General features: G+C 63.3%; 46 protein-coding genes and 3 pseudogenes (1 of these 49 running past the window's edge). 35 read left to right on the forward strand and 14 right to left on the reverse strand.

Going from position 1 to position 46,703, the window contains the following annotated elements; genetic code table 11:
* From AC07M7_RS13165 to AC07M7_RS13185, 5 genes and pseudogenes are all read left to right on the forward strand, one after another.
* Positions 1-1,835, forward strand: the 3' portion of a protein-coding gene (locus AC07M7_RS13165) for an excinuclease ABC subunit UvrA (protein ID WP_495207570.1). The gene continues 814 nt to the left of window position 1, outside the view; 1,835 of the gene's 2,649 nt are visible here — the last part of the coding sequence; its start codon lies off the left edge, out of view; it ends in the stop codon at positions 1,833-1,835.
* A gap of 222 nt (positions 1,836-2,057) precedes the next feature.
* On the forward strand, positions 2,058-3,152 hold the full coding sequence (locus AC07M7_RS13170; RefSeq protein WP_495207571.1) for an alpha/beta hydrolase: 1,095 nt from the start codon (positions 2,058-2,060) through the stop codon (positions 3,150-3,152).
* 163 nt (positions 3,153-3,315) lie between these two features.
* Complete coding sequence (locus AC07M7_RS13175; RefSeq protein ID WP_295380860.1) at positions 3,316-4,374, forward strand: alpha/beta hydrolase; 1,059 nt, start codon at positions 3,316-3,318, stop codon at positions 4,372-4,374.
* Positions 4,371-4,859 (forward strand): annotated as a pseudogene (locus tag AC07M7_RS13180) ((R)-mandelonitrile lyase); the annotation flags it as partial. The gene AC07M7_RS13175 and the pseudogene AC07M7_RS13180, both read left to right, overlap by 4 nt.
* On the forward strand, positions 4,836-5,525 hold the full coding sequence (locus AC07M7_RS13185; RefSeq protein WP_426355750.1) for a carboxymuconolactone decarboxylase family protein: 690 nt from the start codon (positions 4,836-4,838) through the stop codon (positions 5,523-5,525). The pseudogene AC07M7_RS13180 and the gene AC07M7_RS13185, both read left to right, overlap by 24 nt.
* A gap of 12 nt (positions 5,526-5,537) precedes the next feature.
* On the opposite strand, the gene AC07M7_RS13190 is transcribed toward AC07M7_RS13185, so the two are convergent.
* Positions 5,538-6,431: a LysR family transcriptional regulator gene (locus tag AC07M7_RS13190; RefSeq protein WP_495207572.1), complete on the reverse strand. Its 894-nt coding sequence runs from the start codon at positions 6,429-6,431 to the stop codon at positions 5,538-5,540.
* 74 nt (positions 6,432-6,505) lie between these two features.
* Here AC07M7_RS13190 and AC07M7_RS13195 point away from each other — a divergent pair, with 74 nt between their 5' ends.
* The 13 genes from AC07M7_RS13195 to AC07M7_RS13255 all read left to right on the forward strand — a co-directional run bounded on the left by AC07M7_RS13195 (position 6,506) and on the right by AC07M7_RS13255 (position 22,218).
* Positions 6,506-7,102: a flavodoxin gene (locus AC07M7_RS13195; protein ID WP_495207573.1), complete on the forward strand. Its 597-nt coding sequence runs from the start codon at positions 6,506-6,508 to the stop codon at positions 7,100-7,102.
* 10 nt (positions 7,103-7,112) lie between these two features.
* Positions 7,113-8,105 (forward strand): aldo/keto reductase, encoded by a 993-nt coding sequence (locus AC07M7_RS13200; protein WP_495207574.1) that lies wholly within the window; start codon positions 7,113-7,115, stop codon positions 8,103-8,105.
* Between the two features lie 188 nt (positions 8,106-8,293).
* Positions 8,294-9,088 (forward strand): RNA polymerase sigma factor, encoded by a 795-nt coding sequence (locus tag AC07M7_RS13205; protein WP_495207575.1) that lies wholly within the window; start codon positions 8,294-8,296, stop codon positions 9,086-9,088.
* Positions 9,085-10,122: a FecR family protein gene (locus AC07M7_RS13210; RefSeq protein ID WP_337302444.1), complete on the forward strand. Its 1,038-nt coding sequence runs from the start codon at positions 9,085-9,087 to the stop codon at positions 10,120-10,122. The genes AC07M7_RS13205 and AC07M7_RS13210 overlap by 4 nt, the downstream gene beginning before the upstream one ends.
* Positions 10,123-10,231: 109 nt before the next feature.
* Positions 10,232-12,688 carry a TonB-dependent siderophore receptor gene (locus AC07M7_RS13215; RefSeq protein ID WP_495207576.1) on the forward strand — a complete coding sequence of 819 codons (2,457 nt, stop codon included), beginning with the start codon at positions 10,232-10,234 and terminating at the stop codon, positions 12,686-12,688.
* A 46-nt stretch (positions 12,689-12,734) separates the two neighbouring features.
* Positions 12,735-14,618 carry a PepSY-associated TM helix domain-containing protein gene (locus tag AC07M7_RS13220; protein WP_495207577.1) on the forward strand — a complete coding sequence of 628 codons (1,884 nt, stop codon included), beginning with the start codon at positions 12,735-12,737 and terminating at the stop codon, positions 14,616-14,618.
* Positions 14,619-14,778: 160 nt separating this feature from the next.
* Positions 14,779-16,974, forward strand: a complete 2,196-nt coding sequence (locus AC07M7_RS13225; protein ID WP_495207578.1) for a TonB-dependent siderophore receptor — start codon at positions 14,779-14,781, stop codon at positions 16,972-16,974.
* 58 nt (positions 16,975-17,032) lie between these two features.
* Positions 17,033-17,326 carry a hypothetical protein gene (locus AC07M7_RS13230; protein WP_495207579.1) on the forward strand — a complete coding sequence of 98 codons (294 nt, stop codon included), beginning with the start codon at positions 17,033-17,035 and terminating at the stop codon, positions 17,324-17,326.
* Positions 17,313-17,612: a hypothetical protein gene (locus tag AC07M7_RS13235; protein WP_337302449.1), complete on the forward strand. Its 300-nt coding sequence runs from the start codon at positions 17,313-17,315 to the stop codon at positions 17,610-17,612. The genes AC07M7_RS13230 and AC07M7_RS13235 overlap by 14 nt, the downstream gene beginning before the upstream one ends.
* 11 nt (positions 17,613-17,623) lie before the next feature.
* On the forward strand, positions 17,624-19,234 hold the full coding sequence (locus AC07M7_RS13240) for a PepSY-associated TM helix domain-containing protein (RefSeq protein WP_495207580.1): 1,611 nt from the start codon (positions 17,624-17,626) through the stop codon (positions 19,232-19,234).
* 17 nt (positions 19,235-19,251) lie between these two features.
* Positions 19,252-19,458: a hypothetical protein gene (locus AC07M7_RS13245; protein ID WP_495207608.1), complete on the forward strand. Its 207-nt coding sequence runs from the start codon at positions 19,252-19,254 to the stop codon at positions 19,456-19,458.
* A gap of 205 nt (positions 19,459-19,663) precedes the next feature.
* Positions 19,664-20,704 carry an alpha/beta hydrolase gene (locus tag AC07M7_RS13250; RefSeq protein ID WP_495207581.1) on the forward strand — a complete coding sequence of 347 codons (1,041 nt, stop codon included), beginning with the start codon at positions 19,664-19,666 and terminating at the stop codon, positions 20,702-20,704.
* Between the two features lie 32 nt (positions 20,705-20,736).
* Positions 20,737-22,218, forward strand: coding sequence for a porin (locus AC07M7_RS13255; RefSeq protein ID WP_495207582.1), 1,482 nt, complete (start codon positions 20,737-20,739; stop codon positions 22,216-22,218).
* Between the two features lie 136 nt (positions 22,219-22,354).
* On the opposite strand, the gene AC07M7_RS13260 is transcribed toward AC07M7_RS13255, so the two are convergent.
* Together AC07M7_RS13260 and AC07M7_RS13265 are read right to left on the reverse strand one after the other, a co-directional pair.
* Positions 22,355-24,388, reverse strand: a complete 2,034-nt coding sequence (locus AC07M7_RS13260; RefSeq protein ID WP_495207583.1) for a TonB-dependent receptor plug domain-containing protein — start codon at positions 24,386-24,388, stop codon at positions 22,355-22,357.
* Between the two features lie 72 nt (positions 24,389-24,460).
* On the reverse strand, positions 24,461-24,958 hold the full coding sequence (locus AC07M7_RS13265) for a MerR family transcriptional regulator (protein ID WP_253077972.1): 498 nt from the start codon (positions 24,956-24,958) through the stop codon (positions 24,461-24,463).
* Between AC07M7_RS13265 and AC07M7_RS13270 the strand changes: the two genes are divergently transcribed.
* Positions 24,957-25,586: a cation efflux transmembrane domain-containing protein gene (locus AC07M7_RS13270; protein WP_495207584.1), complete on the forward strand. Its 630-nt coding sequence runs from the start codon at positions 24,957-24,959 to the stop codon at positions 25,584-25,586. The genes AC07M7_RS13265 and AC07M7_RS13270 overlap by 2 nt on opposite strands.
* Positions 25,587-25,630: 44 nt before the next feature.
* Here the strand turns inward: AC07M7_RS13270 and AC07M7_RS13275 are convergent, their stop codons facing one another.
* Positions 25,631-26,584, reverse strand: a complete 954-nt coding sequence (locus AC07M7_RS13275; RefSeq protein WP_495207585.1) for an alpha/beta fold hydrolase — start codon at positions 26,582-26,584, stop codon at positions 25,631-25,633.
* 168 nt (positions 26,585-26,752) lie between these two features.
* Here AC07M7_RS13275 and AC07M7_RS13280 point away from each other — a divergent pair, with 168 nt between their 5' ends.
* The 4 genes from AC07M7_RS13280 to AC07M7_RS13295 all read left to right on the forward strand — a co-directional run bounded on the left by AC07M7_RS13280 (position 26,753) and on the right by AC07M7_RS13295 (position 29,891).
* Positions 26,753-27,322 carry a TetR/AcrR family transcriptional regulator gene (locus AC07M7_RS13280; protein ID WP_447782987.1) on the forward strand — a complete coding sequence of 190 codons (570 nt, stop codon included), beginning with the start codon at positions 26,753-26,755 and terminating at the stop codon, positions 27,320-27,322.
* A 61-nt stretch (positions 27,323-27,383) separates the two neighbouring features.
* Positions 27,384-27,860, forward strand: a complete 477-nt coding sequence (locus AC07M7_RS13285) for a nuclear transport factor 2 family protein (protein ID WP_495207586.1) — start codon at positions 27,384-27,386, stop codon at positions 27,858-27,860.
* Positions 27,861-28,000: 140 nt separating this feature from the next.
* Positions 28,001-29,098, forward strand: coding sequence for a hypothetical protein (locus AC07M7_RS13290; RefSeq protein WP_495207587.1), 1,098 nt, complete (start codon positions 28,001-28,003; stop codon positions 29,096-29,098).
* A gap of 61 nt (positions 29,099-29,159) precedes the next feature.
* Positions 29,160-29,891, forward strand: a complete 732-nt coding sequence (locus tag AC07M7_RS13295; RefSeq protein WP_495207588.1) for a hypothetical protein — start codon at positions 29,160-29,162, stop codon at positions 29,889-29,891.
* 17 nt (positions 29,892-29,908) lie between these two features.
* Here AC07M7_RS13295 and AC07M7_RS13300 read toward each other — a convergent pair whose 3' ends face one another.
* From AC07M7_RS13300 to AC07M7_RS13310, 3 genes are all read right to left on the reverse strand, one after another.
* Complete coding sequence (locus AC07M7_RS13300) at positions 29,909-30,379, reverse strand: hypothetical protein (protein WP_495207589.1); 471 nt, start codon at positions 30,377-30,379, stop codon at positions 29,909-29,911.
* Entirely contained in the window at positions 30,380-30,736 is a 357-nt protein-coding gene (locus AC07M7_RS13305) for a hypothetical protein (protein ID WP_495207590.1), read from the reverse strand.
* Positions 30,737-31,191: 455 nt separating this feature from the next.
* Positions 31,192-31,947, reverse strand: a complete 756-nt coding sequence (locus AC07M7_RS13310) for a tetratricopeptide repeat protein (RefSeq protein WP_495207606.1) — start codon at positions 31,945-31,947, stop codon at positions 31,192-31,194.
* Between the two features lie 434 nt (positions 31,948-32,381).
* Here AC07M7_RS13310 and AC07M7_RS13315 point away from each other — a divergent pair, with 434 nt between their 5' ends.
* Both AC07M7_RS13315 and AC07M7_RS13320 read left to right on the forward strand, forming a co-directional pair.
* Complete coding sequence (locus tag AC07M7_RS13315) at positions 32,382-32,651, forward strand: hypothetical protein (RefSeq protein WP_495207591.1); 270 nt, start codon at positions 32,382-32,384, stop codon at positions 32,649-32,651.
* Positions 32,652-33,435: 784 nt separating this feature from the next.
* Positions 33,436-34,869 carry an ArnT family glycosyltransferase gene (locus AC07M7_RS13320; RefSeq protein ID WP_495207592.1) on the forward strand — a complete coding sequence of 478 codons (1,434 nt, stop codon included), beginning with the start codon at positions 33,436-33,438 and terminating at the stop codon, positions 34,867-34,869.
* 135 nt (positions 34,870-35,004) lie between these two features.
* Here AC07M7_RS13320 and AC07M7_RS13325 read toward each other — a convergent pair.
* The 3 genes and pseudogenes from AC07M7_RS13325 to AC07M7_RS13335 form a co-directional block, all read right to left on the reverse strand.
* Positions 35,005-35,154 (reverse strand): annotated as a pseudogene (locus tag AC07M7_RS13325) (IS3 family transposase); the annotation flags it as partial.
* A gap of 4 nt (positions 35,155-35,158) precedes the next feature.
* Positions 35,159-35,524: an IS30 family transposase gene (locus tag AC07M7_RS13330; RefSeq protein ID WP_495207607.1), complete on the reverse strand. Its 366-nt coding sequence runs from the start codon at positions 35,522-35,524 to the stop codon at positions 35,159-35,161.
* A 42-nt stretch (positions 35,525-35,566) separates the two neighbouring features.
* Positions 35,567-35,806 (reverse strand): annotated as a pseudogene (locus AC07M7_RS13335) (transposase); the annotation flags it as partial.
* Between the two features lie 359 nt (positions 35,807-36,165).
* Here AC07M7_RS13335 and AC07M7_RS13340 point away from each other — a divergent pair.
* Positions 36,166-36,744 carry a hypothetical protein gene (locus tag AC07M7_RS13340; protein WP_495207593.1) on the forward strand — a complete coding sequence of 193 codons (579 nt, stop codon included), beginning with the start codon at positions 36,166-36,168 and terminating at the stop codon, positions 36,742-36,744.
* 41 nt (positions 36,745-36,785) lie between these two features.
* Here the strand turns inward: AC07M7_RS13340 and AC07M7_RS13345 are convergent, their stop codons facing one another.
* Together AC07M7_RS13345 and AC07M7_RS13350 are read right to left on the reverse strand one after the other, a co-directional pair.
* Complete coding sequence (locus tag AC07M7_RS13345; protein WP_495207594.1) at positions 36,786-37,145, reverse strand: DUF3653 domain-containing protein; 360 nt, start codon at positions 37,143-37,145, stop codon at positions 36,786-36,788.
* Between the two features lie 91 nt (positions 37,146-37,236).
* On the reverse strand, positions 37,237-37,614 hold the full coding sequence (locus tag AC07M7_RS13350) for a DUF3693 domain-containing protein (protein WP_495207595.1): 378 nt from the start codon (positions 37,612-37,614) through the stop codon (positions 37,237-37,239).
* A gap of 159 nt (positions 37,615-37,773) precedes the next feature.
* Here AC07M7_RS13350 and AC07M7_RS13355 point away from each other — a divergent pair, with 159 nt between their 5' ends.
* From AC07M7_RS13355 to AC07M7_RS13390, 8 genes are all read left to right on the forward strand, one after another.
* The gene (locus AC07M7_RS13355) at positions 37,774-38,001 is read left to right on the forward strand and encodes a hypothetical protein (RefSeq protein ID WP_495207596.1); all 228 of its coding nucleotides are present in this window, start codon (positions 37,774-37,776) and stop codon (positions 37,999-38,001) included.
* Entirely contained in the window at positions 37,998-38,174 is a 177-nt protein-coding gene (locus tag AC07M7_RS13360) for a hypothetical protein (protein WP_197591756.1), read from the forward strand. The genes AC07M7_RS13355 and AC07M7_RS13360 overlap by 4 nt, the downstream gene beginning before the upstream one ends.
* Positions 38,164-39,261 (forward strand): replication initiation factor domain-containing protein, encoded by a 1,098-nt coding sequence (locus tag AC07M7_RS13365; RefSeq protein ID WP_495207597.1) that lies wholly within the window; start codon positions 38,164-38,166, stop codon positions 39,259-39,261. Before AC07M7_RS13360 ends, AC07M7_RS13365 begins: the two co-directional genes overlap by 11 nt.
* A gap of 13 nt (positions 39,262-39,274) precedes the next feature.
* Positions 39,275-39,571 (forward strand): single-stranded DNA-binding protein, encoded by a 297-nt coding sequence (locus AC07M7_RS13370; RefSeq protein ID WP_495207598.1) that lies wholly within the window; start codon positions 39,275-39,277, stop codon positions 39,569-39,571.
* A gap of 281 nt (positions 39,572-39,852) precedes the next feature.
* Positions 39,853-40,062 (forward strand): hypothetical protein, encoded by a 210-nt coding sequence (locus AC07M7_RS13375; protein ID WP_180843326.1) that lies wholly within the window; start codon positions 39,853-39,855, stop codon positions 40,060-40,062.
* A gap of 175 nt (positions 40,063-40,237) precedes the next feature.
* Positions 40,238-41,521 carry a hypothetical protein gene (locus AC07M7_RS13380; protein WP_495207599.1) on the forward strand — a complete coding sequence of 428 codons (1,284 nt, stop codon included), beginning with the start codon at positions 40,238-40,240 and terminating at the stop codon, positions 41,519-41,521.
* Positions 41,522-41,526: 5 nt separating this feature from the next.
* Complete coding sequence (locus AC07M7_RS13385) at positions 41,527-41,811, forward strand: DUF2523 family protein (RefSeq protein WP_254918328.1); 285 nt, start codon at positions 41,527-41,529, stop codon at positions 41,809-41,811.
* Positions 41,811-42,980 (forward strand): zonular occludens toxin domain-containing protein, encoded by a 1,170-nt coding sequence (locus tag AC07M7_RS13390; RefSeq protein ID WP_495207600.1) that lies wholly within the window; start codon positions 41,811-41,813, stop codon positions 42,978-42,980. The genes AC07M7_RS13385 and AC07M7_RS13390 overlap by 1 nt, the downstream gene beginning before the upstream one ends.
* Positions 42,981-43,522: 542 nt before the next feature.
* Here AC07M7_RS13390 and AC07M7_RS13395 read toward each other — a convergent pair.
* Together AC07M7_RS13395 and AC07M7_RS13400 are read right to left on the reverse strand one after the other, a co-directional pair.
* Positions 43,523-43,903 (reverse strand): DUF3653 domain-containing protein, encoded by a 381-nt coding sequence (locus tag AC07M7_RS13395; protein WP_495207601.1) that lies wholly within the window; start codon positions 43,901-43,903, stop codon positions 43,523-43,525.
* A gap of 364 nt (positions 43,904-44,267) precedes the next feature.
* On the reverse strand, positions 44,268-45,185 hold the full coding sequence (locus tag AC07M7_RS13400; RefSeq protein ID WP_495207602.1) for a DNA-binding protein: 918 nt from the start codon (positions 45,183-45,185) through the stop codon (positions 44,268-44,270).
* Positions 45,186-45,312: 127 nt separating this feature from the next.
* On the opposite strand from AC07M7_RS13400, the gene AC07M7_RS13405 reads away from it, so the two are divergent.
* The gene (locus AC07M7_RS13405) at positions 45,313-46,374 is read left to right on the forward strand and encodes a site-specific integrase (RefSeq protein WP_495207603.1); all 1,062 of its coding nucleotides are present in this window, start codon (positions 45,313-45,315) and stop codon (positions 46,372-46,374) included.
* Positions 46,375-46,703 lie beyond the last annotated feature (329 nt).

Below are 46,703 nucleotides of genomic sequence, written 5' to 3' on the forward strand. Positions count from 1 at the left end.
CCCAGAGTGCGCTGATGCGCAAGCGTGTTTCGCGCTACATGGAAGGCAAGCTGTGCCCGACCTGCCACGGAAAACGCCTGAAGCCGGAAGCACTCTCGGTCACCTTCGCCGGCGTGGACATCGGCGAGTTCATGCGGCTTCCGCTGGATCAACTGGCGGATCTGCTCGGGCCCATCGCACAAGGTGATTTCGGCGCGCACACCAAGGGCACTCGCACCAGCAGGAGCGCGACACCACGTGATCGCGCCCGGAGGGCCGCGAGTGGCCAAGCGACCCACGAGGGCGCCCCCGACGTCCGGCTGACCTCGGCCTTGTCCGAAGAGAAGCGACTGGCCGCACAGCGGCTGGCAGGCGGTGTGATGGCGCGGGTACGCCAGCTGCGTGACCTGGGCCTGGGGTATCTCTCGCTGGATCGCGCCACGCCAACCCTGTCCGCTGGCGAACTGCAGCGCCTGCGGCTGGCCACCCAGCTCAGTTCCTTGCTGTTTGGTGTGCTGTACGTGCTCGATGAGCCCTCGGCTGGCCTGCACCCCGCCGACAGCCAAGCGCTGTACGACGCGCTGGAGCGGCTGCGCGACGGCGGAAACTCGGTGTTCGTTGTTGAACATGACCTGGAGTTGATGCGCCGCGCGCAGTGGCTGGTGGATGTTGGGCCAGAGGCGGGCGAGCACGGTGGCCAGGTCCTCTACAGTGGCGAGCCCGACGGCCTGCGCAAGGTTCAGGAGTCGCGCACGGCCCTGTATCTGTTCGATCAGGTGCCTGCGCCTGCCAGCCGACAGCGCAGCGCCAACAGCTGGCTGGAACTGAAGGGTATCCATCGCCACAACCTGCAGGGCGTGGACGCGCAGATACCACTGGGGCTGCTGACGGCCGTGACCGGCATTTCCGGGTCGGGCAAGTCCAGCCTGATGGCGCAGGCGCTGCCCGAGCTGTTGCTGCTGCACCTCGGGCACGAGCCCGCGGACGATAGTGCCGATAGCACACCCACCGACGGGCCAACCGTAATTGAAACGACGCGGGGCGCATTGGCGGGCGATGTAGACGCCATCCAGCGGGTAGTGCAGGTGGACCAGAAGCCCATCGGCCGCACGCCACGCTCCAACCTGGCCACCTATACCGGGCTGTTCGACCACGTGCGCAAGCTGTTCGCCGCGACACCCACCGCGCGCCGCCGCCGATTCGATGCGGGCCGCTTCTCGTTCAACGTGGCCAAGGGTCGGTGCGAGACCTGCGAGGGCGAGGGTTTCGTCAGCGTCGAACTGCTGTTCATGCCCAGCGTCTATGCACCGTGCCCTACCTGCCACGGCGCGCGATACAACGAGGCCACGCTGGAGGTGCAGTGGAATGACCGCAACATCGCCGAGGTCCTGCAGATGACGGTCGACCAGGCGCATGCATTCTTCAGCGAGGAAGATGCCATTGCCCGGCCGCTGCACTTGCTGCAGGAGATCGGTCTGGGCTACCTGAGGCTGGGCCAGCCGGCCACCGAACTTTCAGGCGGTGAGGCACAGCGCATCAAACTGGCAACCGAGCTGCAGCGCAGCCAGCGCGGCCGCACGCTGTACGTGCTGGATGAGCCCACCACCGGCCTGCATGCATCGGACGCGGACAGGCTGCTGGTGCAGCTGCAGCGGCTGGTAGAGGCGGGCAATACGGTGGTGATGATTGAGCACGACATGCGCGCGGTCGCACAGGCGGACTGGGTGATTGATGTAGGCCCCGGAGCTGGCGGGGCAGGGGGCACCATCGTGGCGATAGGAACGCCGCAACAGGTGGCGCGCGCCAAAGGAAGCAGGACGGCGCCGTTCCTGGCGCGGGAGCTGGCTTCTCTGTAGAGCCGAGCCATGCTCGGCTATCGATTTCCCGCGCCGGACGGCCAGCCGGTCAACCGATGACTGAAGGCATCGAGTATCGAGATGCAACTGCTTCCGCGGGAATCAGAGTGACGTTATAGGCATGCATATATATCCTCCATGCATTGGTCATATGCACCCCCGCGCTTCTTCCAGGATGGCCCCGAGGGTAGATTTCCCTGACAATCTGTCACGGAGTGACCCATGCAGACTCGCACGCGCCTTCGCACTCTGGTGCCCAGCTTCCCCTCCACACTGCTCTGGATAGCGGTTTCCCTCTGCGCCACGACCGCCATGGCCAACGAGCCACTGCAGATCGATTCGCAAGGCAGCTTCCTCGCTGGGGGCACGACCAAGAAGGAGTCTGGCACGTTCGATCCGTTGAAGCCCTCCAATCCGGATGGCCAGAGCTATCACGGCGATCACGTCTATGCCTTCTACCAGAAGCCGGTGAACGCGCGCACGTTGCCCATCGTGATGTGGCACGGTGCGGGCCAGTCTTCGAAGAGCTGGGAGACGACGGCCGATGGGCGTGAGGGCTTCCAGAACCTGTTACTGCGTCGTCGTTTCGCTACCTACCTGATCGATCAGCCACGGCGCGGCAAGGCCGGCCGAAGCATGGTCGAGGCGACGCTGAAGCCCGTGGCAGACGATCAGATGTGGTTCAACCAGTTCCGGATCGGCCTCTGGCCGAACTACTTCGCTGGCGGCCAGTTTCCGAAAGGGGAGGCCGCGCTTGACCAGTTCTTCCGCTCGGTCACGCCCAACACCGGCCCCTTCGACCTCGGCATAGTCTCGGACGGGGTAGCCGCCGTGCTGCAGAAGACAGGGCCTGCGATCCTGTTTACCCATTCGCAGGCGGGTGGTCCTGGCTGGATGACGGCCATAAAAAGCCCCAACGTCCGCGCAATCGTCGCGTTCGAGCCTGGCAGCAGCTTCGTGTTCGCAAAGAACGATGCGCCGGCACCCATTCCCAGCGCGTTCGATACCGTCGCCCCGGCGCTGGTTTCGCCCGCGGAATTCAAGGCGCTGACCCGAATCCCGATTCTGGTGCTGTATGGCGACAACATCCCTGACAGGCCCGTTGACCTGCCGGCGCAGGACAGTTGGCGGGCCCGGTTGGAAATGGCCCGCGCCTGGCGTGATGCCGTCAATCGGCAGGGCGGTGATGTCACCCTGATCCATCTGCCGGAGATGGGAATCCGTGGCAACAGCCACTTCCTGTTCTCGGACCTCAACAACGTCCAGATCGCCGATCTGGTGAGTGAGTTCCTGCAGAAGAAGCACTTGGATCGTTGATCAGGACCGTCCCGTGCATCATTCATATCATGCATGCATGAGTTATATCCAGCTCATACCCTGTTTCCATGAGTGCACGGGCGTTAGGTTTACTCCTGAACCCCGCCAATGTCGGCCCGCAACACGCGCCGGCAGGGGTACCGTACAAACCCGGAGCACTTGAATGAAGCACATCGTGCGCGCCACGCTGTTGGCGATGTCTCTTGGATTGGCAGCAGGCAACGCGTCCGCTGCCGACTACACGCTCAACCCCTTCAAACTGGCCTACGAAGGTGCGATCACGCGCAATGTGCCCAGTGAGGTCAACATTCACTCGGTGTCCTATCCGCTGAATGGAATCGAGATCGCGGCAAACTTCTACACACCCGCCAATTTTGATGCCTCACGGAAGTATCCGACCATCGTGGTTGCGCACCCCAATGGCGGGGTCAAAGAGCAGGTGGCCGGCCTGTACGCGCAACGCCTGGCCCAGCAGGGCTACATCGCCATTACCGCCGATGCGGCCTATCAGGGGGCAAGTGGTGGCCAGCCGCGCAGCGTGGACATGCCTTCCCACCGCATCGAAGACATCCACGGCATGGCGGATTTCATCAGTCGATTCCCCTGGGTAGACACCTCGCGCCTGGGCTTGCTCGGTATCTGTGGCGGCGGCGGCTACTCGCTGGCGGCCGCGCAGACCGACAAGCGCTTCAAGGCCGTCGCCACGATCAGCATGTTCAACTCTGGCCGAGTGCGCCGCAACGGTTATGCCGACTCGCAGCTGGATACCGTCCAGCAGCGCCTGCAGCAGGCTTCGCAGGCGCGCGCACAGCAAGCCGCCGGCGGCGAAGTGCTGTACTCCGGCGATGCCAATCTCAGCGACGAGCAGATCGCCAAGCTCCCCTTCGATCTGTATCGGCAGGGCTATGAGTACTACTGGAAGACGCATGCCCATCCCAATTCCACCTTCCGCTACACGACCAGCAGCCTGCTGGACCTGATGCGCTGGGACGCCACCAACCAGATCGAGCTGATCAACCAACCGCTGCTGATGATTGCCGGCAGCAAGGCGGACAGCCTTTACATGACCCAGGATGCCTTCGCCAAAGCAACCGGTACCATCGACAAGCAGTTGGTGCTGCTGGAGGGGGCCACGCACATCGAGACCTACTGGGTGCCGAAGTACGTGGATGCTGCCGTCGCCTCGCTCACCTCGTTCTACGCCCGGACGCTTGCACCATGACCACGCCTCGTAAATCACCCGCGCAGACGGCGCTGCTGGGCGCTGCATTGAGCGTGGCGGCACCGTTCGCCGGCGCCGGCGAAATGCTAACGCAGCAGATCACCCGGTCGGGAACACAATCGTCCGTTGCCGGTCCAGCAGAGACCTTCGTTGGCAAAGTACGCGTGGATCCGCTGTTCCCAGCGGACAAGGACGTGCAGGTCTCATCCGCATACGTCAGCTTCGAGCCGGGCGCGCGTTCGGCCTGGCACACCCACCCCGCCGGGCAGCGATTGGTGGTTACCTCCGGCGTTGGGCTGACCCAGGAATGGGGTAAGCCGGCGCAGCAGATACACGCCGGGGATGTGGTGGTGTGTCCGGCCGGGGTCAAGCATTGGCACGGCGCCGCGCCGCACAGCGCGATGACTCACCTCGCGGTAACCGGTGTTGCAGATGGAAAATCGGTGGCCTGGCTGGAGCAGGTGAGTGATGACCAGTACCGCGAAGCGTCAGCAGGCTTCGAGGCCACCGTTGCAGGCCCGCTTTCGCCCAAGCAGCAGGCGATCCCGCTGATTGCGGCCGCTGCGGCCAGCAGTGACATGCCCCAGCTCAACGCCGCATTGGGCCGGGGGCTGGATGCCGGCCTCACCGTGAGCGAGGCAAAGGAAGTGCTCGTGCAGCTGTATGCCTATGCGGGGTTCCCAAAGAGCCTTAACGCCCTGGGCGAACTGATGAACGTGGTGCGCAAACGCGAGGAGCAGGGGATCGCTACCGCAGCTGGGCAGCCGCCAAGCGGAAACATCCCGGTGGGTGATGCACTGCGCGCCGTGGGTACCGCAAACCAGACACGGATCTCCGGTGCCCCGGTGGCTGGCCCGGTCATGGACTTCGCGCCCATCATCAACCAGTTCCTGCAGACACACCTGTTCGGCGACATCTTCGAGCGCGACAACCTGGACTGGCAGAGCCGTGAACTTGCAACGGTTGGCGCGCTGGCGGTCATGCCTGGCGTGGAGGCGCAGTTGCGCTCACACATGGCGGCCAGCCAGCGCGTGGGGCTCAGCCGCGCACAGTTGCAGCACCTGGCCCAGCTGCTGGCACATAGCGGATATGCGGCCGAATCTGCCAGCGCGGTGCAGGCGCTGGAACAGACCCCGGCACCTTCGCCGTGACCGTGCCGCCGTTCAATCCCGGTAGCGCAACGCATCACGCAGCACGGTGAACGCAGGCGATGACTGCCTGCGGCTGGGGTAATACAGGTGGTAGCCGGGGAAGGAGGGGCACCAGTCCTGCAGCACGTGGACCAGGGTGCCTGCCTGCACATGGGGCCGCACCAGATCCTCGGGCATGTACGCCAGCCCCAGGCCTTCCAGCGCAGCGCCCAGCCGCAGGGCGATGTTGTTGAACACCAACTGGCCTTCCACGCGTACTTTCAGCTCCTGGCCTTTCTTCTCGAACTCCCACGCGAAAATGCCACCGTGGGTCGGCAGGCGGATGGTGATGCAGTTGTGCCGGGTCAGATCGTGCGGTGATTTCGGCTTCGGATGGCGCTGGAAATAGGCGCGCGATCCGACCACGGCCATGCGCAGGTCGGGCCCAACACGCACGGCAATCATGTCCTTGGCCACCTGCTCACCCATGCGGATACCGGCGTCGAAGCCCTCGGCCACGATGTCGGTCAGCCCGTAGTCGACAATCACCTCGATGTTCAGGTCAGGATTGGCCGGCAGCAGCTTGCCCAGTACCGGCTGCATCACGGTCAGCGCAGCGTGTTCACCTGCGGTGATGCGAAGGCGGCCGGCCGGTTTGTCGCGGTACGCGTTGAGCTGGGCAAGCTCGCTATCGATCTCCTCGAAGCGCGGTGCAATCACCCGCAGCAACTGCTCTCCGGCCTCGGTCGGCGAAACGCTGCGGGTGGTCCGCGCAAGCAAGCGTACGCCCAAGCGTTCTTCCAGCTGGCGCATCGATCGGCTGAGGGCGGGTTGGGACATACCCAGCTGGGCAGCAGCCCGGGTAAAACTGCGTTCCCGCGCCACCAGCGCGAACATGGCCAGCTGATCGTAGTTCTCGACGCTCATTGATGCGCACCGGATATAAGCGATATCCGATTATGCCTCTGCACGAATGTGTTTTGGGGGCGTAGATTGGCGCCATGACGATTCCAACCCCCAATCCTGGTCGCCGGGCAGTCGTCGCTGCCTTGGCTTCACTCCCGGTGGGATGTTCGGCCGCAGCGCCGCAGGAAGGCACGGCAGCTGGTCGATCAGACGCACGGACAGTGGTTGCCTGCTTCTCACGTTCGGGCAACACCCGGGTGGTTGCCGGGCTCATTCATCGCAGCATGCCCAGCGACCTGTTCCAGGTAGAGCCTGCCATCGACTACCCGGCGGACTATCTTGAAACGGTAGCCAAGGCGCGACAGGAACGCGACGACGGGGTAGAGCCTGCACTGCGCACCCGCATTGTCGACATTGATCGCTATGACACCGTGTACCTGGGCTTTCCAATCTGGGGCGAGACCGCGCCGCCGATCATTCGATCGATGTTGTCGCAGCACGACATGAGTGGCAAGACCATCGTGCCGTTCATCACCCATGGCGGCTACGGCGTGGGCAGCAGCCTGCGCGTGCTCGCCCACCATGCGCCCAACGCACGCATCCTGGAGGCATTCGTGATGCAGGCCGACCAGGAGCGCAAAACAATGGAGAGCGTCAACGCCTGGTTGGCCACTCCGCACACTGCCCGATGAGGATTCAACCATGAAGATCCGTAGCCTTGGACAAGGCCTTGAAGTTTCCGCCCTCGGCCTGGGCTGCATGGGCATGAGTTCGGCATATGGCCCGGCCGCCGACAAGCAGGAAATGATCGCGCTGATCCGCACAGCGGTGGAGCGCGGCATCACCCACTTCGACACCGCCGAAGCCTACGGCCCCTTTGCCAACGAAGAACTGGTGGGCGCGGCACTGGCGCCCGTTCGAGACCAGGTGGTGATCGCCACCAAGTTCGGTTTCGACATCGACCCGGTCACCGGTGCCCGCGGGGCAGGCACCAACAGCCAGCCTGCACACATCCGGGCAGCTGTCGAAGCCAGCTTGAAGCGGCTGCGCACCGAGCGCATCGACCTGCTGTACCAGCACCGTGTTGACCCGGTGGTGCCCATCGAAGAGGTTGCCGATACCGTGAAGGCGCTCATTGCAGAGGGCAAGGTCGCGCATTTCGGCCTGTCCGAAGCAGGTGCGCAGACAATCCGCAGGGCGCATGCAGTGCAGCCGCTGACGGCTGTGCAGAGCGAGTACTCGCTGTTCTGGCGTGAGCCCGAAGCAGAGCTGCTTCCCCTGCTTGAGGAGCTGGGCATTGGTTTCGTACCCTTCAGCCCGCTGGGTGCTGGCTTCCTGACTGGAAAGATCGACGAGTACACGCAGTTCGATGCAACGGATTTCCGCAATGCGGTTCCGCGCTTCTCCGCCGAATCACGCCGGGCCAACATGGCGTTGGTGGAGGTGGTGAAGGCGATGGCTGCAGGGAAGGGGGTGACGCCGGCGCAGGTCGCCCTGGCCTGGCTGCTTGCCCAGCACCCGTGGATCTCGCCGATCCCGGGTACGACCAAGCTTCATCGGTTGGATGAAAATCTGGGTGCAGTGGATCTGGTGCTGGATCATGCGGATCTGGCGTATATCGATGTGCAAATGGCAAAGATCAGCATCAGCGGCGCGCGCTTGCCGGAAGCAGCGTTGAAGATGACCGGCAAGTGAGCAATCGCTGCCCGGTTGGCGGGCTCGGCGAATGTTCGCTTCTGGCCAAGGGCGGATACTAAGCAGACCCAGCTCCTTCAGGGTGCAGGACTCTGAGCGGAATGACGCCTGGCGGCGGGCATTGCCGCAATCGCGCGCGGCAAGGGCGGGTTAGGGGGAGTTTCAATTGCAAATGACTCTCACTACACTTGTGGTATCCCATCTCCTCCGCCGCCAATGGCGGCCAGAACTCCGGCTCCCAACGTGAATTCCCCGCCCTACCTGCGCAGACCGCAGGCGTTCGCCCTGAGGGTGATGTGTCCACGCTAGGCCGGGGCACGGGCAGCAATGTGGAACGGGCCCCCTCCACGGAGGCGGGCATTCCGGAAGATGCCTCGCCAACGGGCGGTAATCTCCTTGCGAAAGCCTATGCCCGTTGGCGCGGGCCGATTCTGCGCAGCCTTGCGCGTGTCAGGGGTGGGGACGGTGAGGACGCCCTGCACGACGGTGCAGTCAAATGGCTGGCGGCAAACCCTGCACTGGCGTCGTGCGACCAGCAAGGTGCCTATTTCCGGCGGACGGTGATGAACACCGTGGCCGATGAATATCGTGAGCACACCGCGGGCCGCCGTCTCCAGACCCTGCCGCTGGCAGATGCCGAGGATGCGGTCCAGGCCATCGCCAGCGATGAATCACAGTGCCCATTGCAGCTCAGCGCCCAGCGGCAGCGCCTGGAGCGCTTGCGAGAAGCGCTGGCCGAGCTGCCGGAGCGTCAACGCGAGGCCTTCGTGCTCTGCCGCTTCGATGGACTGACCCAAGAGGACGTTGCCGCTCGCATGCAGATCTCCCGCCGCATGGTGGTCAAGCACCTGTCGCGAGCGGTTGCCTACTGCGAAGTGCGGGTACGCTATGCGTCTCTGGCACAGATGCAGGAACTGCATCAAGCCAGCGGGACAGGCGAGGCGTTGGCGCCTGCCATCGATGCTGACTTTCCCTGCCGATGACCGATCTCCCTTCTGCCGCAGGTTCCGACCCGTTTGCCCTGCATGAGGCGGCCGCCGCGTGGCTGGTGCGGCGGCAGGATGCGGACTGGCAACCGAAGGATGAGGCGGCCCTGCAGCACTGGCTGGCCGAGAGCGAAGCGCACCGACAGGCATTTGCTGACGTGGCCAGAACCTGGCACGACCTCGGCCAGCTGCCGCGCCCCGTGCTGGCCTCGGACGCGCATGCGGTGATCGCCCCAGCAGTACCTGCCATTCAACGGCGGGGCAGGGTGGTGCGGCGCGTACGGTCATGGCGCCTGCCACGCGTTGCGGCGGCTGCAGCCGTGGCAATGCTGGCCTTGGGATACGTCGGCTACGCCTGGTATACCGCGCCCAGCTACGTACAGGACGTGGCCACCAGTGCGGGCGAGATACGTGATCTGCAATTACCGGACGGCTCACGGATTTCGCTCAATGCACGCAGCACGCTGGCCGTGCATTTCTATCGATCCCGTCGTGAAGTGGTGCTCAGCCAGGGCGAGGCGTTCTTCGAGGTCGCCCCGGCGGCCGACCGTCCCTTCACTGTGGATGCCCAGCGCAGCCGGGTGACGGTGGTCGGCACGGCCTTCAATGTGCGCAATGGGCCGGGCGAAGTCGTGGTCAAGGTGCTGCATGGGCACGTGCGGGTACAGCCGGATCGCGCCGAAGGCGCCTCGCCGGTCAGCCTGCACGCCGAACAGGGCCTGGCCGTTACCACGCTCACCGCTGCTTATCGCCCCATCGCCGCAAGTGCAGATAGCATTGGCGGTTGGCGCAACGGGCGCCTGGTGTTCCGGCGCACCCCGCTGGACGAAGTGGCGCAGGAGGTCGGGCAGTATCTGGGCCATCCTGTCACGCTGGGCCAGCCAGGGCTGAAGTTCCTGCCGGTCTCCGGCTACGCAGCCACCGATGCCCCGGCCACCTTCCTGGAAGCACTACCGGATCTGTTGCCCGTGCAGGTAACCCGCAATGCCCAAGGCGGCTATCGCATCGACGAACGGCCTGTTACCCGCTGACGCCGGAACGAAAATTTCTTCCGGCGCGGGTTCCCACCCCACCGCCATTTTCCGTTTACCCCCAGTGAGGCCAGTAGCGGCCAAGCATGATGGAGCGGTAATGGGGTACATGAAGATCAAGCGCGCACTTGTTGCTGGCGCGTTCTCCACGGGGGTGCACGCCAAGCGGCTGCCTTTGCTGGCACTGTGCATTTCCAGCGCGCTGGCGGCGCCGGCCATCGCACAGGCGCAGCCGGCTGCGCGCATGCAGTTCAATATCCCGGCGCAACCGCTGGATGCCGCACTGCGCCGCTTTTCCGAGCAGTCCCGGCAGCAGGTGCTGTTCAGCGAATCGGCGGTGGCGGGCCGTCGCGCTCCGGCCTTGACCGGCAGCTACACGCCGCAGGAAGCACTGGCGCGCTTGCTGGAGGGGAGCGGGGTGCGTGTCAATGCCACGCGTCCGGGCGTGTTCACGCTGGCGCAGGAAGCGGTATCGCCTGCGCGCAGCAAGGAGGCCCAGACCACCCTGCAGACGGTGAACGTGACCGCCAATGCACCAAGTGATGGCGCTTACACGGCACGTGAGCTGAGCCTGGGCAAGCTGGGGCAGAGCATCCGCCAGACCCCGCAGTCGGTCAGCGTGATCACACGCCAGCAGCTGGACGACCGCAACCTCACCACGCTGGACGAGGCGCTGGCCCAGACCACGGGTGTGACCAAGACCGCCCGCAACTTCGGCAACCACAAGTTCTCGATCCGCAGCTTCACCGTAGACGACAGCAACTATCTGGTCGATGGCGTGGCCGGCATCGTCTATGCCCCCGTGGGCTGGCTGCCGATCGACACCGCGGTGCTCGAGCGCGTTGAAGTCCTGCGCGGTGCCGGTGGCATGATGCTGGGTGCGGCCGATCCCAGCGGGGCGATCAACATGGTGCGCAAGCGCCCGCGTGACCAGGCCCATCTGGATCTGGCGGCAACCGTGGGCTCGTGGGACAACTACCGTGTCGAGGTTGATGGCGGTGGCCCGCTCAATGCTACCGGCAGCGTGCGCGGCCGACTGGTCGCCGCCTATCAGGACCGCGACTACTTCCAGCGGGGCACCTCATCGAAAACGCCGGTGGCCTATGGGGTGATCGATGCCGATCTGGGCACGGATACCACGCTGACTTTCGGCCTGCGCCATCAGGCCAGTGACACCGACGGCTACTGGCTGTTCGGCCTGCCGCGCTACACCGATGGCGGTGCGCTGGACATCAAGCGTTCCACCTCGCTCATCCAGGACTGGAACCGGCAGGAGGGCTCCGTCGACGAAGCCTTTGCAGAGGCGGAGCACCGCTTCAACGAACGCTGGAAGGCACGCCTGTCGGTGAACCGTACCGAGTCGGATCTGGACCAGCGTGTCGCGGTTCCGCTGGGCGGGGTGGATCGCGCCACCGGCATCGGTTCACGCTTCTATGACATCTATTTCAACCGCTCGCGCGTGCGCAGTGATGGCATCGACCTGCACACCACCGGCAGTTTCGACGCCTTCGGCCGCAGCCATCAGGTGCTGCTGGGCGCGATGTGTTCGCGCCAGCGTACCCGCCAGAGCTCGGTGGACCTGGCCATCGACGTGCCGATTGATGTCTACGCACCCGACCACAGCGCCATTGCGCAGCCGCTGCAGCCCGCGTGGGACTGGTCAGAAAACGCCCGCGCCCAGCAGAGCGGCGTGTACAGCAACCTGCGCCTGCAGCTGGCAGAACCGCTGCACCTCACGCTGGGTGGCCGGCTGTGCTGGGTGAAGTACCAGTCCAGCGATGGCTTCACCGGCGCCAAGAGCCGCGACTACGAACAGAAGCACGAATTCACCCCGTACGCCGGCCTCGTCTACGACCTGGGCCCGCAATGGTCGGTCTATGCCAGCTACGCCGACACCTTCCAGCCGCAGAGCTCGTACGTCACCGCGTCCGGCTCGGTGCTGGATCCGGCCATCGGCGCCAACTACGAGCTGGGCGTGAAGGGTGAATTGAACGATGGCCGCCTGAATGTCTCCGCCGCGGTGTTCTCCATCCGCAAGACCGGCAACGCCGTGGTGGACGAATCCGACCCGGGCAGCTGCCGTGGCTCGCTGGCGTCGTCCGATTGCTACCGCAATGGCGGCAAGCTGCGCAGCAAGGGCTTTGAATTGGAAGCCAGCGGCGAACTGGCGCCGGGCTGGCAGATGATGGCGGGCTATACCCACGTCACCAGCCGCGACGATGAGGGCGCGACCATCAGCGCCGAGACGCCCCGCCACCTGTTGCGCCTGTCAACGTCCTATCAGCTGCCGGGCAAATGGAACGCGTTCTCCGTAGGCGGTGGTGTATCGGCACAGAGCAGCTATTCCTATCCGGCCTACGACGACTCGGACTGGCGCATGGGCGCAGCGGGACGTGCCGTGTGGGACCTGCGGGCCGGCTACCGGATCAATCCGCGCTGGAGCGTGGGCGTCAACGTGGCCAACCTGTTCGACACCCGCTACTACGCGATGATCAGCCAGATCCGCCGCGGCAACTTCTTTGGCGAACCTCGCAATGTGATGCTGACGCTGCGCGGCTCGCTGTGATCTTCCGCAGCCGGCGGGGCAACGGCCTGCCCGCCACGGGGCAGGCATGAAAGCGGGCTTCCGGCAGAGCATGTCGTGGCTGCACACCTGGTGCGGCCTAACCTGTGGCTGGCTGCTGTGCGCGATCTTCCTGACCGGCACGCTCAGCGTGTTCCGTGAGCCGATCACGCGATGGATGGAGGCCGGCCCCGTGCCGGTCTCCTCGCCGGCGGTGGACACGGGAATGCAGGCGGTACGTGCGCAGCACTGGCTGGCCGCCAACGCCGCCGATGCCCGGGCATGGCAGATCCGTTGGCCTGCGCAGCACGGCTGGCCGCTGGAGCTGTCATGGGAGGATGGCGACGGGACCGGGCACGAGCGCTGGCTGGATGCCGGCGCCGGCATGCCGCGACCTGCACCTCGTCTTCGGGAAACCGAAGGCGGGCGCCACTTCATGTCCTTCCACTACACCCTGCACGGCGGCATGGCCGGCTACTGGCTGGTGGGCTGGATCACGGCCTGCATGCTGCTGGCGCTGGTGTCCGGCGTGGTGGTGCATAAACGCATCTTCAAGGATTTCTTCACCTTTCGCCCGGGCAAGGGACAACGCAGCTGGCTGGATGCGCACAACCTGAGCGCCGTGCTGACCCTGCCGTTCCTGCTCATGATCGGCTACACCGGGCTGACCTTCTTCTACAGCAGCTATCTTCCGTGGCCGGTGCATGCGGCCTATGGCGATGCCGATGACGCCTATGCGCGCTACGAAGCCGAGCTGTCGCCTGCGCAGCCGGCTCCGCCAGGCATCCTGGTATCCACCGCGCAACTGCCAGACCTGCAGCACCTCCTGGCACGCGCGCAGGCCATCAGCGGGCAGCCGCCGGCATTGATCGTGATCCAGGCGCCCGGCACCGTGCACAGCGTTGTGGAGGTGATCGGTCGCAAGCCCGTGGGGGGTGCGGACAGGCATCTGCTGACCGAGGCCAGCCGGGCGGCGTTCGATGCTGCCAGCGGCACGCTGCTGCAACAGCATGGGGCACACCCGCATGCGATTGGCGCGGTGCAGGTGCATGAGACGATCGAAGCACTGCACAAGGCCGATTTCGGCGGCTGGCCGATGAAGTGGCTGTACTTCATCAGCGGCCTGCTGGGCACGGCGATGATCGCCATCGGCACGCTGCTGTTCTCGATCAAGCGGCGCAAGCGCAGCGAGCATGAGTTCGGCGCGGCCACGGCGGGCATCTACCGCTGCGCGGAAGCCTTCAACGTGGCATCGCTGGCTGGGGTGGCACTGGCCAGCATCGTCTACCTGTACGGCAATCGGGTGCTGCCGCTGGAAATGAGCGGTCGCAGTGCGTGGGAAATACGCATTTTCCTTTTGACCTGCGCTGCCTCGGTGGTGCATGCGCTTTGGCGCCCACCGCGCCTGGCCTGGATTGAGCAGTTGTGGCTGGCTGCAGCACTGTGCCTCGCTCTGCCGCTGGTGAATCTGGCAACCACCAGGCAGGGGCTGCTGATGTATCTGCAGCGCGGCGCATGGCAGCAGGCCGGCGTGGAGCTGGTCGCACTGGCATTCGGGTTGATGCTGGGAAGAATGGCCCTGATGCTGCAGCGCCGCTGGCCCCGGGCGCCGGAGGCGGCGCGTACGGCCAAGCCTCCGGCCGGGCGGGAAGCGGCCTATCGCTGGCAGGTGGCGAGCCGTGTGCTGGCCGCCTCGCTGGGCGGCTACGTGTTCGCCGCCGTTACCGCCATGGCACTGACGTTGTTGTTGCCCGCCCTGGTGGGGGTAAGGACGTCCGTTTCGGTCCTGGCCAGTTCACTGATGGGGTTCGTGCTGTTGATTGCCGTTGCTGTGGGCGTCTTCAGTACCCGCAGGGTTGGGAGGGTGTGGCTGAGTCTGGTGGCGGGGAGTGCTCTGATGGGGGTGTTGGTGGCGATGCTTCGGACAGGGTGAGGGCGCTCCCAAAAGGGCAGGTGCCTGCGGCTGCTAGTGCGAACGATTTGCATTTGGTATTATTTAACGCGAAATTAACGCCGCCGCAGCTGCCGCCTAGGGCGCACTTCCTACCGTAGGCCCTTCAATGTCCAAGATCACACTTACCTCCCGAGTGCCCATGCGCACCCTGTTGTCCACTTCCGTTGCCCTGATGCTGGCATTGCCGCTGGTTGGGCGCGCTGAAGATTCATCACCACAGACACCCGATGGCAGCGCCACCACACTGGATGCGGTGCGCGTCAACGCCTATCGCACCACCACCCACACCTCCGGCGCCACCAAGACCGACACGCCGGTTGCGGAAATGGCCAAGTCGGTCTCGGTCATTGCCCGCGAAGAGCTCGATGCCCGTGGTGTGCAGAACCTCAACGAGGCGATGCGTTACGTGGCCGGCGTGGTTCTGGAGAGCGGCGGCATAGACAACCGCGTCGATGACTTTCGTATCCGCGGCTTCGATGCCGGCAGCTGGAGCAACAATGTCACCATCGATGGTATGCGCGCCCCGCAGGGAGGGCAGTGGAACCGGACCATGGTGGACAGCTGGAACCTGGACCGTGTCGAGGTGCTGAAGGGGCCGTCGGCCGTCATGTATGGCCAGGTGGCTCCGGGCGGCATGGTCAACCAGGTCAGCAAGACCCCGACACCTGACCAGCAGCAGGTGTTGCAGTTGGGTCTGGATGGAAACGGCCAGCACAGCAGCGCGTTCGACCTGGGCATGGCATCGGACGACAAGCGCCACCTCGGGCGCCTGGTGGGCTTGTATCGCGACGGTGACACGCAGATCAAGCACACCCAGCAGCAGCACTGGTTCCTGGCCCCCAGCTATACCTTCCAGATGGCCGAGCGCACGCGACTGACGGTACTGGGTCTCTACCAGCGTGATGACGGCGGCTCGACCTACCAGTTCCTGCCGATGGACGGCACGCTCAAGGCCACCCCCTATGGGCGCATGAAGAACACGACCTTCATTGGCGAACCGAACTGGAACACCTACGACCGAACCATCTGGACGGCCGGCTGGCTGTTCGAACATGCCTTCAATGAGAACTGGACCCTGAGCCAGGGTGCCCGCCGCACCAACGTGGAGTCGACCTTCCGCACCGTGGTGACCAATGGTGGCCTGAACCCGGATGGCCGCACGCAGAAGCGCCGTGCCACCTGGGGCGAGGGAGACTCTCAGGGCGACACCATCGACACCCGCGTTACCGGCAAGTTCCAGACCGGCTCGGCTGAACACACGCTGCTGGTGGGCGTGGACTGGCAGAAGGCCGATTGGGATGCGGCACGCGGGGCGATGCGTGATCCGGCGCCGATCGACATTTTCAATCCGGTCTACACCGGCTATGTTCCGGTGACCAACAGCATCAGCTACTCGGGAGGCGTCAACCGCCAGACGGGTGCCTACCTGCAGGATCAGATCGCGCTGGACAAGTGGCGCTTCACCGTGGGAGGCCGTTACGACTGGACCAAGGACGACACCTGGACGCAGTCGTACACCGTGGCCACGGATCGCTATGGCGCACGCGCGCCGAGCCGCATCAAGAACGAGTCCTTCAGCGGCAACGCTGGCATCCTGTTCGTGGCTGACAACGGCCTGACGCCGTATCTGAGCTATGCCGAGTCGTTCCAGCCGGCAGGCAGCACAGCTACACAGTCCTTCGACCGGACCCCGTTCGACCCAATCACTGGCAAGCAATGGGAAGTGGGCGTGAAGTATCAGCCGTCTGGATTCGATGGCCTGATCACGCTTTCAGCCTACGATCTGCGCCAGCAGAACATCCTCACCAACGACCCTGATCCCAGCCACAACACCTGTGGCACGACTGGGTCCAGCCAGTGCCAGGTCCAGGATGGCGAAGGCCGCGTACGTGGCGTCGAGCTGGAAGGCCGCATCACCCCCCTCGATGGCTTCAGCGTGATCGGTGCCGCATCGTGGATGGACTCGGAAGTCACCAAGAGCAACAACGGCTATCAGGGCAAGCAGTTGGCGATGGTTCCGGACTGGACCGCTGCGCTGTGGGGTGACTACACCTTCCAGGGCGGGGCACTCGCAGGCCTCAGCCTTGCCGCAGGCGTCCGCTACAACGGCGAAAGCTACGGTGACAGCGCCAACGTCTACCTGATTCCGTCCTACACGATGTGGGATGCAGCCATCCGTTATGACGTCGGTGCGATCGGGAGCGTGGGCACGCAGTTCGCACTCAACGTCAGCAACCTGACCGACAAGCGATTCGTGACCACGTGCAGCGGTGTCTCCTCGTGCTTCTTCGGCACGGGACGCACCGTCACGGCTACTGCTCGGTTCACCTGGTAACCCTTCCACCCCGTGACCGGCCAGCCAGGTCACGGGGCTTCCAAATGAGAGTTCCAGAATGTCGGTAGTGATGGCGGTGCTGGCTTCAGTCGCGGGTTTGGTTGGGGCATGGCTGTTCTATCTGGCGTCGCCGAAACAGCAGTGGCGGCACGCCGGGCCCTGGCCTGCGCGTGGGAAATGGATTCCCGGCAGCACCTTGTCGCTGGTCTCGCTGGCCTTGTTCCTGTCTTTGATGGGAAGCGCTGCGGCCTTCTTCACCTGGTTGACGATTCTGATGCTGGTCTGGTCGGCGGCGCCCTTCCTGGGCGTCTGGCGAGCTCGACAGCGTGGAGGTGGCCATGGCCAGCCCTGACAAGCTGCAGAGCCGACACTGGTTCGGAAAGACGTGTGCCGGTGTATTCCTGGGCTTCGGGCTCTCCCTGGCCTTGTCCGGCCTGTTCGCGTGGTTTGGGCCCGGCGGCATTGATGGCGGGGGTGGCAAGGCCCAGTTCAACATGTGGCTGGTCGTGCTGCTGTGGGCCCCGATCCTGTCATTTGTTTTCCTTTTTCGTAGCAGCGCAAGCGCCTGGCTGTGGCTGGGTGCTGCCAACGCAGTCGCCTTTGGCGGGCTCTGGTTGGCGCGCAGCCACCTAGGCTGACTGGACCTCACATGAAGATCCGCAACGACATCATCAAGGTCTACAAGGACGTGCACATATGGGTTGGCATCTTTGCTGGCCTGATGCTGTTCATCGCCTTCTATGCGGGCTCGATCACCATGTTCGAGAAGCCGCTGGAGCGATGGGCGACACCGCCGTCTGCGCTGTCTGCGCCGGTCCCGATGGAACGTGCACCTGACCTGCTGGCCGCAGTACTCAAAGCGCATCCCGAGGCGGCAAAGAACTACAGCGTGATGGTGCAGACGTCGCCTGAAGCGCCTGCACGCCTGATCTGGCGAATACGTGGCGACAAGCCACGGCAGTTCACTGAGTTTGGCGCAAGCTTTGACGAGAAGGGCCACCTCCAGGTGGAGCAGTTGCGCAAGGCACCGGTGGCGCAGCTTGTTGATACCTTGCATCAGTTCGTCGGTCTGCCGTTCCCCGATGCGATTTCGCGCCCCATCATGGGCACCATTGCGCTGATGTATACCGTGGCCCTGATCTCCGGCGTCATCGTGCTGTTGCCGACGCTGGTGAAAGACTTCTTCGCCGTGAGGGTAGGTAAGAACATCAAGCGTATGTGGCTGGATGTGCACAATGCGCTGGGCATTGTCAGCCTGCCGTTCCACCTGATCATGGCCGTGACCTGCGTGGTATTCGCTTTCCACGATCAGATCTACGACATCCAGGACAAGGTGGTTTATCCCAACGGCATCCAATGGGGCGAAGAGCACGATGCCGGGCCTGCCCCGGGTGCTCAGCCGTTGTCCGCTCCGGCACTACTGGAAAAGGTAAAGGCACAGCTGCCGGGCTTTGAGGTCTACAGCCTGGGCTTCCAGCAGAAGGGTAGTGAGGTCGAGGGGCGTGTCAGCGGTCTGGATATCCGTTACGGGACCCGTGCCCGCACCTACATGAGCACCCATCTCGATCCCTACACTGGCGTGGTGGACACCCATGACCTGCCAGGACACATGGGTGGCTGGGATACCGCCGTCAATGCCTTCTTCATGCTTCACTTCGGCAGCTTTGGCGGGAACCCGGTGCGCTGGATGTACCTGTTGCTTGGGCTTGGCGGTGCGATCGTGTTCTACACCGGCAACCTGCTGTGGATCGAGTCACGACGCAAGAAGCAGCGCGATGCCAGCCTTCCCGAACAGAAGCGATCCACCCGGGTGCTGGGATCGCTGACCATCGGTGTGTCCCTGGGCTGTGTCATCGGCATCTCGGCAACACTGGCAGCTACCAAGTGGCTTCCTGACCTGGTTGCCAATGTGCCGGCATGGCACGAAGGCATCTACTATGCGGTCTTCCTGATGGCAGTCGGTTGGGCGTTCCTGCGAGGGGCTGCGCGCTCGGCATATGAGTTGCTGTACGTTGGCGCCATGGTGACGGCACTGATCCCGCTCGGCAGTCTTGCAGCATTGGCCGGCGTGCCCGGCACCTGGAACCATTCAAGTGCTGGGGGGGCCGTGGACGCGACCGCAATCGTTGCTGCCCTCATTCTCTGGCAGCTGGCGAGGCGTTCCAGGAAGCGCGCGAAGGTGGGCCACAGGGACAGCGTTTGGGCCACCGATGGAAATGCGACCACAAGGGCAGGGCGCATCCAAGCGGCCGGGAAGTAGATCCGTGTTGCCCGCCGATGGCCGGCCACATTGAAAGGGCAGCGGTGAACAGAGTTGGCAGCATAAATGGCTGTAGCATCGCCGAAGTCCTGCAGATGACGGTCGACCAGGCGGATGCGTTCTTCATGGAAGAAGACGCCATTGCCCGCCCGCTGCACTTGCTGCAGCAGATCAGCCTGGGCTACCTGAGGCTGGGCCAGCCGGCCACGGAACTTTCTGGGTGATTGACGTCGGGCCTGGCGCAGGCGGTGCGGGGCACTACGAAACCTTGCAATGGCGAATCCTCTGGTGACTTTCCAGCCAAAGGCGTCCACTTTGATGCTGCAGTGCACACAGAAAAACACGATCCAGCTAGTCCCATCCGGCTATAGGTCGCCAACGCAACTCGACGCACACTTCGCCACGTAAAGGCCGACGGAAGGGCGTGATATGAGTCTGCATGTGGGGAAACTGCGCGGGCTGGCAGTGCTTCTGTTCCTGCTGAATCCCTTGCTCGCGGGCGCGCTGCCGGCAGCGCCGCCCGCACCGACACCCGAGGTGGTTCCGCTGTGGCCGCAGGGCCACTGGCAGCAACGCGCACGTGGCCCAGAACGGATCGGTATCGAGGGCAGCGCAAAGGGCGCGGTCTCGGGAATCAGTAACGCGCGCATGGAGATCTACCGACCGCTGAAACCGAACGGGACAGCCGTGGTGATCTTCGGAGGTGGTGGTTACTTCCGCATCCAGATCGGCAGCGCTGCCAAGCCGACGGCGCAGTGGCTGCAATCGCTGGGTGTCACTGCCGCCGTGGTCTACTACCGTCTGCCTGCCGATGGGTGGGCACCGGTCTCGCCCTTCCAGGATGGCCAGCGCGCCATGCGATTGCTGCGCGCGCAGGCGGCAAGCCTGGGGGTCGATCCGAAGCGCATCGGCGCATTGGGCTTTTCCGCCGGCGGCAATCTTGCCGGAATCGTTGCCACGCGCTTCGATGCCCCGTTGTATCCGCCGGTGGATGCAGCCGACCAGCTGTCAGCGCGCCCGGACTTCCTTGCCATGATCTATCCGGTCGTTTCAATGCGCGCGCCGCTGGACCACACCCGGTCGAAGCGGGAACTGGCGAGCCAGGACGACGCACAGCAGGCCTATTCGGTCGAACAGCACGTCCGCAAGGACATGCCGCCGGTGTTCCTGGCCCAGGCCGTGGATGATCGCACCGTGGATGTCGGCCACAGCGTGGCCATGTACCAGGCCACGCATGCGGCAGGCATTCCGGTGGAGCTGCACCTGTTCGAAGCCGGAGGTCACAGCTGGGGGTTGGGCAAGCCCGGGACATTGGTCGCGCAGTGGCCGCGCCTTTTCGCCAACTGGGCACGCAGCCACGGCTACCTCGGGCCGCCGCCCGCGCGGCTGCCGCCGCACGATGCCAACGCGATACCCACGGCTGCAGCTCAGCCACCGCGCTCGCTGGACGATGACGGCGCGGGCGACTGAGCCGCGCACTGTATTTCATTCGGGAGAACTGCATGAATTCACTGAAGCGTGCCGCGCTTGGCGCGGCTGCCGGCGGCTGCCTGTTGCTGGCTTCACCCTCTGTGCTGGCTGCGGCCGGCGATACCGAAGCCGGATTGCGTGCACAGGTGCAGCAGCAGGCCAAGCAGTTGCGTGAACAGGCAACCCTGCTGGAGCAATTGAGTGCACGCCTGGCTGCACTGGAACGTGGATCGCACAGTACGGGCGCGGCACCTGGCAGAGGTACGGGCGTCGATGTGCAGGTGGCTGCGGCAATCGCTGACACCCGGCAGGACGACATGGCCATTCTGCAGGCGCAGGTGGCACAGCTCGCCGCAACCGGTGGCGGGGGCGATGGCAATGTGCGTTGGCGCAAGGGAGGCCCTGAGTTCCGCAGCAGCGATGGCCAGTTCACCTTCCACCCCCGTGGCCGGGTGATGGTCGACTTCAGCAGTACCCACGGTTCCGGATTCGACGCACGCAATATCAAAGGCACTGATCTGGCCAGCGGCCGTCTCGGCGCCGAAGGCCGGATGGGACCGCTGGGTTACAAGATCGATGCGGACTTTGCGGGCAACGATGTCTCGCTGAAGGACACCTATCTGTCCTGGGACACGCGGCTGGGTGGCCTGCCAACGGAAATCTACGTGGGCAACAAGCTCAAGGACCGTGGGATCGATGGTGGCACCAGCGGCGTCAATACGCCTTTCATGCAGCGCAATGCGGTGGCGTCTGTGGGTGCCCAGCAGAGCGGGTATTACGGGCTGGGCGTCACCACCAAGGTGATCGGTGATGGCTGGCACGCCAGTGTGGCGGTGACCGGCGACGATATCGGCAATGACAGCACGGCCAGCGACACCCTTGCGTATCTGCTGCGCGCACACTGGAACCCACTGCGTGGCCAGGCAAGCTTCGTGCATCTGGGAGGCTGGTACTGGTACGAGGATCTCGCCCAGGACGTGGGCAGCATCAACAAGACCTCCCCGATCGCGCTGGGCTGGAACGGCAATGTGCGCGTGTCGGCCAGCTCCATCGCCAATGTCACCGTCAACCACGCCTGGGGGCTTGAGATGGGCGGAGTGTACGGCCCGGTGTGGGCCTTCGCCGAACACACCACCCGCACCATCGAGTCACGCACGGTCGACTCGGTCGACCAGCAGGCGACATCGGTCTACGCCGGCTGGCTGATCACCGGCGAGCGCCCCGGATTCAGCAGCCGCTCCGGGGTATGGGGCACCACGCGGGTATTGCGCCCGGTGCAGGAGGGGGGCGCCGGCGCTTTCGAGCTGGCCGCGCGTTACGACCGCTACGACTTTCTGGATGCGGCCCGTGGCGGCGAGGGCACGGCATGGACGCTCGGGGTGAACTGGTACCTCAACAACTGGTCACGCCTGATGCTGAACTATGTTCACTGGAAGACCGACAACAAGGTCGGCAACGCGCAGGGGCCGGATTCCGGCAACACCGTCGGCGTGCGAGCGCAGGTTTCGTTCTGATCTGGCTGACGATCTGCAAATATCGGTACCGATTTTTCGATGATGCGGCTCGATCGCGGGATGGAAGGACAGTCATTTGCGTGCGTCCAAAGGGACAGAAGGTGACGGATGGTGTGACCAAGCAGACGACCTCCGCCTAGAACTTCATCCTCACACCACCATTCACCACAAACCCTTCCAGCGGCGCCCATGCATCCACGGTCCACTGGCCATCGTCGGCGCGGCGAGGCCGCAACATCGGGTTGTAGCCGCTCTGGCGGACGTTGAGGATGTTTTCCAGGTTGAGGAACAGGCTGACTCTTCCCAGCACAATCTCCCCCAGTGCACCTACTTCCAGATACGGCCGGCTGCGTCGACGCCAGGGATTTTCGTCAAGCGCCTGGATGCCGGTGTAGTAGGCTTCCAGGCCCACGCGACCACGATCATGCCGCTCCCACATGGCAACCAGTCCTGCGCTGTGCCGGGGTGTGAGGGAGACCGGGCGGCGGCCAGCGCCTTCCGCGCCGGGTTCTCGCGCGTCGGTGTAGACATAGCTGCCGGTCACCGTGATGTCCTGCCAGCGGTAGCGCAACAGCAGTTCACTGCCACGGGTGCGGGTGACACCCGCCAAATTGATCAGCTGCACACGTTCACCCGGGGCGATTACAGCCTCCACCAGGCGCACCGCATGGTCGATGTCGGATGCGAACACGCTGAGGTTCAGCTCCCAGGGGCCATGCACGTAGCCTGCATCGATGGACCCCGTGGTAGCGATCTCCGCACGAAGGCCACTCAGCGGCTCCAGGCGTGAAAGGCCAGCGGCCTCGATCTGTTCGACGAAGGGCGTAGGAGCATAGAAGCCTCTGCCGATCGACGCGCGCAGGGTCCAGTCGTCAGGGCGGAACAACAGTGACACGCGGGGGCTGAAATGCCCCCCATAGGTGCTGTGGTCATCCCAGCGCGCACTGCCGGAAAGCGTAAGGTCATCGCGCAACGCCTGCTCGGCCTGTACGAACAGGGCGGGCACGGTGTAGCGGTAATCAAACTGCGCGTATCGGGCGGAACGGAACCGGTCCTGCTGCGCGGCAATGCCCGCCAGCCAGCTGGTGGCGCCTACGCCGGACGCATAGCTGACTTCCGCAAAGCCGGTCTGATGGGTGTCGTTGTCCTGCTCAGGGCCATACCCGTGGTCGTGATCTGTGGACATGGCCGATGCGCGCAGCTGCAGGCGGTCGCTCTCGCGCACCGGAACATCGACCACGGCGCCGGCGTCAACGCGCTCCGTGCGCTGTGTTAGGGCGACCGGAACATCGACCACGGCGCCGGCGTCAACGCGCTCCGTGCGCTGTGTTAGGGCGAAGGGCTGCCCATCGGGCGCCCGTTGACCGGGCAGGGTCCCGCCCAGCCGGCTCTCGCGCATTGCGCCTGCCGTCAGCAGCGCACGCGCTCCGTTCTCCGATTCCCAGAACAGCCGCGGCCTGACCGTGGCACGTTCGTAGCCGGGAATATCAGCCCAGCCGTCTCCGTCCAGATCCTGTCGGTCCTGGCGGTGGTAGCCGGCCACCACCGACAAGCCCCAGTGCTCTGCCAGCGGCCGGGCTGCGTAGCCGGTCACGTCCTGGCCGCCGCGGCTGGTGGCATTGAGCAGCATCTCGGCCTCGGCAGTCTCCTTGGGCCGGCGCGATATCAGGTTCACCACGCCACCCAACGCAGCCGGGCCGTACAACGCCGACGCGCTGCCCTTGATGATCTCGACACTGCCAAGGTCGGTCGGGGGTATCTGCAGCAGGCCGATGGACGATGACTGACCGCCGTACAGCGGCAGACCATCGGCCAGCAGCTGGGTATATCGACCGCGCAGGCCCTGGATGCGGATGTTCGATGCGCCCATGCCCGGCGAGGTGTTCTGCACCCGCACGCCCGCCGTCTCGGCCACAAGCATGGAGACGTTGCCCGGCGACATCAGCAGCTTCTCCTCGATCTCCTCCTGCGATACGACGTCTACCCGGATCGGTTCGTCGGAAACGCGACGCCCTGACCGGGTTGATTGCACCACCACCGCATCCAGCTCCACAGCCTCATCGTGGTGGTCGTCGTGCGCGGCGGGTGGTTCATGCGCACTGGCCGAGGCCGCGGCGGACAGCAGAGCGGCGCTCAACGCCAGGGCAAGCGGATGGGGAAACAGGGTCATGGGTCGTCAGGGCGGCGGGGCCGCGCGGTGGCGAAGTAGCCCGGCGTTGTAAACCTTGATCCAACTACAAGGTCAAGGGCCAGGCTGCGGCTGAAGGGCTTCCAGCACCCTGCAATCGGCCACGCGGCCGCCCGGGCAATTGCCGATCATTCGCTTCAGTTCGCCCTGCAGCGCCTGCAGGTCATGGATCCGGCGCGTGATATCCGCGATGTGCGCTTTCACCACGTCGTCCACCGAACTGCATTCGTGTTCGCGCTGCTCACCAAAGGCGATCAGCTCGCGGATCTGCTCAATGGAGAAGCCAAGCTCACGGGCGCGGCGCACGAATGACAGACGCCGCTGGTCCTGGGCGCTGTAATAGCGGTAGTTGCCGTCCGAACGCAGCGGTGGCTGAAGCAGGCCGATCTTTTCGTAATAGCGGATGGTTTCGGCCTTGGTGCCGGTCTGCCGGGCCAGCTGGCCGATGGTGAGGTGGGCGGACACGGGCTTGACCTTGTAGGGGCTACAGGGTTGATAACGGCTGCCCCACCTCTTTTCAAGCCCAGGCCAGACCTGGCCGGAGATACCCATGGACCACTGCTGCGGCCACAAGCGCCGGGAACTGGAAGCGTTGGCTCTCCACAGTGCGCAGCGGCGCGTACTGGTGGCGGTACTCATCATCAACCTGGCGATGTTCTTCATCGAGTTCGGCGCGGGCATCATGGCGCGCTCCAGCGCCCTGCAGGCCGATGCAGTGGACATGCTGGGCGATGCGATCGTATACGGCCTGAGCCTGTGGGCAGTGAAGCGGGGAGCGCGCTGGGAGGCCGGCGCAGCCCTGGCCAAGGGGCTGCTGATCCTGGGCTTCTTCGTGTTCATCGTGGTGGAGGTGGTCGGCAAGCTGGCCCACGGCGTGCCGCCTTGCAGTGGCTTGATGCTGGGGTTCGGAGCCATCGCGCTGTTGGCCAATCTGGTGTGCCTGGCACTGCTGTGGCGGTTCCGCGCGCTCAACATCAACATGAAAAGCACCTTCGAGTGCTCCCGCAATGATGTCGCCGCCAACCTCGGTGTACTGGTGGCTGCCGGTGGCGTTGCGCTGACCGGACGCGGCTGGCCGGATATCGCGGCGGGCGTGGTCATTGCGCTGCTGTTCCTGAAGTCAGCGGTTGGCGTCATCAGCGAAGCGTGGCCCGCGTGGCGCGCGGCTGCGAAAGCGTGAGGTGATGCAAGGGGCTCCGGCGAGATACCGGAGCCCGGAAGGGCTTACTTTTCCTGCAGGAACGTCAGCAGGTCCTGATTGACCTTGTCCTTGTGCGTGTCAGTCAGCCCGTGCGGCGCACCCGGGTACACAATCAGCCTGGCGTTCTTGACCAGCGTTGCCGACTGGCGGCCGGAGATGTCGATCGGCACGATCTGGTCGTCATCACCGTGGATGACCAGGGTGGGCACATCGAACTTCTCCAGGTCGGCGCGGAAATCGGTGGCCGAGAACGCGGCAATGGAGTCGTAGGTGTTCTTGTGGCCACCCTGCATGCCCTGTGCCCGCCATGCATCGATCAGGCCCTGAGACACCTTCGCGCCTGGGCGGTTGAAGCCGTAGAACGGGCCGGACGGGATGTCCTTGTACAGCTGTGCGCGGTTGTCCATCTGCGCCTTGCGGATGCCATCGAACACTTCAATCGGCAGGCCGTTGGGGTTGTCAGCGGTCTTCAGCATGAACGGCGGCACCGAGCTGATCAGCACGGCCTTCTTCACCCGGCCGGTGCCATGGCGGCCGATGTAGCGCGCCACTTCGCCGCCACCGGTAGAGAAGCCCACCAACGTCACGTCATGCAGATCGAGCGTGTTGATCACCGTGGCCAGGTCATTGGCGTAGTGATCCATGTCGTTGCCGTCCCACGGCTGGCTGGAACGGCCGTGGCCACGACGGTCATGGGCAATGACGCGGTAGCCGTGGTTGGCCAGGAAGATCATCTGCGATTCCCAGCTGTCCGAGTTCAGCGGCCAGCCGTGGCTGAAGGTGACGACCGGGCCGTCCTTCGGGCCCCAGTCCTTGTAGTAGAGCTGCACGCCATCGGCGGTGGTGATGTAGCTGGCGGTGCGCGCGATGCTGGTGATCGGCGCCGACTTGGCCGGTTCGGCGGCCTGCGCGGACAGGCCAGCCTGGACCGAGAGGGCGAGGGTGGCAACGGCCAGGGTGCGGGCGAAGGTGTTCATGCGGGAACTCTCATGGGTGGGTGGTGAGGCGTACTTTGCGCCTGTACTCAGGCGTCAGGGTGATGCAATGTCCGGATTTCTTGATAGATCGTCCTGCATGGATGTTCGCACCCGAAACGCTGCCCACCGTGTGTTGACAGGGTAGAACGTTCGTTCTACCATGCAGCCATGCACAAGACCGGCACCGACACCGCGCAGAAGATCCTGGCCACCGCCGAGGCGCTGATCTATCAGAACGGGATCCACGCCACCGGCATGGACCTGCTGGTGAAGACCTCCGGCGTGGCACGCAAAAGCATCTACCGGCACTTTGAAAACAAGGACCAAGTAGCCGCTGCGGCATTGAACGCGCGCGACGTGCGCTGGTTGGACTGGTTCCAGCAGGAGTGCGACAAGGCCGACAGCCCCGAAGCGCGCATCCTCGGCATGTTCACCGTGCTCAAGGGCTGGTTCCAGTCCGAGGGCTATCGCGGCTGCGCCTTCATCAATACCGCGGGCGAGGTGGGCGACCCCGACGATCCGATCCGCCACATCGCAAAACACCACAAGCAGAAGCTGCTGGATTACACGCTGGAGCTCACCACGCAACTGCATATCGAGCAGCCGGACGCACTGGCGCGGCAGCTGCTGGTTCTCATGGAAGGCGCCATCACCGTCTCGCGCGTGATGGGCGACTACAACGCCGCAGACACCGCCAGGGATGTTGCAGAAGTGTTGTTGGAGCAGGCCAGGCGCTGACGCCTGAGCCATCAAAACCCGTCGAAGCACCCCGTTCATCCACTTGATTGGAGGCCCCGCCGTGTCCACTGAAGCACCCCGTCCGCCGCTGCCGCCGTTCACCCTTGAATCGGCCATCGAGAAGGTTCGCCTTGCCGAGGATGGCTGGAACTCCCGCGATGCTGACAAGGTCGCACTGGCCTATTCGCTCGACACCCGCTGGCGCAACCGTGCCGAGTTCACCCACGGCCGCGAGGAAGCGCGGCAGTTCCTGGCCCGCAAATGGAAGAAGGAACTGGACTACCGCTTGATCAAGGAACTGTGGGCCTTCAACGGCAACCGTATTGCCGTGCGCTACGCCTATGAATGGCATGACGACTCCGGCAACTGGTTCCGTTCCTATGGAAACGAGAACTGGGAATTCGGAGCGGATGGGTTGATGGAACATCGGTTCTCGAGCATCAACGACATGCCGATCAAGGCGAGCGAGCGCAAGTTCCATTGGCCGCTGGGGCGTCGCCCGGATGATCACCCAGGGCTGTCCGATCTGGGTATGTGAGCACGGCTGACCGACGTTCGCTTCACCCTCCATTGCGTAACCTGCACGCCACAGCACGTCATGCCTCAGGTTGAGGCATGACGCGCACCAAGGCTGGAATCGAGTGCTTTCACTCGCAAAACAGGAGGCAGGACGCGACCGTGAAGGCAGTTCCCATCATCATCGCAGCAGCACTGGCCGCACCCTCGTTTGATGCGCGCGCGGCCAGCGAAGACCGCAACGCAGCGCCTCATTTCGATCTCGGTGGCGCCGTTCGATTCAACTATGGTTGGCTCGATTACGGGCCCACCAGCCGCCTGCAGCTGGAGCTGCTTCGCGCCGACCTCGACGCCGGCAGCGGGCCTTTCTCCTTCTCCGCGCAGTACCGCTGGTACGACGGCTTCGATGCAATCCATCATGCCTATGCGGGCTGGAAGTTCACCGACGCCACGCAGCTGAAGGCCGGTATCCAGCAGGTGCCCTTTGGGCTGCTGCCCACGGTCTCGCAGAGTTTCTGGTTCGGGTCCGGGTACTACCTGGGCATCGAGGACGACTACGACCCCGGCGTTGTGGTGCTCCACCAGGCCGGCAAGACCACCTGGCACCTCGGCTGGTTCTCGGGTGACGAATACGGAACCGGGGCACGCTACGACCGCTATTCCTTCGATGTGGCACAGACCGATGCGTTGCCGTATCGCGAACGGCAGCGGTTCAATGTGCGCGTCGAGCAAACGCGCGACTGGGCAGGCGGCGAGCTGCTGGTCGGCGCATCGGCCTTCGCGGGCAAGGTGCAGAACACCCGCACCCGCCGCCATCACGATCACCAGGCCGCCGCCGTGCATGCGCAGTGGAAACGCGATGGCTGGACCACCCAGCTGCAATGGGCACGGTACCGCTACAACGTGCCCGGCGAACGCATCGCACTGTCGGCGTTCCAGGCCCCGTTTGAAATCGCGGCCGAGGCCGATGTGCCCAGTGCCAACGTTGCCTATTCCTTTGGCCCGCGCGGCTGGCTGGACGACCTGGCCTGCTACAACAACCTCAGCATGACGCGCCCGGTGGGGCACAGCAGCGGGGTGCGCGACTCCTGGCAGAACGTCGCCGGCTGCAGCCTGCAGAAGGGCGTGATGCTCACCTATGTCGACTGGATTGCCGGCCGCAACATGTGGTTTGCGGGCGGCGATGGCATCGGCATCAACAATGGCGGCCCGTCGCGCTGGCATTCGCGGCTGAACCTCAATATCGGGTTCTATTTCTGAAAGCTGCTGCGCGTCGGCTACGATGCTACGGCCGGTATCGTAGCCGGGGGCAGGGGACGCAATGGACATGCAGGCAGGGGGCGGACTCGATTCGCCGGCAAAGACCGATTCGCAGGAACTGACCTTTCACTGGCTTTACCAGCGGGTGCAGGGGCTGGTTGAGCACAGCATCTATCCGAAGGCGGGCAGGGGGGAGACGTGGGCGTTTCGCGTTGGTTTGGCCGCCGCGATCGTTGGCATTCTCTGTGGCCAGCTGCCTGATCGGTGGCTACCCGTCAGTGTGGTGTTGCAAGTGGTTGTTGCGTGCCTGTCGATCGAGATCGGAGGCTTCCTTCTTGGAGGTGTTCTTGCCGTCCGCAGAGGCTTCCGCCAGTTCAGTCAGCCACGGTTGTCGCACGCGATGGAGATGGACGGCGACTTCGCACACTGGCATACGGTGGTTACCGAGCTTCGCAGTTTCCCTCGCATTGAGCGCGAGCGCCGCTTGCGCTACGTCAGCACGCTCCGTACCAATATGATCGAGCGCATGGGCCTGATGTACGGCGGGCTGCAGCGGCTTGGGCCGTTTCCACTGTTGATTGCGCTCTATCTGCAGTTCCGGGGATGGAAATGGGGTGACTGGGCTGGCGCATTCGACGTCAGCCTTGTCGGCGCATTGTTGATCTTCGCCATGGTGCTGCTGTACCTGTTGGGCTGGATGCTGATCAGCATGCGCACCCGCCTGGACACTTACGTGGCCCTGCTGGAAGGCTCCATCCACGAACCTGAGCCGCCGCAGCCCGCGCCTCTGTAGCGTCGAGCCATGCTCGACTACTGCGTGCCACATCGCGCCCCATCAGGAACCTCGCTGGCGAAAATCTGCAGCACCCGGTCCATCAGAACAGGCTCCGGCACACCAGCCAGCACCTGTTCCAGATAATCCAATGGCTCCAACTGCCATTGGAGGATTGCTCGCATCTGCAGAACGGCGGGCGCCCGCTGCTCCGCGTCCAGTGAGACCTGCAACAGCAGATGTTGCGAGCGCCTCTCCAGCCACAGCACCGGAACGCCTTTGCAGTGAATCTGGAACGAGGCATCCCGATGTTGTTCGACGAACTGGAAGCCCTGTCGCGGCCTAGACTCCACGAACTGCATTGCCTGGCGGTGCAGTTGTGAGAATCGATCGTCGTTGATGCTTTGGAACCCGATAGGAGATGGCAGTGGGGGCGCCAGCCACCGCGCCTGTGCCGCAACCACCACCACGAGACAGAGCGCGGTGGCCGCCCAGCGATGCCGCGTCACTCAACCGTCCGGACGTACCCGTGTGCTGGCGTGCGCTACGAGACCCAGCCCGGCCATGATCAGCCCCTCCATGACGCGCGGGCCGACGTACTGTTCCAGTTCGCCGTTCTCGCGGGCGCGCTGTGCGGCCAGCAGGATTTCCAGCACCACGCGAAGGCCGGCCAGCGAACAGTCGGTGTCGGCGAGGGCGAGCCGTCGGCCGGGCATCTGGTGGCGCTCCGGCCAGGGCTGGCCATCGGAGGCAGCGCCGGAACCGATGCTGTGCAGCAGGGCGATGAGCGTGTTCGGGTCCAGCGCGGGTCCGTTGGCGGGCGCGTCGTGGATCGGGTGCGGGGCAGGGGAGTGGGGCTGGGTCATGGCTGGGCTCCTTGCGTGCAGGCAGAAGCCGCCACCGATAAAGGTGGCGGACGGTGCGTGGTTCGAAACCCGGTGTTCGCTGAACCGGCAGGCACAAGGCCTCCACGCACCGCCCGCCATAGCCGGCCGACGGATTGCCAGCCGGCACCACACAGGGTGATGCCGGCTGGCAAGCGTTTACTTCAGCGAACTACCGGGGTTTCGAATCCCGGCCACCCGTTTCCGGTGGCACGCAAAGGAATACGCCCGGTTGTGCGCGATGCCAATGCAGTAAGGCCGATGCCGTCACCACTTTCAACACTTTCAGAATCGTTGCATACGGCGCAATGAGGCTGAAGCCTTGCGCTGCAATGCTATCGGCGATGTCGGTGGTGCAGGCCTGCGGACTGTCGGCATCCGCCCGGAGAGACCATGAGCGAGGCGGATGCGACAGGACTACCAAAGGCCGCCAGGCGTCAGTAGCCCTTCAACGCGGCTTTGGTCCGCTCCAGCCAGGCGGCATTGTGGCTGCGTGCATGGCGCGACCAATGCTGGGCATTGTCGATGATGCTGGCGAGCAGGCTACGGGCCTGCTCACGGTCGGCGGGCTGCGGTTGTGCCATCAGCCACTCGGCGTAGAGGCAGCGCGCAGCCGCATCGTTTCCACATTCCACAGCACGCTCAAACGCTGCGCGCGCACCGGGCGCCAGAGAGGCGGCCAGTGCCTGCGCGTAAAGCAGGGTCTGTTCCGGCTTGCGGCGCACGTCCGGATGGCGGGCGAACAGGCCATCCAGCGTCTCGACTGCAAGTGCGGCGTGCCCCGACTCGAGGCGGGCGCGCGCCAGACCGGTAAGGATGTAGGGGTCGTCACCCAGTGGCGAGCTGGCCGCCTGCTCAAGCAGGGTTCTGGCTTCCTCCGCCTGGCCGGCATCCAGCAGCATCATGCCCAGGCGAACCCGATTCTGCACGGTGGGCGTGCGCGCCAGCTCGGCGCGAGCGTTACGCAGGTCCTGGCCCGGGTCCATGAGCTGCTTGGCGGAGCGAACGACCTGCCGGGCGCCGCGCGAGTGGCGTACTTCCGGGAAGTAGATCGCCAGGAAGTAGACGACGCTGCCGAGCAGCGGGAACGAGAAGAGCAGGATGAGCCAGTAGAGGCTCTGGCCAGAGCGGATGGCGTGCACCGCGAAGTAGATGGCCACCAGTACGTGGAGTCCGATTCCGATATAGGGCATGTGTGCCGCCTCGTCCATGTGAGGGGTGGAACTATGGTGGGGGAGGGGTGGGGCGCCAATGGGGTGGCGCCGGTCGGGCGTGACGCGTCACGTTAATCGAGTTGGATTCTGCGGGGCAGAGTGCTGCATGTCACTGTGTGCCGGGGATGCACTGATGGAAGGGGATACATGGAACGTATGCAAAAGACGCTAACGATGGCCGATGTTGCTGGATAGGGTTCGGCGCTGGTCACGTTTGGCTTGGTTCAAGGGGCCTTCTATCTGAAAGCGTATTGGGGTCACTTCGGCCTGGATCCCTTTCAGTTTGTTGCGGTAAGCGAGCTTGCGCTGGCAGGGCTTGCGGGGATCGGCATGGTGTTGTTCTTCATGCTCGTGGCCCTACTGCTTGGCGGCTGGGCTGAAGGCAAACTGACAACGAACACATCTATGTCCTGATGATGCTTGTCTATGTGTCGATTTCTTCGAATTGGCTTGGATCTGAGCGTGCCAGGAAGATCACTACCGACGGAAGCGAGCACACGGTGACGGTGACTGCTGATGGGAAGGTGCAGGGCGGCCTGAGTCTGGTGGGTCGCTTGGGTGATAGTTATGTGCTGTGGGATCCGGCGAAGAATCTCCCGATTCTTGTGCCTGTGGACGTTGTTGGGGGGCTGGAAATCGCGCGAAAACCTGTGCTCTCGGCCAATGCAGGCCAGCCGCGATAAGGTCTCGTTATCGAGGCTATCCATTCCTCTCGCCGTCTATGTCAGCCTCCGGAAGCCAACCTGCGTCGACACCTCGTCTTCGCATTCCACGACAAAGGCAACCGCTTCATGCGGGTTTTTTTGAACGCACCGAAAGGCTGGCAGGCATCCTGGAATCGCCGCTGCCAGCGGTCGGCGTAGCATCCAGCAAAATCACTCCATCCAAGAGCTTCACCCCCTTGTCGACAGCCCCCTGCCAAAGGACGGCCTGAACCCCGCCTTGGTCAAGCAGGCTGTCAGCATCATCGCCGCCTTCTAGACTTGGGCTTGATGGCACGGCAGCCAGACAGGCGTTTGGATGTTTGCCACGGAGAGTATCTCCGGGAAGTGATGCAAATTATGACAATGCAGTGAGCGGCGTGCGCTGTGGATCGTGCCTACTCCTTTCCAGGGCGGCGGCAAGGGCGTGACCGCAGGCGGTCATCGGCTTGGGGGCTGCGCACCGATGCCACGTTCCGCGTGATCGCCAGTGGGCCCTATCCTCGCCCCGGCGCGCTCCGCTTGCAGAAGCTCGCCCGGTGTGCACTGACCGAAATCCGACAACGGGAAGTGTAGGGTTACCCTCCCGCAGACGTTGACAACGATTCGGATGCAGGACGGCGATCTTACTGCGGCGACGGCACAACGCACTGCATCTACTGCAGACAACGCCGGCCAGACACGCGACCCGCCTAGTCCAGGCGCCCCGCGCAGCGCACTGCAGGGTCGGAGCGGCGCGGTCATTGTTGTGTTGCTGGGCCTGTTCATGGCGTTCGCGTTCCTCGGCGCCCGCAGCATCTGGGATCCCGACGAGGGTCGCTATACCAACGTCGCACTGATGATGCTGGAAGCTGGCGACTGGTTGAGCCCCAAGCGCAACAGCGAGGTGGGCCATTGGACAAAGCCGCCGCTTACCTACTGGGCCATAGCCAGTAGCGTTCAAATGTTTGGCTACAACCCGTGGGCCGCTCGCCTACCGATCGCCCTTTCCTTCTTGACCTGCATGCTGCTTGCGGGGCTGACCGCGCACCGGCTGATTCCCCGTAACGGACGCGCGGCAGCGATCATTTACGCAACCCTGTTGCTCCCGTTCACGGCCGGTCAGCTGGTCACCACCGATTTCATCCTCAGCGCCTGCCAGGCCCTGGCGATGTACGCATACGTCCAATACCGATTCGGCCATTCGCGTCCTCAGCGGTGGTGGCTGCTGACGTGGTTCGCGTTGGGCCTCGGCTTCTTGACCAAGGGGCCGCCGGCATTGACGCCGCTGCTGGTCATCGCGTCCATGGCCGTGCTCTCCCCAGGGCCCCAGGTAGGCCTGGGCCGCCACATGTTGGCGGCGTTGATCTTCGCAATCGTCGCGTTGCCCTGGTATGTGCTGGTGATCGCCTTGAACCCCGGCCTTCTCCAGTACTTCGTCGGCGCTGAAGTCATCGACCGCGTGGCCAGTGATCGATTCCGGCGTAACGGTCAGTGGTACGGCTGGCTAGTGGCGTACGGCCCAGCCCTGCTGTTCGGCACCCTGCCGTGGACGTACAGCATCGCACGATGGCTGGCGCGTACGGCCGGGCGTCTGCGCGCGGCCGGATTGCGCGGTATTCAACGGCTACAACCGGAGCAATTGCTGCTCGTACTCTGGATCGTGCTGCCATTACTCGTGTTCTGCCTGTCCCGTTCGCGCCTGCCGCTGTATATCCTCCCGTTGTTCGTACCACTGGCCATCGCTGCGGCCTCTGAACGCAGCGAGCGTGGCAAAGGACTGCCCCGCCTTCGCTGGATCCTGCTGTGGGCCGCCCTGCTCGTTGGTACGCGGATAGCTGGCGCTGGCTGGGAGACGCACAAGGACGCCTCGGCGTGGACGGCGGCAATCGAATCGCGTGTACCTTGGAAGATCAACACGGTCATATTCGTCGAGGACATGGCGCGTTACGGCCTGCACCTGCACCTGCGCGCGCAGGTCAGAAAACTCTCACTACAGCCACAGCCGGCGTCTCCTTTCAATCCTACCTACGACGGATCGCTGCTGCCTGTGCTGGCACAGAGCAGCCCCCGCGACGCGCTCTTCATCAGCAAGACGGAGGCATACGACAACATTGCCAAGACCCTGGCCAGCCAAGGCTGCACGCCGCACCGATGGGGAAGCCCCTACCAGGGGCGTGTTTTGTTTAGCATCTTGCACAAGCAAGAGCACCTGAAATAGCGGTCGACAGCTCCAGGTAACGGCAACGACCGAGGGTCCAGGGTCGCCGGCGGATGGCGCTGCGCGAAGAAACGGACGCCCCGCCCTGCACTGGCTTTTCGACCAGCACCGCGATCACCAGCGTCGCCACGGCCAATAGCTCGTTCGATAGACTCGCTCACGCTTGAGCAGCCCAAAAAAGCCTTCGCAGGCGGCGTTGTCGCCGCAATGTCCAACGGCGCTCATTGAGCAGATCAGCCCGTTAGCCGCGAGATATCCTTGGTAGTCACCGCTGCGGAACTGGGCGGATTCAACCGGTCGTCGCAACACCGGGTTGTTGAACGGATTTTATGTACTCGTTCAAAGCCTCAGCTGGTGTCTTCCATCCCAGCGTTTTACGTGGCCTGTTGTTCAAAGTCCAGGCCACGGCTTGAATCTCTTGCTCGCTCCAGCGAGACAGGTCAGTGCCTTTGGGGAAGTACTGGCGCAGCAGCCCGTTCGTATTCTCGTTCGTGCCGCGCTGCCATGGGCTGTGAGGATCGGCAAAGAAGACACGCACTCCGGACTCAATGGTGAATCGTGCATGGTCTGACAGTTCCTTGCCTCGATCCCAAGTCAATGACTGCCACAGCTGAGCAGGCAGCGTGGTCACGGTCTTCTTGAGGGCGTTGGCCATCGTGATTGCTCCGTAGCCTGCGAGCGCAGGACCGTTCTTCGTCCGAGGAATCTTTACCCGCGCCAGCTCACGCTTGAGGCGTGCCAACTCCTCATCCCGTGGTGTCCCGGTGCCCCCGAAGGCGATAGCTCCCGGGCTCTGTGCCTCGCGCTTCCAGCGGGTCAGCAGGCTGTCGCGAATTCCCAGCTCCTGGGCCACCTGGGCGCAGCTGATGCCGGGCTGGCTCGCCTGCTCAACCGCGCCGCGCTTGAACTCGGCACTGAACTTCCTACGCTTTGACATGAACACTCCTCATGGCCTGGATCGGCCTTCTCGTAAGTGTGCGTGAAAACGGGGTAGAACCCTTGAGAACGAACAGCGCCTGGACAACATACGCCAGCAAAACGCGACCTCAATCGCACCACGCCCAGCGCGCTCCAACCCGACTTACCGCAGCAATGGCGGTGGTGGAGGGCGCCTCCACCATATTTCGCAGTACAAGGACCCCAGCGCCTGCGAAGCCGCCAAGGCAGAGCGTGCGCGAGTGTATGAAGCAGTCGGCATGGGCCGATCTTTTGAGCTAAGTCGCCGGATGGATGACAAGGTGTGGGCCGCATGCAAGTAGGATCTTTGCGAAATTCAAGCCTAAAAGAGGACCAAGAATGATGGAGCTATCAGCGGTCACTGCTGCATCGCTTACTCAACCTGCGGTAAGTGGACAGATCGTATTAGGGATTGTGACGGGCATTCTTACCACCGCATTGCTTTGGGGCTTGAGTTCTCTCTGGGAACACAAGATCCGTCCTAAGGCGGAAGGCATTCTCTACAACGGTCTACTGGTGGATGGCGGCTGGCATTCGCAGCTGATACTCCCCGAGAGCGCCACACTTTTCACGCTGGAACTTCGCCAAGCAGCCGCGAAAATCACCGGGGAGGGTCGGATTCGTCTCTGTAGCAGCACCCACCAGTTTGATTCAGCTGTAAACGTTACGGGTGTACTTTGGGAAGGCTACATCGCATTCACATTCCGCCCCAAGAGCCGACGATCTACGGCCATCATGAGCGGGTTATTTAGGGTTACCGACGCTGGTGGTGTGCTTCACGGTTATTTGGCGATTCGCGACAAGACTTCGGGAGATGTAAACAGCTTCCAAGCCGTGTTCTTCCAAGGATCGCCCTCAGCTGCCACAAATACCGCATTTGAAGCAGCCGTACAGAAAATTACGTCCTCTGATGCGTAGTTTTGAGCGGGTGTAGGGGCAGAGCCCCTACGGTCAACGCCTCACACGCGCTGGCTAGGTCTCGGCCCACGACTCATGTAGACCACATTGGACGCCTCGGCGTCGGGGCCGGGATCACGCACGCCGAACCGTCGCTCTCGGCGAATTCTGAGCGCCTCGGCTAGGTAGATGACGCTGGATTCCGCTGTGGTCGAAGCATTCCGTGCAGCCAAGGTCCTTGGAGCCGCCTCAGCCATCATTAGGCGCCATTCCCGCGCGATGTTGCAGGTCAGGGACCACCAGGTCATGTCACAAGGCTCCAGTTGGTGACCCTCAGGGGTGAACATGTGCCCAGCTTGGAATCCGAAACCGGCCCAAGGGCCGGTCAGTTCGATGCGATCATGGGGATCGATCTTGCTCATGCTGCAATCTCATCCTTGTCGGGGGAGCCAACAGGGAGGCAAGAGCCAAGCCAGAGTCGGAGCCATTGCCAAGCGGAGCCCACGAACCGGATCACCCCAGATACATCATTTCGCATAATGTATAGACCGTGGGCTTATCAAAGCCCGCAACGGCGGCCTGAGCCTTGTGGGGCAGGGCAAAGCCAACAGCCAAGCACAAGGCCATCGCGGTCGCCGCTAAGCGCTTCCAGAAAGTGCGCTCCGGCGACGTAAGCGCCGCACGCTTCATAATCTCAATCGCCTGCTTTTCAGGCTCCGGATGCCCTTGGATACGGAGCGCATCCGCCACGACCCAAACCTGTGGCACACGCCTGCCCATGCGGTAGTGGCCGATTGCGCCATCCGTAATCCCCAGCAGCGGCGCCAGCTTTGAATAGCTCTCGACCTTGGCCGCTACGCGGGTCCGCTCAAAGAAGTCATTCCAGTCCATAGCCGCCTCGGGTTCGTGTACGGGTGTAGCCTACAGGTGTTGACGCCTACGGATGTAGGCGCGTATAAAGCCCCCACCGCCTACGGATGTAGACGGTCCCGCCACCGGCACCCCAAGGCCGCTGGCGGGTTCTCTTGGGGCTTGGGGCAGGGGATAGGGATGATCGATCCGCTCATTACCTTCGTGCTGCTGGCGGCCATCGTGGCCGTGTCCATTGGCGGCGCTCGCATCGTTTCGTGGCTGCTCGACCGGCGTGACCACACCGCCGCCCAGCAATCCCGCGAAGCCCGGGTCATCGAACTCGCAAAGGCTGAGATTGCCGCCACCAAGCGCGGCGATCTGCTGGCCGCCGCTCGCTACGCCGAAGAGCAGGAACGCGCCGCATGAGCAGGGGTCTCTCATTCGCCGAACTGGCGGAGTTCGATATGGGTCTTGCGGCCTGTGCCGCGCTCATCGCCGTTTGGCTGGGAGGCGCGTTGGTCTCCATCGTGATCGAGCAGGCATGGCTGGCGCTTCGCCGCCTGTGGAAGCTCCGGAAGGATCGCTCCAATGGTCGGTGATCGCGTGGTGCTGGCCGAGTCGGGACTCCCCTCGTCTAACAGGGGAGTCAGTGAATTCAGGAACGCCGATGGAACCCTGACGGTCGGCATCGACTGGTTTTCCGCCTCAGTGGACATGTTCGCGGTCCTCAACGAACTCGCCTTCCGCGACGGCGATTCGTTCGAAGAGGTCCGTAACTGGATCGACTACAGCGCCGATAACGCCCGTGTCGTTGCGTTGCAGATGTTCTGCTGGTTCTTCGCTGGGCTGGGCCTTGAGCTGGATGAGGTGGCCGGGGGAGGGCGCTTCTACCTGTGGCGAGTCAAGATCATCAATGCCGAAAAGAAGTTCGTCGGCATGATCGAGTTGGGCGGCGACAACTGCCGCCGTGCTGACGGCACTTACACCGCTCGTATTGAGCTGACTGGCGAGGGATGCAAAACCATAGCCGCTGCGCGCTGCGGCCATGCGCAGCGGTGGCTGGAGCTTCGAGCGAAGCTCGAAAGCTGCGGCGGGAGGATTACCCGTCTCGATGTGTGCGCCGATGACCTGATGGGCAAGTACCCATTGCGCCTGGCACAGAAGTGGTACGACGAAGGCGAGTTCGACAATCGCGGTCAGCGCCCTAAGGCGCAGCTGGTTGACGACTACGACAGCGGTGACGGCAAGACCCTGTATGTCGGCGGCAAGAAGTCCGAAAAGCAGCTGCGTGTCTATGAGAAGGGGCGGGAATTGGGTGACAAGTCCTCTCCTTGGGTGCGCTATGAAGCGCAGTTCCGCGCCTCCAACCGCAAGGAATTGCCGCTGGACCTGCTTCGTGATCCGGCTGCATACCTGCTCGGCGCATACCCCGTTCTGCGCTTCCTGCGTTGCATTTCGTCACGCATCGACGTGACGAAGGCTGCGGCGGTCGCCACGTTCAAGAGCGCATGCCGTCACTTCAAACGCCAATACGGCGGCTTCGTCAATTTCGTGTTTCGCACCTGCCCGGATGAAGGCGTGGCAGTGGCGGTCTTCAAATCCTGCACTTCGCCAAAGCTGCCGAAGTGGGCAACAGGAGACGTAGCAGCGAACTGGGCCACAAGCGTGGTCATACAACCAACCTGAAAGGGGTAACGAAATGATCAAGGTCACCGTCCTCAAGAACGAAATTGACGAACGCGGCGGTAGCTTCAAGAACGACGCTGGCGAGAACGTCGAGTACACCACCCGCAAGCAGAAGGCCAAGCTTGAAACCGGTGGTTTTGCGTATCCGTTCGACGTGCGCCTGGACAAGGGCCAGCCGGGCTATCCCGAAGGCGAGTACGAGCTTGATGTTGAATCCATGCTGCAGGTCAACAAGGGCGTCGCCTCGCTGAGCAAGTTCACCGTTCTGCGTATGGTGCCCAAGGCTGCACCTCGCGCCGCCACCCCGTAACCAATCGAGCCGTGGCCGTGCCTTTGGCGCGGTCACGGCGAAGGAGTCCCTATGGAAGAGACCGTTCTTGTCCTGCACTGCAAGGCATCAGATTTCGATGCTGCAACAGGGCAATGCGCGCACCCCTTCTATGGACCAGCGCCGATCCTTTTGCCACCGATCAGCGTTGCCGATTCCCTAGTTATCAGCTGCTCAATCGCAGGCATGTGGGGCGTCGGTTTCATGATCCGGCAAGCACGCCGGGTCACAGGTGGCTAATCACCTAATCCAGAGAGAAGACCATGAAGAAGAACCTGCGCAAGATCGGCCTGAAGGCAGCTGCCATCGCTTCCACCGCAATGGTGGCCGCACCGGCATTCGCTGGTGAACTGGCTACCGCTGCCACCGAAGGCATGGACAAGGGCGAGTTGACGCTGATCGGTGTTGCGGTCCTGACGCTGTGCGGTGTCGTCGCGCTGATCAAGAAGGGTCAGCGCGCTTCCGGCGGCTGATTCGAGCAGTGCCACACGGGGCGGGGAAACCCGCCCTTTTTCATTTGAAGGGGAACGTCATGGCGTACGCGGGGTATTTCGTGATGATCGGATTTTTGGGGGCGCTATGGCTCGCACTGGATGGCTAAGGGTTGCCCTTCTGCTGCTTGCCTCAGCGCCTGGACTCGCACAGGCAGTGGATCAGGGGCAGGCAACACAACTCGCGATTAAGCTTGTCCATGAATCATGCGCCGGGTCTGTTGAAGGCGCGTCGATCCGGGGCGAAATCAAGCTGATAGTAGGGCCGTCGAGCGTTAACGCGTCCGGCCAATGCTACTTTCCAAACGGCGGCTATCAGGGGTATCACTCAAAGACCGTTGCGTACGATACCGCTTGCAAAGATCGCAAGGATTACAACGGAGCTTTCCCCGGCGGGCAGTACAAGCCTAAGAATGGGTCGCTCTCTTGTGACCTCGGCTGCGAGGTCATCTGGACGCACAATACGGATGGGACTGTTAACGGCAGCACCGCGCTCAATCGTTCGTGCACGGGCGACGACATGGACGACGACGACAAGTGCAAAGCTAAGCTCGGACCCGGCGCATTCTTCAATCGGCAAGTCGGTGTCTGTGAGCTTGAGGACGGAAAATGCAATGACGGCTCAAAGCCTAACTCCCTCGGGCAGTGTGCGCCCGAGCCATGCCCTGATGGTATGGCACAGCAGCCAGATGGCACGTGCAAGAAGATGGAAAACGAGTGTCCTGCAGGGCAGGTGAGGTCGCCCGATGGTCGCTGCCTGCCCGGTGACGGTCAGTGTGCGAAGGGCGAAGTTCGCGGGCCAGACGGAACTTGCAAGAAGGATTCCGATGATGACGGGAAACCTGATGAGCCGGGGGAGAAGGACACCTTCTCAGGTGGCGACGATTGCAGCGTTCCACCTTCGTGCAGCGGCTCGCCGATCCTATGCGGTCAGGCGCGCATTCAGTGGCGGATCGACTGCAACACCCGAAAGAACCGGAACATCGCGGGAGGTTCCTGCGCTGCAATGCCCGTGTGTACTGGCGAGAAGTGCGACGCAATGGAATACGCAGGACTTCTCATGCAATGGCGCACTGCGTGCGCTGCGGAGAAGCTTGCAGGCCAGGGCAACAATAACGGCGGTGATGGCGCGCAGCCCGAGTGGACGAAGGTTGGTGGAATGTCAACCGATCCCGGTTTTGGATCGTCTCCCGATGACACCAAGGTTTTGACGGTAAAGAAGCTGGGTGTGGAGCAGCTGGATCAATCCGGCTTCGGCGGTGGCGGTAGCTGCATCGGATTCGCCGTTAGTGGCGGCAGTGGAATCGGTTCGGGTTTTGCACAGGCGATGGCGTCGCCTCCGGACTTCTTCTGCAACTACATCATCTTGATTCGCGCGGTGATCATTCTTTCAGCAACGGTCACGTGCGCCTTCATTCTTACCAGCGGGGGGAAGAACTAATGCCAATGATCATTGCAGCACTTGTGAGCATGCTGCTGCAGGCGCTGCGTCAGTATCTGCCGGGCATCATCGGGCGTGTGCTGCTTGCCTTCGGCATCGGCCTTGTTACGCACGAGGTGGCACTCCCTGCCGTCAAGAGCTTTATTCAAAGCAAAATTTCCTCGCTCGGTCCCGTTCTTGTTGCCTACTTCGATTACACCGGGTTCGGCGTGGCCGTCACGATGATCCTGTCGGCGTGGGCGGCTACCTATGCACAGAAGGCCATGCTTGCCAAGCTGGGGTCTAACTGATGGCGCTCTATCTCGTTACCGGTCAGCCCGGCCACGGCAAAACTGCCTACGCCCTGGACAAAGCGTTCAAGTTCCAGAAGGAGGGAAGGGCGATCTACGCCCACGGCGTCAAAGACCTCGACTATGCAAAAGCGGGGTGGACCTACCTCGATGACCCGACTCAGTGGGAGGCCTTGCCGGATGGATCGGTTGTGGTGCTCGATGAGTGCTACACGATCCTGCCAAACCGCAACCCCGGCGCGAAGGTTCCGCCGCACATTGAGGCGATGGCCCGTCATCGTCATCGCGGCTTCGACTTCATTCTGATTGCGCAGCAGGGCCTACAGCTGGACCCGTTCCTGCGCGGCCTCTATGAAGAGCATGTGCACGTTCGACAGACGTCGATCATGCGCAGCAAGACCAAGCTCAAGCGTTGGAATCAGTATCAGAGCAATGTGCAAGCCGTTTGCGCTGACACTGTTGATTGGGTGCGGCCGAAGTACGTCTTTGACTACTACACCAGCACCACGATGGTAACCACCAAGCGGCAGATGCCCATGTGGTTGCGCTACCTCATCCTTGGCGTCGTTGTCCTGGGCATCATCCTCTTCGGAATCCGGTGGTATTTCGCTTCCAAGATCGCGGAATATGGAGCCGAACGACCGGCGGCCGCGCAACCCGTAGCGCGTGCTGCCGCAACTGCCGACAGCGGAGCGGCGGCGGGTGCGGCGGCTCCGCGCGTCTACGAGACAACCGCCCAGTATGCAACGGCTCACAATCCGCGCATCGGTACGATGCCTTGGACTGCACCAATCTACGACCAGCGCGCAGTTACAACCGATCCTCAGCTGTACTGCATCGCTAGCGGCGAGGGGTTAGATGGAAATGGCCGCCACACTGAGGCGACGTGCACGTGTTTGACAGAGCAGGGGACACGCTACGAGCTGAGCCAACCGGAATGCCGCACGCTGGCGCGCAATGGCCCGGTCTACAATCCCTACAAGACTACGCAGCCCCCAGCGCCTGCGCCGGCTCCGGCCATTCCTGCACCTGTCAGTCCACGGGCCGCAGTTGGCATGCAGGGCGCTGTGATCACTCGCGGCGAACGCGCCAACGGCAGCTTCCCGGAGTCGCCTGCGTTTGAATCCGATACCTACCTGACTAGCCCGGCAATCCCGACAAGGCTCTGACAGCTGTGAATGGTCACAGCCTTAGCAGGGTTCGTTCGGCATGTCGCGCCAGCCACCACCGTCCATTCGCTTGAAACGCCTTCCATCAATGCAACGCTCACCGGCCTCCAGCGGCCTACGCTCTCGCACTGGTAAAGCGCGATCAAGCTGGAGTGTCCGCCTTACCGCAGCCACTTCGGCAGCGGTCTCCGCCTCGAGCTGACGGGTCTTCTTCTCCATTTCAGCGTCGAATGCGGCCTGTTCCTGAGGTGTCATTGGCCTCATTAGCTCACGCGTCATAGCAGCCGCTTGCCGCCGAGCATTCCACTCGATGAGTCCCATTGCGATTACGACCAGCAGTGCTGCGCTAGCCGCAATGTAGAGCCAGGGCGAAGTTGGTTCATGCCTAGTCGTTTTACGGCGGCTGTGTCCACGAAACTGCAGGTCCTGCAGATCCGGCTTTCCGAAGGTCGGTTCGTGTCGTTCGCGTTCCATACGGCCCCCCAAGGCGTCCTGCGCGCATTGTAGCCGGGGTGTAGGGGCGGCGCCCCTACGGAAGCGCCTCACACGCGCTCGTGGCGTCTCGGCCCCGGTACCGGCAGGTCTGCTGCAGGTGGTGCGGCGTCAGCGCCAGCCCTCGCCACCGCCGAACGCTCTTTGCGACGGCTGACCACATCCCGCAGATTGACGACAGTGGCAGGATGATGGCGAATGCCGACGTTCCGATTATGCTCATTTCTGGAACTGTCGATCGACGGTGCCGAGCGTGCAGCTTCCATCATCCGACGCCATTCCTGCGCTTGGCAGGCGGTGAGCGACAGCCAGGCCAGATCCTCGGGCAGTAGCTCACGACCTTCGGGCGTGATCAGGCGGTCGCCTAGGAAAGAAAAACCGGCCCAAGGGCCGGTCAAGTCGATACGGTGGTGCGGGTCGAACACGATCATGCCGCGATCTCATCCTTGGCCGGGGTCTGAGGGCGCAGGCAAGAGCCGAGCCAGAGGCCCAGCCATTGCCACGCCGAGGACACGAACGCCGCAGCAGCCCGATACAGAATTTCGCATAATGTATATTATGTTCAAAGCAGAACTGCCGCCCAGCAGGCTGTCGATGTCCCTAATTGATGGCATTTGTGCCTAGATCGCGCCCCTTCTTGATTTCTAAGGGATTTTTGAGGTCCCCAGTCCATCCAGTGACAACAATTAGGGCCAAATTCGCCTCAAATTTGACCCTAGTTCGTGTCAATCGGGCCCGCCAAACTGCCAGATTTGCCCCTTATTCGTGTCACTAGCCGGGATCGCAGCCAGGCGGTCATTGCTTCGACCGCGTGCGTTTCGGCCTGACATCCGTAGCGACGCGAACTTCTTTGGATCGCCTGAGCGCCACTTCCAGCTGAGCTGGCAAATCTCGAAGCCCCGAAAGTTGCCCCTCAAGCGCGTCACATCTGCCGCGCAGGATATCGGCAGACTGACTGGCCGTGGCGGCCGCTGATTGGGCGGCCTGGATGTCCTGACGCAACTGCTTCTCAAGGGCCCTGTGTTGTTCGGATGCCTTGCTTTGCTGCACCTGGAGTTCCTTCACCTCCCGGCGGGCTCGATCCACATCGCTGAGCGCTCGATTCTCGACAGATCTGACGTACTCGGTCCAGTCCTCCCGCTCAGATTTCGCCGTCTCTAGGGTCTCGTGAAGCCGGACATCGAGTTGCTGTCTCGCTGTCTCGGTTCGGTCGGCTCTTCGACGCTCGAGGTCGCGCTGCTCTGCAAGTTCAGAGATCTGTAGCTGAAGCTGGTCGACCAGGTGCTGTAGCTCTGAAGCTTGGGTCGTTGCAATTCTCTCCCCGGTGATTGCAACGTCACGCTCTGCCCGCATTTGCGCCAGCTCTTCAGCCGCAAGTCGGGAACTGGCCGCCAGCGCATCACGTTCGGCAGCCAGGGCCTGCTCGGACGATGCAAGCTCTCGACGGGCAGCCTCCTGGGCATGCTTCAGCGCCAACTCCCACCATTGCCCGGCAAGTTCTGCCAACACCGCTGGCGCATCTTCCAGGTCCGGACGCGCTGGCTGCAGACGCGTGCCAAGTCGGTTCCACCATGTCTCCAGCCAGCGGGTCACCGTGTTAGGCGAGCCTGTCCCCAGGTGAGTCCGGATCCGCTCAACGGTTGGGCGCTCGCCCTTGGCTACCAGCTCGTCGGCGGCGGTGTGAACGTCAGATTCGGTGATGCCGCGGGCCATGCGAAGTCTCCTGTACCGGCGCCCTGCTCTACTGGTAGCGTACTCGCGATAAGAGATGATTATCGAGGGTACGCTCCTCTCAGCGTAGCGTACATTACATAGTATTAAAGATATTTCTACAATTTCCATGCTCTCCGCGGCGGCTACCAACCTAGCCCTGCCCGAACAGTTGGCCCGACAGGCTGCTGATGCGGTCCGCGAGCTGCTGGCCGAAGCCGCGGCTGAGAACACCACCCGCAGCTACACCAGCGCCCTGCGCTACTGGGCCGGCTGGCATGCGGCGCGCTACGGCATCGAGTTGGCCTTGCCGGTACCCGAGGCCACCGTGCTCCAGTTCGTAGTCGATCACGTACAGCGCCGCTCGATCGATGGCGAGTTGGCATGGGAACTTCCACCAGCCGTCGACCAGGCCTTGGTGGCCGCTGGCCTCAAGGCCAAGGTCGGCCCGTGGACCTTGGCCACCGTGCGCCACCGCGTTGCCGTGCTGTCCACCGCGCACCGACTCAAGCAAGTGGCCAATCCCTGCGAGCAGCCGGCAATCCGCACCGTACTCAGTCGCGCGGCGCGGGCCGCGGTCAAGCGCGGCGAGCGCCCACGCAAGAAGACTGCAATCACCCTGGCCGAGCTGGAGGCTATGTTGGCCACCTGCGACGACAGCCTGGAAGGAATTCGGGATCGCGCCCTACTTTGCTTCGGGTTTGCCAGTGGCGGCCGCCGGCGTAGCGAGATCGCCGCTGCCGACCTGCGCGACCTGCGCCGGATTGGCGAGGCGGGCTATATCTACCGGCTGGAGCACAGCAAGACCCAGCAGGCCGGGGTTACGGTCACCTCGACCCCGGATAAGCCGGTGCTCGATCGGGCCGCCCTCGCCCTCCAGGACTGGCTGGATGCCTCAAGCCTCACCGAGGGGGCTATCTTCCGGCGGCTGTGGAAGCAGCGGGTCGGCCCTGCCCTGTCCCCAGCCGCCGTGGGTGAGATCGTGCAGCGGCGGGCACGCCTGGCGGGGCTGGAGGGGGATTTTGGGGGTCACAGCCTGCGGTCGGGGTTCGTGACCGAGGCCAGCCGCCAGGGCATGGCGCTGCCAGCGATCATGCAACTGACCGAACATCGGTCGGTGTCGAGTGTCGTGGGGTATTTTCAGGCCGGTGGAGCCACGACGAATCCCGCCGCTCGTCTTCTGGAAGACTGATCGATCTTCGGTTTTTTGGAAGCCAATTTTCAGCGGAGAAGCGCCAATTTGGAATTGACTTGTGGTTTATGTTGGCATCGGAGCAGGCCGTACCTAGATATACTGCAAGCATCTGACTATGAAGTGACATCTCGCAAATAGAGGGAGTGTGGTGGCCAGCACGATCAAGCGAAGCGCAATCCCGGCGAGCGGCTACTCTTATCAGACCTTGGCTGGCATCCAGGTGCTCTGCGACTGGCTTGACGATCCTAAGGGTTCACCCCCGTTTTCACGGACACTTACAAGAAGGCCGATTCAGGCCATGAGGAGTGTTCATGTCAAAGCGTAGG

The organism is Stenotrophomonas sp. GW821-FHT09E08 (assembly GCF_059416125.1).

What these genes read in the sequence shown, in the direction of transcription:
- AC07M7_RS13170 (WP_495207571.1), top strand. Translation starts at nt 2,058, where the DNA reads ATGCAGACTCGCACGCGCCTTCGCACTCTGGTGCCCAGCTTCCCCTCC.
- AC07M7_RS13175 (WP_295380860.1), top strand. Translation starts at nt 3,316, where the DNA reads ATGAAGCACATCGTGCGCGCCACGCTGTTGGCGATGTCTCTTGGATTG.
- AC07M7_RS13190 (WP_495207572.1), bottom strand. Translation starts at nt 6,431, where the DNA reads ATGAGCGTCGAGAACTACGATCAGCTGGCCATGTTCGCGCTGGTGGCG.
- AC07M7_RS13195 (WP_495207573.1), top strand. Translation starts at nt 6,506, where the DNA reads ATGACGATTCCAACCCCCAATCCTGGTCGCCGGGCAGTCGTCGCTGCC.
- AC07M7_RS13200 (WP_495207574.1), top strand. Translation starts at nt 7,113, where the DNA reads ATGAAGATCCGTAGCCTTGGACAAGGCCTTGAAGTTTCCGCCCTCGGC.
- AC07M7_RS13210 (WP_337302444.1), top strand. Translation starts at nt 9,085, where the DNA reads ATGACCGATCTCCCTTCTGCCGCAGGTTCCGACCCGTTTGCCCTGCAT.
- AC07M7_RS13215 (WP_495207576.1), top strand. Translation starts at nt 10,232, where the DNA reads ATGAAGATCAAGCGCGCACTTGTTGCTGGCGCGTTCTCCACGGGGGTG.
- AC07M7_RS13220 (WP_495207577.1), top strand. Translation starts at nt 12,735, where the DNA reads ATGAAAGCGGGCTTCCGGCAGAGCATGTCGTGGCTGCACACCTGGTGC.
- AC07M7_RS13225 (WP_495207578.1), top strand. Translation starts at nt 14,779, where the DNA reads ATGCGCACCCTGTTGTCCACTTCCGTTGCCCTGATGCTGGCATTGCCG.
- AC07M7_RS13230 (WP_495207579.1), top strand. Translation starts at nt 17,033, where the DNA reads ATGTCGGTAGTGATGGCGGTGCTGGCTTCAGTCGCGGGTTTGGTTGGG.
- AC07M7_RS13235 (WP_337302449.1), top strand. Translation starts at nt 17,313, where the DNA reads ATGGCCAGCCCTGACAAGCTGCAGAGCCGACACTGGTTCGGAAAGACG.
- AC07M7_RS13240 (WP_495207580.1), top strand. Translation starts at nt 17,624, where the DNA reads ATGAAGATCCGCAACGACATCATCAAGGTCTACAAGGACGTGCACATA.
- AC07M7_RS13245 (WP_495207608.1), top strand. Translation starts at nt 19,252, where the DNA reads ATGGCCGGCCACATTGAAAGGGCAGCGGTGAACAGAGTTGGCAGCATA.
- AC07M7_RS13250 (WP_495207581.1), top strand. Translation starts at nt 19,664, where the DNA reads ATGAGTCTGCATGTGGGGAAACTGCGCGGGCTGGCAGTGCTTCTGTTC.
- AC07M7_RS13255 (WP_495207582.1), top strand. Translation starts at nt 20,737, where the DNA reads ATGAATTCACTGAAGCGTGCCGCGCTTGGCGCGGCTGCCGGCGGCTGC.
- AC07M7_RS13260 (WP_495207583.1), bottom strand. Translation starts at nt 24,388, where the DNA reads ATGACCCTGTTTCCCCATCCGCTTGCCCTGGCGTTGAGCGCCGCTCTG.
- AC07M7_RS13270 (WP_495207584.1), top strand. Translation starts at nt 24,957, where the DNA reads ATGGACCACTGCTGCGGCCACAAGCGCCGGGAACTGGAAGCGTTGGCT.
- AC07M7_RS13265 (WP_253077972.1), bottom strand. Translation starts at nt 24,958, where the DNA reads ATGGGTATCTCCGGCCAGGTCTGGCCTGGGCTTGAAAAGAGGTGGGGC.
- AC07M7_RS13275 (WP_495207585.1), bottom strand. Translation starts at nt 26,584, where the DNA reads ATGAACACCTTCGCCCGCACCCTGGCCGTTGCCACCCTCGCCCTCTCG.
- AC07M7_RS13280 (WP_447782987.1), top strand. Translation starts at nt 26,753, where the DNA reads ATGCACAAGACCGGCACCGACACCGCGCAGAAGATCCTGGCCACCGCC.
- AC07M7_RS13295 (WP_495207588.1), top strand. Translation starts at nt 29,160, where the DNA reads ATGGACATGCAGGCAGGGGGCGGACTCGATTCGCCGGCAAAGACCGAT.
- AC07M7_RS13305 (WP_495207590.1), bottom strand. Translation starts at nt 30,736, where the DNA reads ATGACCCAGCCCCACTCCCCTGCCCCGCACCCGATCCACGACGCGCCC.
- AC07M7_RS13310 (WP_495207606.1), bottom strand. Translation starts at nt 31,947, where the DNA reads ATGCCCTATATCGGAATCGGACTCCACGTACTGGTGGCCATCTACTTC.
- AC07M7_RS13315 (WP_495207591.1), top strand. Translation starts at nt 32,382, where the DNA reads ATGATGCTTGTCTATGTGTCGATTTCTTCGAATTGGCTTGGATCTGAG.
- AC07M7_RS13320 (WP_495207592.1), top strand. Translation starts at nt 33,436, where the DNA reads ATGGCGTTCGCGTTCCTCGGCGCCCGCAGCATCTGGGATCCCGACGAG.
- AC07M7_RS13330 (WP_495207607.1), bottom strand. Translation starts at nt 35,524, where the DNA reads ATGGCCAACGCCCTCAAGAAGACCGTGACCACGCTGCCTGCTCAGCTG.
- AC07M7_RS13340 (WP_495207593.1), top strand. Translation starts at nt 36,166, where the DNA reads ATGATGGAGCTATCAGCGGTCACTGCTGCATCGCTTACTCAACCTGCG.
- AC07M7_RS13345 (WP_495207594.1), bottom strand. Translation starts at nt 37,145, where the DNA reads ATGAGCAAGATCGATCCCCATGATCGCATCGAACTGACCGGCCCTTGG.
- AC07M7_RS13350 (WP_495207595.1), bottom strand. Translation starts at nt 37,614, where the DNA reads ATGGACTGGAATGACTTCTTTGAGCGGACCCGCGTAGCGGCCAAGGTC.
- AC07M7_RS13355 (WP_495207596.1), top strand. Translation starts at nt 37,774, where the DNA reads ATGATCGATCCGCTCATTACCTTCGTGCTGCTGGCGGCCATCGTGGCC.
- AC07M7_RS13360 (WP_197591756.1), top strand. Translation starts at nt 37,998, where the DNA reads ATGAGCAGGGGTCTCTCATTCGCCGAACTGGCGGAGTTCGATATGGGT.
- AC07M7_RS13365 (WP_495207597.1), top strand. Translation starts at nt 38,164, where the DNA reads ATGGTCGGTGATCGCGTGGTGCTGGCCGAGTCGGGACTCCCCTCGTCT.
- AC07M7_RS13370 (WP_495207598.1), top strand. Translation starts at nt 39,275, where the DNA reads ATGATCAAGGTCACCGTCCTCAAGAACGAAATTGACGAACGCGGCGGT.
- AC07M7_RS13375 (WP_180843326.1), top strand. Translation starts at nt 39,853, where the DNA reads ATGAAGAAGAACCTGCGCAAGATCGGCCTGAAGGCAGCTGCCATCGCT.
- AC07M7_RS13385 (WP_254918328.1), top strand. Translation starts at nt 41,527, where the DNA reads ATGATCATTGCAGCACTTGTGAGCATGCTGCTGCAGGCGCTGCGTCAG.
- AC07M7_RS13390 (WP_495207600.1), top strand. Translation starts at nt 41,811, where the DNA reads ATGGCGCTCTATCTCGTTACCGGTCAGCCCGGCCACGGCAAAACTGCC.
- AC07M7_RS13395 (WP_495207601.1), bottom strand. Translation starts at nt 43,903, where the DNA reads ATGATCGTGTTCGACCCGCACCACCGTATCGACTTGACCGGCCCTTGG.
- AC07M7_RS13400 (WP_495207602.1), bottom strand. Translation starts at nt 45,185, where the DNA reads ATGGCCCGCGGCATCACCGAATCTGACGTTCACACCGCCGCCGACGAG.
- AC07M7_RS13405 (WP_495207603.1), top strand. Translation starts at nt 45,313, where the DNA reads ATGCTCTCCGCGGCGGCTACCAACCTAGCCCTGCCCGAACAGTTGGCC.